Raw genomic sequence first — 57,671 nt, forward strand, 5'->3', positions numbered from 1 at the left:
ACCTGTGTCCAGATCAGTCATGCCACCTGCGTGGCACGCCCCGAGACATAGGCGCATCATCCGCAAAAATAAACTATTTTATTTGATATAACTTTTTTGTTTCGTGATTATATCACGTTGAGCGCACGTTTTTCAGCGCAATCTCCGTCGCACAGGCGCAGTATATCGCCAGGCCGCGGACTGCCGCAGCCGCGTCATTCCCGGAAGACCCCGCAAACGCTCCCGCCAGTGCGAACCGTCCAGAGGGGGTTCGTCCTGTAAAACACGAGACTCTTCTGCCGGTTCCACTTCCTTCTGCCGCGCCGCCGCAGACCCTGGAAGCGGATCCGCCGCCTCACGCGCCATACGCTCCCAGCTTTCCACACGCCGGCGAACATCCGGCTCAACCCGGAAAAACACCCCGAATTCAAACCCCGGCGGCGCCGTATCCTCAAACCCCGCGCACGCCAGATCCAGAACATTGTTCCGCGCCAGAGGGATCATCAGTTCCGCAAGATACCGCGGCGTGAACACCCAGCAATGCACATCCACATAATGTGACGGATCGGACAGCGCAGGACGCACCCAGTCCAGCGCCTCTTCAAAGGAAAATTGCGCCGTCATGTCACCGGGCGCACTCACCCCCTCGTAAAAATCCTGACAGCGCACCTCGGAATCGCGCACCTTGTTCAGCGCGAAATCGAGAATGTCACGCGCATCCGGCGTGCGCCGCTTCTGCATCCAGGCGACCAGCAGATCCGCCAGGCGGGTCGGCGGTCGCAGCGCATCGAAGGAAAAACGGGCATCGGGCAGCATCAGGCGGATTTCGCCCTCCGCCGACAGCACTTCGGACGCCTCGGCCAGCCAGCCGATCAGATCCGGAACATGCTCGCCCACATGCGACGCTACGACCAGATCAAACAGCCCGTCCACGCACTCTTTCAGGGGACGATCGAGCCAGACGACATCTACCGGAGCCAGATTGTCACGGGTCACGCCCGGGTCCCAGGCAAACTGACGCAGCAGCCCTTCCGTATCGACCCGGTCCGCATAAAGGACGTGACACTCTTCCCGCGTCAGGACCGGCGTCGTCAGCGCCCCGATTTCCAGGCAGCGGGCCTGACTGAAATCAATGCCGCGCCGCAGGGCCGCCTGACGTTTGCGGAAAATTTCTGGCACGGAACCTCGATCTCTGGACAGGAGCCTGACGCGACAGACCCGGAAAACACAAACGCCGGAACGCGCCCGCGGGAAAGGCTATAGGAAGCCGGTTAAAAACCTGTCAACGCTGGCGCAGTCCCGACACCCTCAGGCGAAATGGCGCCCCGCCCCACATAATGGCCCACTCCGCCATTATAGCTTCTGCAAAAAGCCGGTTCGACAGCCTGAAAATCCCTCTGAACGCCATCTGGCACGGTTCATGCATCATGGGATTTCATGGACATGCTCTCACCCTTTTGCACCCAGCGCCTTGCGGGCTTCCTTGTCCGCCAGACCGTGCAGCCGCAGATGATGGCGGAACTGATAGTAGGTCAGGCCGAGCAGTTCGGCCGCGCGCCGCTGGCTGAACTGCGCCTCGCGCAGGGCGGCTTCCAGAAGGCTGCGTTCATGCGCCCGGACATCCGCCCCGAAGTCCCGGGGAAATGTCAGCGCCTCGCCTATGCTTACGCTCCCCATAGGACCAGCAGCCGGCGCGGCCATGCTTTGCCAGTCCGGCGTCACGAACGGGTCCAGCACGATCTCGTCCAGAGCCTTTTCGGGGCGATCCATCCGATAGACGCTGCGCTCGACCACGTTGCGCAACTCGCGCACATTGCCCGGCCAGTCATAAGCCTGCAGGCGCGCCAGCGCCCGGTCCGTAAAGCCCGCGAAAACCTTCCGTCCCAGTTCCGCGCTCATGCGGGTGGCGAAATGCCCGGCCAGCAGCGGAATATCCTCGGGACGGGCGCGCAGCGGCGGAATGTTCACGACATCGAAGGCCAGCCGGTCCAGCAGATCCGCCCGGAAGCGCCCCTCCCGCGCCATGGCCGGCAGATCGGCATTGGTGGCCCCGATCAGCCGCACATCCACGCGAATGGTCTCGCTGCCGCCCACGCGCTCGAAACTGCCATATTCGATCACCCGCAGCAGCTTTTCCTGCACGGCCTGCGACGCAGTGCCGATCTCATCGAGAAACATCGTGCCGCCATCCGCCCGTTCAAAACGCGACAGGCGGCGCTTCTGCGCGCCCGTAAAGGCACCCGCCTCATGGCCGAACAGTTCGCTGTCCAGCAGCGCTTCAGGGAGAGCCGCGCAGTTGAGCTTCACCAGCGGCCGGTCCCAGCGGTCCGACAGCAGAGCCAGACGCGCAGCCACCAGCTCTCCCGCGCTCGCCGATCACGAGAACCGGCCGCTTCAGGGGCGCAAGTCGGGAGACCTGATCCAGCATCTCCAGAAATGCCGGAGCCCGCCCGATCGGGGTCGGCACCTCGTCCATATCGGTGCTTCTCGCCATTTTCTGGTCTCTCACGCCCCTGTTCCGGTCTTCAGTTCATAACACCCTCAAAACAGCATCGCTGACAAGGGCAGGCATTCTGTCCTAAGTCTCTCCAACAGGAAGGAAAGCATCATGGGTATTTTCTCTCGCCTCGCCGATATCGTGAACTCCAATCTCAATGCGATTCTCGCCACCGCCGAGGACCCACAGAAAATGATCCGCCTGGTCATCCAGGAAATGGAAGACACGCTGGTCGAGGTCCGTAGTCAGGCCGTCCGTACGATCGCCGAGCGCAAGCAGCTTGAACGCCGCGTCCGCACCATGATGCATGAGGAAGACGAGTGGCACCGCAAGGCCGGCCTTGCCATCGAACGCGGTCGTGACGATCTGGCCAAGGCCGCCCTTGCTGCCCGTCACAGCGTCGAACAGTCCCGCGAGGCGCTGGAGCAGCAGATCGCCCAGATTTCCGACGGGCTGGACCAGCAGAACGACGACATCTCCAAGCTCCAGGCCAAGCTTGCGGATGCCAAATCCCGCGAAAAAGCGCTCTCCATCCGCGCACGGACCGCACAGGGCCGTCTGAAAACCCGCGAGAAGCTCTATGACACGCGCATCGACGACACCCTGAACCGTTTCGATCAGGTGGAACGCGCTCTTGATGAACTCGAAGGCAAGGCGGAGGCGTATGATCTGGGACGCCGCACCGGCAGGCCGTCGCTTCAGGAGGAACTCGCAGCCCTCGAAACCGATGCGGTCGTGGAAAACGAGTTCGAGGCCCTCAAGCGCCGTGTTGCCGAAAAGAAAAATGCAGGCTGATCATTCATCCGCCACTGGAACTCCGGAATGAATAACGACACACTCGCCATTCTGCTTATCTTTGGCCTGCCAATGGTCGCCCTCGTCGTTGGCGCGATAAAATCCATCGCAAAAGATAAGTCGACCAGTCGGCCCGATCCCATGCTTCAGGTCGCCCTGACACAGGCCGAAGCCCATGCTACGCGTCTGGAAGAAAGGATCGACCAGCTCGAACGCATCCTCGACGAGGATATCCCGGGCTGGAGAGCAAGGAACGCACGATGACACGCCGCCCCGTCTTCTTTTCCGGCCCCCGCCCGGCGCTTCTGGCCCTGCTGGCGGGCGTGGCCCTGCTGGCGCCTGCGGCCCATGCCGCACGGATGACCCTGTCCGGAGAAGACCTGGACCTGTCCGTTCCCTGCACCGGACAGGTCAGGGTCGTGGTCGATCCCGCCATGAAGGACGGGGCGACCCTTGATTCGAGCAGCATGGCCCAGGTCGCGATGCACACCGGCAAGGAAGAGGCGCAGAGCCGCATTTCCATCGCCACAAAAGCCTGCGCGCCGAATGGAAAGCTGACGATCAGCATTTCCCCGAACACCGGCCTGACCATCCATGACAGCCACGACACGCATTTCGTCATCACGGGAAAGCTCGCCTCGCTCGACGCCAGCCTCGATTCCACGACCATGGACATCGAGGACACGCAGTCGCTGGACCTGAACATGCAGGGCGCCTCCAGCGTCCATATCAAGTCCCTGGAACGCGCGGCGCAGATCGTGGCGTCGGGAGCCTCGACCCTGACGGCCGACACCGTCCAGCTCACAGCCCTTTCGGCGCAGCTGACGCAGAATGCGGCCATGACCCTTTCCGGCAGCAGCATTGATGCCCTGACGCTGGTGACGGCCGATCAGGCCAGCGCCACCATTCTGGGTCATGCGACTGTCGCGACCGTCGCGGCCAACGGGACGGGCGAGGTCAATATCGAAGCGGTTTCCGGACCGATGGTGCGCTCGGGCAAAGGTACCGTACGCGTCGGTGCGCAGAACGGCGTGATCTACCGCCCGACACCGCCGCCCCCCGCCCCGCTGCCTGTCCCCGCGACACCTGCCCCCCAGCCGTCCACTCCGGTTCAGGCTCCCGCAACGGGTACGGAAGCGGCCGCAACCGTCCCGGCACCGGTCGTGCCGGCGCCAGCTCCGGTTCCCGCACCGACGGCGCCATCCGTACCTGAAAGCCCGACCGTACCGCAGGCCCCCAGCGTCACGCCTTCCGCGAAAGCCGCGCAGCCGGACAGTACACCGGTTACAACAACACCCCCGGCCGCAACCGCGCCCGCTACGGAAGCGCCTGCAACGCCTTCGACATCCGCCAGTGCATCCACACCGGTCGCGGCACCGCAGACCGCAGCGCCAACCGCGCCCCAGACGTCGCCTGCCGCTCCTGCCGCCCCTGCACCACAGGACAGCAAAACGCCCGCCAAGCCGACCGTCACGCCCGTGCCGGAAAGCACGCCGGCTCCCACCACCCCGGCACCTGCACCCCCGCCACCAGTCACTCCAACACCGGCAAACCCCGCAACGGTCACGCCGCCGGCTGCCGGAAACGGCTCACAGGGAGACTAAGACATGCGCCAGCCTCTGCCTGCGCGTCTTGCCCTGATCGCGCTTCTGGGATGCGGCATCGCAGCCCTTCCGGGAACGGCCTGCGCAGAGCCGGCGGTCATGCCTCCGGCCCCACCGGCTCCTCCCGCGCCGCCTTCACTGGAAGCTCCCCTAGCTGCTTCCGGCACGCTGGTGATCCCCGCAACATGCCTGGACCGCCTGTCCGTCGTGGGTGGAGAAGACGCCCATATCGTTTCGGGAAGCGGCCGCCTGAAAAAACACGGCGACCGGCTGACCTTCACGACATCTGCACGGGACTGCTCAACGCAGGACAATGCCGTCGTCATGGTCCCGGCTCAGACCGGTATCGAGATCCTGTCTCCCCGAAACAACATGACGACGTATCGCATCAGCGGCGTCAACGGTGAGGTGACGGCCGTCACAGGGCGGGGCGATCTGGAGGTCGATCAGGCCGCGGGCCTGACCCTGAACATGGAAGGTTCGGGGACGGTCTCGGTCCGGCACGTCACGGGTCGGCTGACCGTACAGAACCTTGCCAGCGGTGACCTGCATATCGACAGTATCGCCGCCGCCAGTGTGAACCTGACGGCCATGTCCTCGGGCGACATCCGGATCGGCCCGGGCGATACGGATGTCCTGACGGTCCGGGATTATGGCTCGGCTGACATCGTGCTGAACACCCGCACGCGGGATGCGGATGTGACGCTCATGGGCAGCGGTGACATCACGCTTCAGAAGGTGAGCGAGACGCTGAAGAAGCGCCCCCTCGGCTCCGGCACGATCTCCGTGACCGAAAGCTCGGGCGCACGGATCACGACCTCAACCACACCCGATCCGTCCGCGATCCTGTCCGATACGGCACGAAAGGTCTTTAACAGCTTCCATATCCAGCTCGGGAATTCGGATGTGGATTCCGAAGCCCCTGCCCATCCCCGGCATCACTCCGGCGGCCACGGACTGATCGGCCTTCTGCTGAAAATTGCCCTGATCGTCTGGGCCGTGCGTCTCTTCCGGCGCTATCGCCGGACGGGCGTCCTGCCGTTCAGGAGCACGCTGGACAAAGCTGCTGCGGGATATGCCGAGGGCGTGCGAAGCTGGTCCCTGCACCGCGCCGCCTGGCGGGACACTCCGGCTGCCACCGCCACGGCCGTAATGCGGGATGCCGTGACGGGCTTCCGCCGCCAGCAGCCGGAACCGGCCGAGGATTTCTCCCGTTCCGTCCCGCCAGGTCATCCGTTGGCACGGCTTCAGGACCGGCTGGTCCGGATGGAGCGCCGGCTCGGCCTGATGGAGCAGTTCGTCACATCGCCCGATTTCAGTCTGGAGCGGCAGTTCCGGGACCTGGAACGGGCTGATGGACGCCGCGCCTGAACCCTGCTGAACACGGGGCCAAAACAACGGAAACTTTGACGTCCGGATGCTGGCAGGGTAGGGGCTGAAGGGTGAATGCCGTTCTTGACCCCATAGCGGCCCTTGGCCGTGCCGCTCTCGGCCTTATCAAGCAGGCAGGTGCTCTCGCCCTGTTCGCGCTGGAGGCTCTGTCGCATCTGGTGCGACCGCCCTTTTACTGGCGCATCTTCTTTTCCAGCCTGATCGAGACGGGATTCTTTTCCCTACCCGTCGTGGCCCTGACCGCCCTGTTCTCCGGCGCCGTCATCGCGCTCCAGTCCTATGTAGGCTTCGGACAGTATCATGTTCAGAGCGCCATTGCCGGGATCGTCGTCCTCGCCGTGACGCGCGAGCTCGGGCCTGTTCTGGCCGGCCTGATGGTCGCCGGGCGTGTGGGTGCGGCCATGTCCGCGCAGATCGGCACCATGCGCGTAACCGACCAGATCGACGCGCTCACCACGCTTTCCACCAACCCGATGAAATATCTCGTGACGCCGCGCCTGCTGGCCGGAACGCTCGCACTGCCCTGCCTCGTGCTGGTGGCCGACATTCTGGGCGTGATGGGCGGCTTCACGGTTTCGGTCGCCAAGCTCGGCTTCTCGCCCTCGACCTACATTACGGCCACGCTGGACTCACTCAAGACCATGGATGTCGTCGTGGGGCTGGTGAAGGCGGCGGTGTTCGGATTCCTGATCGCGCTGCTGGGCTGCTACAACGGCTATAACAGCCGGGGCGGCGCGGAAGGCGTGGGCTCTGCCACAACGGCTGCCGTTGTGGGCGCCTCCATCCTGCTGCTGCTGTTCGATTATCTCCTGACGGACCTGTTCTTCTCACAATGAGCATTCCCCCCGTAAGCACGCCCAAGATCCGCATCCGTGGCCTGCACAAGGCCTTCGGTTCCAAGATCGTGCTCGATGGCGTGGACCTTGATGTCGAGACCGGGACGTCCATGGTCATCATCGGCGGTTCCGGCTCCGGTAAATCCGTCCTGCTGCGCTGCATCCTCGGCCTGATCGAACCCGACGCCGGCACGATCGAGATCGACGGTGAAAACCTCCTGACGGCTTCCCGTTCGCGGCAGGACGCCCTGCGCCGACAGATCGGCATGCTCTTCCAGAATGCGGCCCTGTTCGACAGCATGAGCGTCGGCGAGAACGTCGCTTTCGGCATCCGCGCCAAACATTCAGACCGCAATGGCGCCACCCCATCCCGCGCCCAGGCCCTGCAAATGGCCGGGGACCTGCTCAAACAGGTCGGACTGGACCCGTCCGTCGGCGATCTCAGCCCCTCCGAACTTTCGGGCGGCATGCAGAAGCGCGTTGGTCTGGCGCGCGCAATTGCGGGCAATCCCAACATCATGTTCTTCGACGAACCCACGACCGGGCTGGACCCGATCATGGGGGCTGTGATCGACGGGCTGATCGTGGACTGCGTACAGAAGCTCGGCTCCACGGCCATTGCGATCACCCATGACATGGCCTCGGCCCAGCGGATCGGAAACCGCGCGGCCATGCTCTATCACGGGCGGCTGATCTGGCAGGGCGAGGCGTCCGAACTCATGCATTCCGGCAATGCCATGGTCGATCAGTTCACCCATGGCCGACGCGAAGGCCCCATCACCATGGAACTGCGCAAATGAGCCTGCTGCCCCGCTTCCCCAAAACCGATCCCGTCATCTGGAAGCGCATCGGGCTGAGCTATCTGATCGCGCTGCCCCTGCTGTTCATCATGTTCCGCAACCCACCGGCCCATCCGAACATGCTGATCCAGCTTTTGGGCTTTCTGCTGATCATCATGGTGTCCCGCCTTCTGGCACGCCTGATCCTGCGGACCGACAAGTAAGCGTCCGGGCTCTGCCCAGGCCCGGCAGGGATCGTGATCCCTGCACCCTGATTCTGAAGGTTTCCAAAGGTCGCGACCTTTGGTGGGGGCCGGGGCAAAGCCCCGGCTGGATCAGTAGCGCGGCACTCCCTATATACTGGCTTTGTTCCCCTCAGTCCGAAGAGATCCGTCTTGGCCAAAAAGCCGACTACCCGTTACGTCTGCCAGAACTGTGGCGCCACCTATCCGAAATGGAATGGGAAGTGCGAAGCCTGCGGCGAGTGGAACACGCTGGTCGAGGAAACGGTTGAGCCCACGGCCCGCAAGACTGGCAAACTGAGCGCGGGACGTCTCCAGACGGTCCGGCTGGATGGCGAAACCCGCCCGCCCCCGCGCATCACGACCAGCATTGCCGAACTGGACCGCGTTCTGGGCGGCGGTCTTGTCCCGGCTTCCGTCGTGCTGGTTGGCGGCGATCCAGGCATCGGCAAGTCCACGCTCATGCTCCAGACGACCTGCGCGCTGGCGCGGTCCGGGCATCGTGTCCTGTATGTCTCGGGCGAAGAATCGGTGGACCAGATCCGCATCCGTGCCCAGCGGCTGGGTCTGGACCGCGACCCGAAAATGCTGGACTCGCTGGATCTCGCAGCCTCCATCAATGTCGGCGAGATCGTCGGATCGCTTGAGCAGGACCGGGCCCATACGGTCGTGGTGATCGACTCCATCCAGACAATGTGGCTGGAAAGTGTGGAAAGCTCACCGGGTTCGGTCTCACAGGTCCGGGCCAGTGCATTCGAGCTGATCCGTCTGGCCAAGACGCTGGGCTTTGCGTTGATTCTGATCGGACATGTCACGAAGGAAGGGTCCCTCGCCGGGCCACGCGTACTGGAACACATGGTCGATGCCGTCATGTATTTCGAAGGCGACCGCGGGCACCAGTTCCGCATTCTGCGCGCCGCCAAAAACCGATTTGGCGCAACGGACGAGATCGGCGTCTTTGCCATGACCGATATCGGCCTGACCGAAGTCCCCAACCCGTCCGCGCTGTTCCTCGCGGAGCGACGCGGCAATATTGCCGGATCAGCCGTGTTTGCGGGGCTGGAAGGGACGCGCCCTGTCCTGCTGGAAATCCAGGCCCTGCTGTCACCAAAGGCAGGCGATGGCGCGCCACGCCGTGCGGTCGTGGGCTGGGACACCTCGCGGCTGAACATGCTGCTGGCCGTTCTGGACTCCCGCTGCGGCCTCAAACTCGCCAATATGGATGTCTATCTCAACATCGCCGGCGGCCTGCGCGTGAACGAACCTGCGGCTGACATGGCTGTGGCGGCGGCACTTGTCTCGGCTGCGACGGGCACTCCCACATCCCCCAACGCCGCCTATTTCGGCGAGGTTGGCCTGTCCGGCGAGATCAGGCAGGTCAATCAGTCCGATCTGCGTCTGAAGGAAGTGGCCAAGCTGGGCTTCGGCGAGGCGATTCTGCCCCGGCGCGTTTCAGCAGCATCCGCGCGGGTCAAGCCGCCCGCTGGACTGAAACTGCGTGAGATCGGACATCTGACGGATCTGGTCGGACTGTTCACGGAAAAAACAGAATCGTGAATATCCGGAACAAAACTAAAGTAAACGACAGTGGATGACGCTTGGTTCCTATCCATTTGTACTAAGCGTTTTTAACGATTTATTTGCAACATCTCCCGGACCGGACTGTTTATGGTTGCCACAGCAACAGTCTTGAAATCCGGACATCCGGTCGCAGCGGACGCGGCGTGAGTATTGTCCTTTCCCGACAAGGAATGCACGCGCCATGTCCTCAACGTCTTCACAGACCTCGTCCGGAACTGAAACCGGGGCAGATGGCTCCATCACCGTTGTCGCGGGTGCCACGGTCTCGGGACTGACCCTCAATGGCGTGACGCAATATGTGCTCGGCTCGGCAGTCGATACGGTCGTGCACGGCTATGAGGATAGCCAGCACTACGGCTCATTTCTTCCTACAACGACAGGCACCCAGATCGTACAATCCGGTGGCGTCGCGGATCACACCCAGATCCTGTCCGAATTCTATTATCAAGCTAATGGCTGGACGCCGCTGGACGCTCCTGCCAACCAGATCGTTCAAAATGGGGGCAGCGCCTTTGACACGACCATTCAGGGATCAGCGGTGGATACCACTCCCGGTGCCGGTGGGCGCTATTATGTTGAGGAACTGAAAGCTTATCAGACGGTCGAAAACGGCGGGTATGTCAGCGATGTTCATGTGGGGGGTGACGCCCTTTCAACAATCGAAGCCGGCGGCTCCGCGACTGATACAGTTCTTCAGGGTTCATCCGCACTTTTCTACCTCGCGGACGACATTACGTCTTGGCGCTATGAGACACTCCACCTCCAGGCAGAGCAGGATGTGGAAGGGACGAGCGAGAATGTAACCGTTCAGTCCGATGGCCTGCTTGTGGTTGACGGCACGGTCCGGAATGCCACGGTATCCAATGGCGGCATGGTGATCGCCCATAGTGGCGCCATCCTGTCCGATATCTCGGTCAGCAGCGGCGGGGTTCTGCAACTCGATTCTGGCGTATCCCTGGAAAGCCCCATTACGGTCCAGACATCCGCAGCCCTTATTTTTACCGATATCAGCGCCACAGGGGGAACAGTCAGTGCGACTGTCATCCCTGATGAGGACGGTGTTACCGGGAGACTGGAAGTCTTTTCCGGAACGACCATGGTCAAGGATATCGCCGTTCAGGGAGATTTTACCTCTCCGCTCTATTTTACCCAGGCTGCCGCCGGAAATTACCTCGAAATGGGATTCGGTACGCCGTGTTACTGTCCGGGCACCCTGATCGCGACCCCGCAAGGCGAGCGGCCGGTCGAGGATCTGGAAATCGGCGACCCCGTCCTGACCGCGAGTGGCCAGGTCCGCCCGGTGCACTGGATCGGGCGCCGCGCCTATGATCCCCTCTTCGCCTATGGCAACCGGGACATCCTGCCGATCCTGATCCGGGCCGGCGCCCTGGCGGAAGGACTGCCCCGGCGGGACCTGATGATTTCCCCCCTGCATGCCATGTTCATCGACGGGTTCCTGGTCCCCGCTCTTCATCTCGTGAACGGTACATCGATTATCCAGATCGAACGGCCGGAGACGATTCGCTACATTCACGTCGAACTTGAAAACCATGATCTTCTGCTGGCAGAAGGCGCGCCATCCGAAAGTTTTCTCGACGACGGATCCCGTGGCATGTTCCACAATGCCGAAGAGTACAGAACCCTTTACCCTGATCTGCCAGACCGGGCGCCCCGGTACTGTGCCCCCCGTCTCGAAGGGGGCGCCGAACTGGAAGCCATCCACCGTCGTCTCTGTTCTTCTGCTCCAGCCCGTGACGACAGGGACCTGACCGGCGCAGCGGCCTGAACCTTAGGAAACGCTACGCCTTGACCGTCTCCCTTGTCGGCTATGTCGATGTCTGTGACCGCGAGCAGTTTGCCGGATGGGCCCTCGAACCGGCGTGGCCGGACATGCCGGTCCGTATTCAGGTCCATGTTGACGGCGAACTGGTGGACGAAGTCGATGCTGACCGCTTCAGGGCCGATCTGCGCGGCGGGGAATGGCACGGAAACTACGCCTTTCAGAAAGTGTGGCCGGTTCCGCTGCCGCATGAAGGCGCGCTGGTCGAATTCACCGATGCGCGGGAAGGCCGCCCGCTGACTGGTTCGCCGGTCCGCATCCCGCCCCTGCCCTCATCGCTGGTGGGCGCGTTCGACGTGGCGGACCGGTATCACGTTGCAGGATGGGTCCGCGATGAGGCCTGCCCGGACCGCACAGTCTGGCTGACGGTCTGGGTAGACGGACAACCCGCCGGACGCATCGCCGCCAACCGTTTCCGCGCCGACCTGCGGGACGCGGGTTTCGGGACGGGGCGGCATGGCTTCCATCATGCCTTTTCTTCCCCGATCGATCCATTGACGGATCACGTGATCGAACTCCGGCATGGCGAGGAGCGTTTCGGCACACCCTTCACGATCCCGGGCACAGCCAGCCTGTCTGCGGATCTGAAAACCCATTTTTCCAGCATTCTGCGCGGACTGGATGCCCCGCCCGAACGGGCGGAAGCCCTGGCATTTCTCGTGGGTGAAGCCGAACGGCTCAGGACGCGTTGCGCTGCGGAACTGACGGCGCAACGCGAGCGGGAACAGGCCCGGCAGGCGCGCCGCCTTCATCCAGCGGAACCCGACAGGGCCGATCCGGCGACCACGACCGCACCACGCCCCGTCGCCCTCTTCATTGACGACCGCGCTCCCGATCCCGAACGGGATGCCGGTTCGGTTGCGGTCCTGTCCCATATCCACACCATCCGGAATCTCGGTTACCGGTGCTGCTTCATGGCTTCGCGTCTCTCTCCGGGCGAAGACGACCGCATGCGGCTGGAGCAGCAGGGCATCGAATGTCTGATGCCGCCCGTCTTTCCGTGTCCGGAAGAAGCACTCCGGCAACTCGGAAGCGGGCTTGAGGTGGTCTATCTGCACCGCCTCAACAATGCGGAGAGCTATTCCGCCCTGACCCGCGCCTTCGCCCCGACCGCCACGCTGATCTGGAGCGTGGCCGATCTGGCCTCCCTGCGTCTGCACCGTCAGGCCGCTGTCGAATCCCGGCCCGAACTCGAACGGTTCGCCAGCCGTCTGGAAGTCCGGGAAAACATGTGCGCCTGGCTGGCGGATTTTGTTCTGACGCATTCTGCCATCGAGGCGCAGCGCCTCTCACGGACCGTGCCCACAGCCAATGTCCATGTCGTACCCTGGGCCGTGCCGGTCTCTTCCCGCCGGCGCCGGCCGCCAGAGGCGCCCGTCATCGCCTTCGTGGGGCATTTCGCCCACGATCCCAATCTGGACGCAGCGAAATGGCTCGTTCTGACGATCATGCCGCGTCTGCGCCAGGTCATTCCGGGCCTGCGCTGCCGCCTGATCGGAAGCGCCATGCCCCATGCCGTCCATACGCTGGCGGCGGAGGACGTGGAGATCGTGGGCGCCGTGCCGGAGCTTCAGGACGCTTTGGCCGACGTATCCGTCTGTGTGGCACCGCTCCGCTTTGGTGCCGGGATCAAGGGCAAGGTGCTTGAATCCTGGGCCATCGGGCTGCCCGTCGTCATGACCCCGATTGCCGCCGAAGGCCTGGTGGACCCGGCAGACCCGACATGGCACGCCTCCATCGCAGACACGCCCTCCGACTTCGCGGAACGGATTGCCGCTTTTCTGGACCCCGCGACAGGCCAAAAACAGGTCCGGGCCGGACGGCGGCTTCTGAAAACCCGTTTCTCGGAACAGGCCGTTATCGCCGCCCTCTCCCCTGTCCTGCCAGAGGTCTTTCCAGCGGCCGAATCCGGCCCGCCCGTCCTGAACTGAGACGCCTCAGAAGCGGAACACGACATTGGACTGGGCGTAGCTTCCGCTTTTGCCGCCCGCCGCATGCAGCCCGTTCGAGGCCATGAACCGTGCGCCATAGATCTGCCAGGTCAGATGCCGGTTGAGCTGGAGCTTGAGCGACGCCTGCGGCACCACACCAATATAACCGCCGTGATAGGTCTTCGAGAATGTGTACGGACCGGACGAATTCCAGATCGCGCCATCCGCATTTTCCCGCCACATGAACGGCACCTTGAACTGGATACTCGCAAAGCCTTTCCAGGGCGTGACACTGAGGACCGGTGAAACACTGACGAGGTTGGACGGCTGGATATAGGTCGTGGTGTCCAGATAGTTCGTCTGCGGATTGAAGGGCGGCATATAGGTCTGGACCGGCCCGTTCGTTCCGTCCGCGCCGCCGGAATACAGATCCGCCTGAACGCCGATGAACGGATGCAGCGGAGACGGCGTATGGCGGTATCCCACGATCGTATTGACCGAATAGGCCTGGACAGCACTTTTGTGCTCGCTCCCGGACTTCTGGAACGTTCCGTCCTGATAGAGCCCTCCGAAAGAATATTCGAAAGACGCAGCGGTGCCGTACCAGCGGAAACCCACATTCCCGCGTGAGGACGTCCCCTTCAGGGAGCCGGAGGCGAGCGGCACGACCGACAGACTGCCGCCATAGCGGTATCCGTAATAGAAGATGTCCAGAAACGAGTGCACCGTTTCTCCGCCAATGGAGAACTGCGGCACCAGAGCGGTGATATCCCCGCCATACAGGCGCGTGCCGTAATCTTCGGTGTCATGGAACATCAGGGTCGCGTCGGTTTTGGTCTGGACGAAATCGAACGCATCCACCCGGATATTGGGCCAGATCGCATAGATGCGGCCACCGTTCCACGACAGTGGCACGTTGGGCGTCTCGCGGTTATACAGAACGTAGGACGGCGCATCGAGGAACTGCTGACGCCCGAACATGAAGCCGGTCTGGGCACCCGCGAGCTTGCCCTTGAATTCGATGAAGGCCTGCTGAAGATCCAGCCGCTTGCGATACGTCGTGTTGTAGCCAAAACCTTTCCAGCCAGCCGCATCAGCATTGATGAGCTGACCGAACAGCCGGACATGCTCACCAAGATGCAGATCCGCACCATACAGGTTCCGCACGCCGAAACGGCCGGAATTGCTGCCGCCCTTCTTTCCCAGAAAGGGCGTCTCCTCGTACCAGTTTCGTAGCCGCGTCTCGCCGGAAAAGGAGAGCCAGATCGTCTTTGCATCATTCAGGGCAATGAATTTGAGCGGATCGAACGGATCGTCCCGGCGGCTTTTGTCCCGCAGGAAGCTCCAGTCTTCCGCCCAGGGCGCCACACCATAACGACCTACCGGCCCGAAGCCCGCTGATTCGCCGTTGCCGTAACTGAACGCGCCCCACGGACCCTGCCGTCCCTGCGGCGCATGGTTCTGACTGGCCACGACCCGGCGCGGCTGTCCCACGACACCGGCATGGGGATAGTTCTGAATGGGCGGACGTTCCGTGGACGGGACGTGGATCCATTCTTCCGTCTGTGTGACGGGCGCCTGCGTCACCGGCGCGGCGGGTGACGAGGGCTGAGCCGCCACTGCCGCACGCGGTGCGCAGATTTCCACTGCCATCAGGGCAAGAAGGGACCGGTTCCGGTATGAATGATGACGCGACATGCCCTGAAAACTCCACAGAGGGTTCGCAGAACATTAGGCAGAGCCACAAAAACATCAATCGTCATAGTTTTAAATAATTTATACGATTTTTTTTAGTTTTTAATCGGGTTGCGTGATGTCCATCTGTCCCCGTGTCAGATCCCGCAGCCATTCCGTAATCGCGTCCGCTTCTTCGACCGGCACGGCCAGCGTCATCCAGGCGCCTTCCCCATCGAAATCACATTCCAGCCGGGTCGCACGCCAGCCATCGATCTTCGATTCCACCATCGCAAAGCTGGAAAACGGACAGTGAAACCGCAGCTTCACGGTCTCGATCCGCTCGATCCGGTCCGCTTCGCGCAGACAGGCCGACGCCGCGCCGCCATAAGCCCGGACAAGTCCCCCGGCCCCGAGCTGCACGCCGCCATACCACCGCGTGACCACGATCATGACATTGTCGAAATCCTGCCCTTCGATGGCAGACAGAATCGGCCGCCCCGCCGTGCCCCCCGGCTCTCCGTCATCGCTGCACCGGAAGCGCTGGCCCGTTTTGAAAGCCCAGCAGTTATGGGTCGCATCCAGGACCGCCACCTCGCGAAAGAAGGCCATGGCGGCAGCTTCATCTTCCACCGGGGCGGCGGAAGCACGAAAAACACTGTTCCGAATCACACTTTCGTAAGTCGCGGGGCCGGGAAGAGTCCATGTCATGGCTTTCCTTCTGCCTCAGGATCGCTGAAATGTCAGGATGGGGTAGGGAAACGCTGCCCGTTCTGTTAAGGGTAGGCCCCATGTTTTCGGATCTGACCGGTCGGCTGAATGCCGTCTGCGCGCGTCGTGCGCCCCTTGTTCTGGCGCTGTTCGCACTGCTCTGTGCTGGCTGCGTTGCCCTGAGTGTCACACGAATCAGTGTGACGACTGACACGAGCAAGATGTTTGCCAACACTCTGCCGTGGAAAAAGCGGAGCATGGAGCTGACGCGCCTGTTCCCGCAGGACAGCAACCAGCTCGTCGCCATCATCGACAGCCGCATCCCCGAACAGGGACGCATGGCCGCGAGGCAGCTCGCCGCGACGCTGAGTCAGGACCACACGCATTTCAAGACGGTCAGCCTGCCCGGCGACAATGCCTTCTATAACAGCCACGGTTTCCTGTTCCTCGACACGAAGGACCTGGAGCCCCTGCTGGATTCGATCGTTTCCGCACAGCCCTTCCTCGGCACGCTGGCGGCTGATCCGTCCGCCCGCGGCCTGTTCGGCGCGCTGGGCCTGATCGGCGAGGGCATCAAGGCCGGACAGGGGATTCCGAGCGGCTTCAACGGCGCGCTGGACGGTTTCGCCAACGCCCTGACAGCGGCAGCAAACGGCCATCCGCAGGACATGTCCTGGCAGAATCTGCTGATTGGAAAGCTGGCGGAGCTGGGCTCGCAGTACGAGTTCGTCGTCACGCAGCCGAAGCTCGACTACAGCTCCTTCCAGCCGGGCGAAGGCGCCACGACCGCCATGCGCCAGGCGATCAACAATCTCGAATTTGTGAAGACGAAGCAGGCTTCGGGCATCATCACCGGTGAAGTGAAGCTGTCGGACGAAGAGTTCTCCACCGTCGCACACGGCATGGTGCTGGGCCTCGTCATCTCGCTCGTGCTCGTCGCAGTCTGGCTGATCCTCGCTGTCCACTCTCCGCGCGTCATCATCCCCATCCTGCTGACCCTCATCAGCGGTCTGCTCCTGACGACGGGCTTTGCAGCTCTGGCGGTCGGTGAGCTGAACCTGATCTCGGTGGCCTTCGCGATCCTGTTCGTCGGTATCGCCGTCGATTTCGCCATCCAGTACAGTGTGCGCCTGCGCGGACAGCGCAATCCGGACGGCTCGCACCCGTCCCTGCATGACGCTATTATCCTGACGGGTCAGGAAAGCGGCGCACAGATCCTTGTCGCAGCCCTCGCGACAGCCGCGGGCTTCCTGGCGTTCTATCCCACGAGCTTCATTGGTGTGGCACAGCTCGGCCTGATCGCAGGCTTCGGCATGCTGATCGCCTTCTTCTGCACCATGACGCTGCTGCCGGCGCTGCTGTCCATTTTCCATGCGAAACTGGGCAATGGCACCCCGGGCTTTGCCTTCATGGCCCCCGCAGACGCATTCCTGCGCCACAAGCGGCACAAGGTCGTCGGCGTCTTCGCACTGCTCGGAATCGTGGGACTGGCCCTCATGCCGCTCCTGAAGTTCGATGCCGATCCGCTTCACACGAAAGACCCGAACACCGAGGGCATGCGCGCCCTGCATCTGCTGGAAGCCAACCCGCTCACCACGCCCTACAGCGCGCAGGTCCTGACCCCGAACCTGACGGAAGCCGCCCGGCAGGCCGCAGCGTTCTCGAAGCTGCCGAGCGTGCATGACGTGCTCTGGCTCGGCGCTCTGGTCCCCGATGACCAGAAGACCAAGCTGGCCATGATCGAGGACACGGCCTCCATCCTGCTGCCGACCATCACGGTGCCCAATCCTGCACCCGCGCCGGACGCCGCGGCCATCCGCGCCGCCGCCGTTACGGCCGCGCAGAAGCTCGATGCCGTGAAGGATCAGCTCCCCGCTCCGCTGGAAAAGATTCGTCAGGCCCTGCACACGCTCGCGACGGCCCAGGACAGCACGCTGCTTCAGGCAAGCACGTCCCTGACGCGCTTCCTGCCGGACGAACTGTCGATGCTGCGCACGGCGCTCCAGCCCACGCCGGTCACGATGGAGAGCATTCCGCAGGATGTGCGTCAGGACTATGTCCTGCCGGATGGTCGCGCCCGCCTGACGATCCACCCTAAGGGCCAGATGTCCGAAACCCCGGTGCTGCACCGCTTCGTCAAGGAGTTGCGCTCGGTCAATCCGGACGTCGCCGGCCCTGCGATGGAAATCACGGAGAGCGCCAACACGATCGTCCATGCCTTCACGGTCGCGGCGATCTGCGCGCTCATCATGATCGCCATCATCCTGCTGGTGGTCCTGCGCCGCCTGCTGGACGCGGCCCTCGTCATGGCGCCACTGCTGATGTCCGCGCTTCTAACGGTCATTCTGGTCGTCACGGTGCCGGAAACGCTGAACTACGCCAACATCATCGCCCTGCCCCTGCTGCTGGGTGTGGGTGTGTCGTTCAACATCTATTTTGTCATGAACTGGCGTGAGGGCGTGAAGGGTCCGCTCACCTCTCCCACGGCGCGTGCGGTGCTGTTCTCCGCCCTGACGACCGCCACGGCCTTCGGCTCGCTCGCACGCTCCGGCCATCCGGGTACGGCCAGCATGGGACGTCTGCTGCTGATGTCGCTCGGCTGCACGCTGCTGTGCACGATGATCTTCGTCCCGGCCCTGCTGCCCAAGCGTCCGATCGACGAGGCCTGACCCAAGGCACGCTCTACCGGCCTCTGACATGGTTTGCAGCAATGTGACACACATTCTGGCAACCGTGCGTTTCTTCAGGGGTTGAGATCTTCCAGAACGGAGGATCTCCCCTTGAGCACAGAGCATTCAGGCCTGCCGCGTGGCATCGACCATGTCGGCGTCACCGTCCCGGACATCAATGCCGCCATCCGCTTTCTTGAAGAAGCCTTTGGCGCCGTCGCCCTCTACCGCAACGTCACCCGCACCAAGCCCCAGAAAGGCCCGGAGACGGAAAAGATCCTCGGCCTGCCTCAGGGCACCGCCGTCATCGAGATGTGCATGATGGCGCTGGGGCATGGGCCGGGAATCGAACTCTTCGAAATGAAGGGCCCGGACCAGCGCGAGGCCGCACGTCCCTGTGACTGGGGCCTTCAGCATTTCGCAGTCTATGTCGATGACATCCATGCCGCCTGTCACCGTTTCCGGGAAGCGGGCGGCACGCTCCTGACCGAACCGCAGGGTCAGCCCTCGCTCGAAGCCGCGCCGGGCAACATGTTCTGCTACGGCCGCACGCCCTGGGGCATGATCGTGGAACTGATCAGCACTCCCCATCAGGAACGCTTCAACGACATCGCCCCCATGGACCGCTACCAGCCGCCCCCGCGCGCCACCCCGAATAAAGGATCAGACGCATGACCCGCTTCATTCCTCTGGCCGCGGCCCTGCTGGCCGCTTCCGTTTTCGGGAGCGCCCATGCTGCCGATCCCACTCCGCCAACAGCCTGGTACTGGCACAACTGGACCGATCATGACGGTGTCAGCCACATGACCCGCTGCCCGTTCCATGATTACGATCTGAAAACCATGTCCAAACCTGCCGGCCCGCAATGGCAGGATCATGTGCATGAAGGCAACGCGCACATCATTTCCACCGTGCAACCTGCACATTGGGACGGAAGCTGGCACCCCGATCCGAAAGTCCAGTGGATCATTCCGCTGAAGGGATCGTGGTACGTTACGGCCATGGACGGAAAGAAAGTTGTCATGGGGCCTGGCGACGTCTCTCTTGGCGAAGACCAGATGAGCCGCAGGGACGCAAAGGGACATATCGGTCATTTCGCCGGGAATATCGGCGACGGCCCCGTCACACTGATGGTCATCCAGACCGACGAACAGCCGACCGTGGATAAGCCCTGCCGCTTTCATTAAGGCTTCAGGACAAATCGCAGTTCCGTTCAGGCGCGAGGCGGTTCACCCGTTCGCGCCTGAACTGTTATCGAAACCGCAACATGATGTACAATCACGTAACAACACTCGGTTTTCGTCAATAGTTCGCGAAAAACCTTCCGGAACCGATTTTATCCCGGTTTTCAGACAATCCGCCCTGAAGCTCTCCTGAGAAAGCCACCATGACAAACCGTGACTCAGTGACGTTTTCCGGATTCACAGATGATAATTCGATTATTCCATGAAAGATTGAATTAAAATCAAAAGAACAACAAAACAGACTCAAAATACAATCACAAAGAAACAATATGAAACCATCACAAAAACAGAAAAATAACCCAAAATAACTACCGCATATAAACTTTGTTTAAATTGTTTATTTGCAAAATAAACACACAACAGATCCATATCTTATTTTTTTATTTAGATTATCTTCCCGCATTCTTTTGACACATATCTCAGAAAATCCAGAATGTGACATAAGCGCAACGCCTTTCATGACATGTGACATGCATGTTGCATTCTTGTAGCAAAAGGATTGCACACCGTTTCGATTTCCGATGAAAATGTGGCCAGAGATACAAAACTTTCTTGCGACCTTATTCGAGAAGGGACCACGGCCGCGATGACCACCTCTGTGCAACATTCACTGAAAAGACGCACACCTGCGCCCCGGACGGTTGTCCGGATGTTCCTGATGGCGGGCATTTCCTACAGTGTCCTGCCAAGTGTCAGTGCACACGCCCAGACCACCACGACCGCACCTGCAAAACACGTTTCCGCTCACAAGAGCGCAGCCAAGAAAAAGGCGCCGGCAAAGGCTGCCACGACAGCCAGAACTGCACCCGTCGCAGCTCCGGCAGCCACTACCGCAACCCCGGTTACAACCGCGACGGCGACTGCTCCGGTAACCCAGTCGAACAGCAAGGTGCTGCAGCAGGGAACGGAAGCTTCAGACACAGCTGAAGTCGTCACGGTCACCGGTACACGTCTGTCCCAGACGCGCCTGACAAATGTCATGGCGGGCACCTCGCTCAGCGCCGACCAGATCAAGAAGCGCGGCTACACCGATATCGGCATCGCGCTGATGCGTGAAAACCCGGCTTTCGGTGTTGGCGACAACTCCCCGATTGGCACCCAGGGCAGCTACGGCGCGGGCCAGTCCTACACGTCTCTGCTCAATCTCGGCAGCCAGCGCACCCTGACGCTGATCGACGGCATGCGTATGGTGGGTGGTGAGACGGCCTCCCTCTACGGCGCAGGTTCGGGCTCGCAGGTGGACATCAGCGCCATTCCGACGTCCCTCCTTAAAGGCGTGGACACCAAGCTGGGGGGCGCAGGCGCGGCCTACGGTGCGGATGCAGTAGCTGGTGTCGTTAACTATCAGCTGGACGATCACTTCACCGGCGTGGACTTCAATGCCCAAGGCAACTGGAGCCAAAAGCTCGACGCACCGGGCGAAAAGATTACATTCAAGGTCGGTCATGACTTCGATCATGGCAAGGGCGGCATGGTCTTTGACGTCGAATACCGCAATCAAGGCGGTATGCTCGACAATGACCGGATCAACCTGACCGGTCGCAACCGGACGAGCTACGTGCGTGCGCCCTACACCAGTACAAACTCGCCCTATATCTACGATTTCGACAAGGCCTCGCGCAACGTTATCGCAACGGTTACGGGCATTCCCCAGCTTACCGGCGAAAACGTGCCCATTGCTTATGGCAAGGTCGTCGATGGTATCTCGAATGCAGCTGGCCAGCCACTGATGTTCAGCAATAACGGGCAGTCGCTTGTCCCGGTTACCTGGAACTATGCAACGAAAAGCTCGACAACGGTTGTCGGCGGCAATGCGACCGCACTTCAGGATTACGGCCAGCTTTACACGCCGACCCAGAAGCTCAACCTGACGCTGCTCGGCCATTACGACATCACCGATCACATCCACGCAACGTGGCAGGGCTGGTACGCCCGCGGCACCGCATCCAGCGAAGTTGCACAGGGAACCTGGAGCACGCCGTCCTTCGCAGACCCGCTGACGCTCAGCAACTACCATGACTATGGTGAAGTCAACGGTGCCTATCAGCTGAGCACGAACAACCCGTATCTGTCCTCGGCTGCACGTTCCACGATCGTCAACGCACTTTCTGCCGCCGGTCTTCCGACCGACACGTTCTACATGTCGCGTCTGAACCAGGACCTTGATGGCGGCATGTTCCAGACGACAATGCAGATGTACCGCTTTCAGGGTGGCCTGAATGGTGACTTCGATGCCGTAGGCCGTCACTTCAACTGGAAAGTGCAGGGCGAATACAGCCGTTACCTGAACGACACCTGGCAGCCGTCTATCGTCACGCAGAATCTCATCAATGCACTCAATTCCACGACGGATGCCAGCGGCAACATCATCTGCACACCCGGCTACACCAGTGCCCCTGTAAAAACCCGCAGCTCCACCTGCGCCCCGTTCAATCCGTTTGGTACGGGACAGTCGACGCCGGCAGCCGTAAATTACATCACGGCAGATGCACATCAGAAGAACGCGAACGCACAGCGTGATATCCAGGCTGAAATTTCCAGCACGGTCATGCGGCTTCCCGCGGGCGACGTGAAATGGGACATCGGCTACGAGCATCGCCGCGAAGGTTATCGCTTCACCCCTGACGCATTTACCCGCGGCTGGGAGCAGGATGACGGCTCGTATCTGCAGTACGGTAACTCGACTTCGATTCCGCCCACGGGTGGCGCGTATCACACGCACGAAGTCTTCGGCGAACTGGATGTGCCTCTGGTCTCGCCCAGCATGCATGTGGCTGGTGTCTACAGCCTTTCCGCTACCGCGAACGGTCGTTACATCAACAACAGCATGACTGGTGGCTACTGGACCTACATGTTCGGTGGTGCCTGGTGGCCGACACAGGATTTCGGCCTGAGCGGCAACTATGCCCGTTCGGTCCGTAACCCGTCCGTCACGGAACTGTTCGCTCCGCAGAGCACGGATTATGAATACGGTATCGATCCCTGCTCAACTGCAGGCGTCACGGCCGGTCCAAATCCTGCAATCCGTGCTGCGAACTGCGCCAAGGCCGGGATTTCCCAGCCGTTCGAATCCAACTTCAACAACTTCACGATCGAAGGCACTGCCGGCGGCAACAGCAAGCTGAAAAATGAAGTTTCGACCAGCTACACTGGCACACTGGAACTCCGCCCGCACTTCATCCGCGGTTTCGACTTCCAAGGCTCTTTCGTGGACGTGAAGATCAACAATGCCATCACGTCTCTTGGTGCTGAAGACATCATGGATGCCTGCTACGACTCGACTTCCTATCCAAGCAACGAGTATTGCAACTCATTCAAGCGCGGAGCAGACGGACAGCTCGAGACCTTCACGGCTGGTTACTACAATATCGCCAGCTATGAGACCCAGGCACTTCAGGCTCATCTCGAATACAATACCCCGCTAACACGGGTCGGCCTGCCGCAGTCTGCAGGTTCGATCGGTCTGACGGGCACCTATGTTCACTACCTCAAAAGCCAGCAGAACTATCTGGGCAACACGTACCTTCTGACCGGCACTACGAGCTCGCCCAACGACAACTTCACCCTGAACGCGAACTATATCCGTGGTCCGTTCACCCTTCAGTGGCAGACACTCTGGTATGGTCCGTCGCACTATGCCGTTCAGGTTCCGGCAAACGAATACGCCGCCAACAAGCGTCCGTCCTTTGCCATGTTCAACTTGACGGTCGGCTACGAGATCACCCGGAACTTCAGCGCCAACTTCATGGTGAACAACATCACGAACGCGCTGCCGAAATATCCCGGTACGGTCAGCCTGACGCGTTACTACGATGCGATCATCGGCCGGTCCTTCCAGATGAACCTCGGCGTTCATTTCTGATCCTCCGATCAGACGGAACACTGGAAAAAGAGGGGCTTCGGCCCCTCTTTTTTTGTCTGTCGTCCCACACGCAGGCACAAAAAAACGGGACGGATTTTCATCCGCCCCGTTTTCCGGTTTCAGCTCCCGGTAAGGAGAGAGGTCAGCCCGTCTCTTTGGGCGTGTGCTTCACCTTGATGTTGTAGCCCTTGAGCATTCCGTACCAGTACAGACGGGGGAAGACTTCCGTCTTGAGGAACCAGGCGAAGCGGCTGGGCTTGCGCTGGTCATAGGGAAAGCTCGGCGCAACCTTGCCGCCATACAGGAACTCGGCCAGCACGACCTTGCCGTAGGACACTGTCAGCGGGCAGGCACCATAACCGTCATAGCTGCCCATCTGCGGGCGGCCATCGAGCGAAGCCAGCAGGTTTTCCACGACAACCGGAGCCTGTTCGCGAGCTGCGGCGGCTGTCTTGGCATTGCTGGTGCCCAGAACGTCACCGGCCCCGAAGATGTTGTCATAGGTCTTGTGGCGCAAGACGGTCGGATCGACGTCCAGCCAGCCGGCGTCGTTGGCGAGCGGGCTTTTCTTGACGAAATCCGGAGCACTCTGCGGCGGCACGACATGCAGCATGTCGAACTGGCGTACCACGGTCTGATCCGTTCCGACGATCTGGAACGTGGCCTCGCGCTTCTCGCCATCCACCTTGATCAGGTTTTCCTTCAGATGAAGGTTCACGCCGTAATAGTCGATCTCGCGCTGAAGCGAGGGGACGAAATACGGCACACCGAACAGGGCGTTTCCGGCCAGCGAGAAATCGACTTCCGTGCGATGCAGCGAACCTTCGCGGCGCCAGTGATCGCAGGCCAGATAGACGATCTTCTGCGGCGCGCCGGCGCATTTGATGGGCATGGGCGGCTGCGTGAACAGGGCCTTGCCGCCATCAAGATGACGGATGCACTCCCAGGTATAGGCAGCCGTCTCACGCGAATAGTTCGACGTCACGCCATTGCGGCCCAGCGTTTCGGGCAAGCCTTCGATCTTGTCCCAGTCCAGCTGAAGGCCAGGGCAGACGACCAGACGGCGGTATTCGACAACACGGCCACTTTTCAGCGTCACGGTATTGGCTTCGGGCTGAAAGCTCTCAACGCTGTCGCGCAGCCAGGTGACATTGCGCGGGATCAGCCCGCCTTCCTGCCGCAGCGTTTCGGGCAGCGTCATCACGCCCGCGCCCACAAGGGTCCAGCCCGGCTGGTAAGCATGAGTCGTGGACGGCTCGATGATGGCGATCGACAGGTTGGCGCGCTCGCGCCTGAGCTGGGCTGCGATGGTAATGCCGGCGGCACCGCCACCAACGATGACGACTGAGAAGCGATCCTGCTGGGTCGGGTCTGCCATGTTCGGTTACTCCAACGTCATTGTACGACGGAAAGAGTCTAGTCCAGAAGGGCAAGTCTTTCCGTCAGAAGGGAATAGAAGGCGTCTGAATCAACGTCATTGATCCATAACGCGTTCGGAACGCGATCGGTTACGTTCCACAGGTCAACAACACTCTGACCCATGCACAGGGGTGCGTCGACCTCGATTTCCACATTGCAGTCGCGCCCCGAGAACAGTTCCGGCTTCAGAAGCCAGCCGATGGTGAGCGGATCATGCAGTGCACCGCCCTCCCAGCCGTATTTCAGCTTCTCGAAGCGGTCTTCCGCGCCCAGCATCCGCACCACCATGTCCGTCACCGGCGTGCCGACCGCGGCGATCGGCGCCAGACGGGCCGGTGTGGCGATGGCGCGATGCGTCACGTCCAGTGGCAGGAGCGTGATGGGGATGCCGGAATGCATGACGATCCGGGCCGCATGCGGGTCCACGAAAAAATTGAATTCTGCGGTCGGCGTGATGTTGCCGCCTTCGCGCTGGGCCCCGCCCATGGCCACGACTCCCGCGATCCGGGATGCGATATCCGGCGCATGTGTCAACGCGAGGGCTAAGTTTGTCATCGGGCCGAGGCAGACGAGCGTGATCGCGCCCTCGGGTTCACGACGCAGCAGGTCCACGAGCCAGGTCGCGGCATCAATCGCCTGCGGGCGCAGCGTCGGCTCCGGAAGATCGGCGCCGGCCATGCCCGTTTCACCATGCACATGCTCGGCGCTGATGGGCGCGCGGTGCAGGGGACGTGCTGCGCCTGCAAAAACAGGAATATCGGTGCGGCCTGCCAGTTCGAGCAGGGCGCAAGCATTCTTCGTCGTCAGGGCAACCGGCACATTGCCGGCAACGGTCGTGATGGCCTCGACCTTCAGTTCCGGCGAGGCCAGCGCCAGCAGGATGGCAACCGCATCGTCCTGACCCGGATCGGTGTCGATAACGATGCGGCGGGGTGCGATCAGTGCGGAGCCGGCCTGTGTCATCACGCTTCTTCTTCGGAGTCCTTGATCCAGACCTCGACCGGTCCCGTAACCTTGATCGTCATCGGGCGGCCACGGCGATCCAGCGTCTTGCCAACAGCCAGACGGACCCAGCCTTCGCTGATGCAGTATTCCTCAACGGTGGTGCGCTCTTCGCCCTTGAAACGGACACCGATGCCGCGCGAAAGCAGCTCTTCGTTGTAATACGGGCTGTCCGGGCTGGCGGAGAGACGATCGGGAATGGTGTCGGTCATGGCGGGGCTATCCTCGTTTGTATCAGATCCGATCATGTCAGACCGGCGCGTCAGAGGTCTTCTCTGTAGCGCCGGATGGACGGCTCTCCAAGCCCGCCTCCGTTCCGGAACAGGACATGGCCGCTCCCACAGGACGCAGAGCGCTGCTATGAGAGACGCTCCCCGTCGGAGACAGACCTCTCATGCCGTACCGCTCTTTTCGCCGTAAACCGGAGCGCCGCCTTCCCGGACTGACTGCCCTCGCATCGCTTCTGATGCTGCTGACAGCGGGAGCCGCCCTGTCCGGCTGCGCCTCGGATGACGATGGCGACAACTGGTCCGTCAGCGCGCCGGTTTCGGCCGGACAGGCCATCCGGCTGGACTCCGTGCCGTCCCATGAGCCGGCCTCGGTCTATCGCCTGACCTATCGCAGTACGGATGCCCGCAATCCACAGCAGCTCGTCCGCGTCTCCGCCCAGGTTCTGGTTCCGCGCGGTCGTGCGCCGGCAGGCGGCTGGCCGGTTCTGGCCTGGGCGCATGGGGAAAGCGGCCTGCACCTGACCTGCGCGCCCTCCGTCATGGGGATCGGCACCGTGCAGGCGCATTTCTATGATGGTTGGCTGCGTCAGGGTTTTGCAATCGTCGCAACCGACTATCCCGGCATGGGCGAGCCCGGCGCGCCGCTTCTTCTGAATGCACGTTCGGAAGGCATGAGCGTGCTCGATTCCGTTCGCGCCGCCCGCGAGCGCCTGCCGGACCTGTCGGAGAACGTGGTTCTGAACGGTCATGCACAGGGCGGTCAGGCAGTCCTCGCCGCTGCTGCCATGGCCTCGACCTATGCGCCCCATCTGCGGATTTTGGGCACAATCGCCGCTGCCCCTCCCTATCTTGACGAGCAGACAGTGCAGGAGCTTCTGCATCCTGCCAACCCGCGCAGCTTCTCGCCCGCAGTACCGGAACTGCTGACGCTCGGGCAGTCGCTGGTCGAAGCCGATCCGTCCACGGACATCAATGAAGCCTTCACACCCCGGGGACAGCGCCTTCTGCATGAAGCCGGATCCATGTGTGCCTCGGATTTCTTCCCGATCACCAAACGCTCCGGTTTGACGCCCGCAACTCTGCTCGAACCTGAAGCGGACCGTGTGCTGGCGCCGGTTTTCGACTGGGCGAAATATCCCGGCTTCTCCCTACCCTCCCCTGTGCTCATCGAGTCCGGCGCGCAGGATCTGCACACCTCCGCCAGCCAGCAGAAGCGCCTCGTCGCCCGTCTCTGCTCCGCCGGAACCGCCGTGACACACCGGATTCATGACGCCAGCCATAACGGCACCCTCGCCGCCATGATTACGGAGGCCCACAGCTTTGCCGGGCAGCTTCTGCAAGGCACGAAGCCCCGTTCGGACTGCAATTAACCAGACCAAGCACAGGGGCAGGAGATGTTTTCACCCGGGCGGGGGTCGCATCCCGGAAACACTCTGTTAGACTCTGCCGGATGAATATCCTGATTACAGGGGCCGCATCCGGCATTGGACGCGGTCTTGCCCTGAAGCTGGCCCGCCCCGGCGTTTCCCTGCAACTTTGCGATCATGCGGCAGACGGCCTGATGGAAACGGCCCGCCGATGCGATGAACAGGGCGCCAGAGCAGTCCCCGCCGTTCTGGACACACGAAACCGGCAGGGCATGGCGGAGTGGATCGCAACCGCTTCCGGCGAGCGGCTCGACATGGCGTTCCTTTGCGCAGGCATCACCGGGGGTTTGCCTCCCGAGGCCGATGACGGTCTGGTGCTAGAGCGTGAAGAGCGCGTGTGGGAAATGCTCGACACCAACCTGACTGGAACGCTCAACACGTTTTTTCCAGTTGTGCAGGCCATGCGCAGGCAGCAGCGGAATGGCGAGCACCTTCGGGGCCGGATCTGCGTGATGGCGTCCGTCGCGGGATTCGTCTGCTATCCCGGAACACCCTCCTATTCCGCGTCCAAGGCCGCGCTGGACCGCTTCATCGTGGCCAATGCGGCCCATCTGCAGCGCTTTGGCATCAGCCTGACCAGCGTATGCTGCGGATTTGTCGATACGGCCATGGTGAAGCAGAACCGTTTTCCGATGCCGGGCCTGGTATCCACGGAAGAGGCCGTCCGCCGGATCCTGCGCGGCACGCTGCGCCAGACGCGACGGGTGATCTTCCCATCCTGGCTGGTCATGGGCTCCCGACTGATGGACCTGCTGCCGCCCCGTCTGGCCGAGCGGTATTATATGACCCAGCCCTCCGCCCAGCCGGCGGGAATGCCCGATTTCTGACTCCCTGCACGGCGGATAACTGACATTTTGTGTCCTATCAGTAATGACCCCCGGCGCGGTTTTGTGGATAAACTGGCCGCATGAATTTCTGCCGCCTGTTCATAGACCGCCCCGTCGCGACGACACTGATGTCCATTGCCATCTTCATGGCGGGGTTCATCTGCTACCCCCTCCTGCCCGTCGCCACGATGCCGGACATGACCACGACCGCCATCATGGTCGTGGCGACCCAGCCGGGCGCGGATCCACAGCAGATGGCAACATCCGTCACCACGCCTCTGGAACGCAGGCTCGGCTCCATCGCCGATCTGGAAAGCATCGAATCCGACACCAACGCCGGACAGGCCCAGATTTTCCTTGAGTTCTCGTCATCGCGAAACATCGACGGCGCCCTGCGCGACACACAGGCCGCCCTGCGCGCCGCAAGAGCCGACCTGCCGACAGGGACGATGGATGCCGATCCGCAGGCCTTCAAGATGGATGGCAGCGGTTTCCCGGTCTATCTGATGAGCCTCACCGGCGATCAGAAAACGCAGGCCGAACTCTACGACATCGCCAATATCCGCATCAAACCGCTCCTGGCCGAGGTCAAGGGCGTGGGCCGTGTGGAAGTCGTGGGGTCAACGAATCCTGCCGTCCGTGTCGAGCTCAACCCCGGACCGCTCTACAAATGGGGCATCGGTTTCGAGGACGTGCGCACCGCCCTTGCTTCGGCCAATGCCTTCACACCCAAGGGCTTCATCGACAGCAACGGCCAGCGGATGATGCTGTCCACCAACGATCAGGCCATCAACGCGTCCCAGTACCGGGACCTGATCGTCGGCTATCGCAACAATTTCTACCCCGTCCGGCTGAGCGACATCGCCACCATCAGCGACAGCGTCCAGGACGTTTATCAGACCAGCTACATCAACGGACATCGCGCCGTCACCCTGGTCGTGACCGCCCAGCCGCACGCCAACACCGTGGCCATCGTGGACGGTATCAATGCCAACCTGACGCATCTGCGCGATGCCCTGCCGGCCGACGTCAATCTGGTCGTGGGCCTCGATACGTCCCGCTCCATCCGGGCGTCGCTTGCGGATGCGCGGCTGACGCTGGTCCTGTCCGTCGTGCTGGTCGTGCTCGTGATCCTGCTGTTCTTCCGCAAGATGATCACGACGCTCATCCCGGCCATCACAGTCCCCATCGCCCTGTCCGGCACGCTGGCCGCCATGGCCGCGTTCAACTTCACGCTCGACGTCCTGTCGCTCATGTCCCTGACCATCGCGGTGGGCTTCGTGGTCGATGACGCCATCGTCGTGCTGGAAAACATCGCCCGCCACATGGAAGAGGGGAAAGACCGCTACGAGGCCAGCCTGATCGGCGCTTCGGAAATCGGCTTTACGGTCCTGTCCATCAGCGCCTCTCTGGTCGCGGTGTTCATCCCGCTGCTGTTCCTGCCCGGCAGCGCTGGCTCGATCATGTTCGAGTTCTGCATGACGATGATTTCCGCCATCGTGATCTCGATGTGGCTTTCCCTGACGCTGACGCCGATGATGTGCGCGCATCTGCTGGAAATCGACCACGGCGAGGAATCCCGGAAAGGCATTCTCGGCCACATCGCCTTCGTCACGGAAACCTCGCTGGACTGGACGCTGAAACAGTATGGGCGGTCCATGCACTGGTGCCTGCGTCATCCGGTCCTGATGGGTCTGACCCTGCCGCTCAGCTTCGTAGTGCTGGTGGGCTCGGTCATGCTGATGCCCAAGGAATTCATCCCCTCCCAGGACATGTCGCTGCTGGCAGGGCGCATCAAGGGCGACGCCACCATGTCGTTCCAGGAAATCGACCGGCGTCTGCGGGAAGTCGGCGCCATTACCCAGACGGACCCGGACGTTACATCGACAACCATCTTCAGCGACGACAAGAACAGCGGCGAGCTCTACATCCATCTGAAGGAAAAGGAGGAGCGCGCGTCAGCCGAGGTCATTCTGGACCGTATCCGCAAGCACCTGCCCGATGAGCCAGGGGCCGACATCTCGTTCTGGAGCGTTGGCGGCAGCAGCCAGGGCGGCAGCAGTTCCAAGAATACCGGCAGCTACCGCTACGTCCTGCGGGGAGACAACGTCGCCGACCTGTTCGGATATCTCCCGACCCTGCTGAGCGCCCTGCGCGCCTCGGGCAAGCTGGTTAACGTGTCTTCCACGACCGAGGGACAGTCGGTTGCGGCTTACATCACCGTCCACCGCGACACGGAAGCACGCTATGGCATCACGCCGCAGCTGATCCAGAACGTGCTGTATGATTCCTACGGCCAGGCCATCGTGTCCACGATCCACCTGCCCACGACCGAACACCGCGTCGTCATGGTGCTGGCGCCGCAATACCGCATGGACCCCGAAATGCTCCGGCAGGTCTGGATTTCCACAGCCGCAGGCACGGCGGCCGGTGGCGTGGCCTCTAACCTGATCCGGGTCCGCAGTGATGCCAGCACGTCCGCGAACAGCTTCACGTCCCTGGCCACGGCCTCCATCCAGAACTCGCTGGCCAACCAGATTTCGGGCAATTCCTCCAACGGTTCCGCTGTCTCGTCTTCGACCGAAACCATGATCCCGCTGACCAACGTGGCTTCCGTCCTGTGGAAGCCGCAGCCCCTCGATATCACCCATCGCGGCAGCTATTATTCCGCCAATATCTCCTTCGATCTGGCGACCGGGGTGAGCTACAATGATGCGGTCGATCTGATCAAACAGACCATGCAGACCACCCATGCCCCCGATGGTGTTCTGGGTGATTTCACCGGGACGGCCGGCGATACCCGCAAGCTCATGATCAACGGCGGCTTGGCGTTCCTGGCCGCGATTGCCGTGATGTATATCGTGCTGGGCATTCTCTATGAGAGCCTGATCCATCCCATCACGATCCTCTCCACCCTGCCGTCCGCCGGTATCGGCGCGGTTCTGGGCCTGTGGATCGCAGGAGAGTCCTTCAGCATCATCGCCATGATCGGCATCATCCTGCTGACGGGTATCGTCAAGAAGAACGCCATTCTCGTTATCGATTTTGCGATCCATGCTGAACGGATCGAGAAACTGTCCCCGAAAGATGCCATCTTCAAGGCGTCCATAACGCGCTTCCGCCCCATCCTGATGACGTCCCTCGCCGCCGCGCTGGGCGCAGTTCCGCTCATCATCAGCAACGGATATGGCGCGGAAATGCGTCGGCCGCTGGGTGTTTCGATCCTGGGCGGCATGGTCGTCAGCCAGCTTCTGACACTATACACCACGCCGATCGTCTATCTGTGGATGGATGCCATCGGCATGAAAAGCAAACGTCTCTGCTACTGGCTGCTCGGCCTTGTGCGTCGGCACAGCGGCACCGAGCCCTCCGCCAGACAGGTCTGAACCCGGGCCTGTCCATTTACGCGGTGGACAGACTCAGAGGGACGGCAGGGACGTTGTCTGCTGATGCGTCCGGTTGTCGGCGGAAAGCGGCATGATGCCGGGGATGACTTCCACTTCCGTCCGGTCCACGACACGCCCCGTCAGAACCATGCGGCTGCTGGCATTGTAGACGTGCACGGTGTCGCCTTTGCCGCCCGCTTCCAGAACGGTTCCTGAAACGGTCAGGTGGAGGCTCGGGCCGGAAAATGTCGCGACAACCGGCGATCCGCGATGCACGAGCTGCGGATGCGCGAGTTCGGACACACTGAGGACCTGACCAGCAGCGAGCACACCCCGCGCCTCAAGACCGACAGCGTCTTCTGGAGACTGAAGCGCATCGTCCGGAATCAGGCCGATGCGAACAAAGGTCATGGTGACGTCTTCTGGCAGAATGGGCTGCCCCAGATGCATGGCGTGACGCAGGGTCACGGCCCGGACTTCCATGGTCGCCGTTCCGCTCACGTTAAAGGCCGTCCCCTGTCCGCCGCTTGCAGACGCGACTTCAAGGCGCGCGGTGAAATGCTCGCTGCCATGAGGAGGACGATCGATATGCAGGATCGTCGGTGCCGCCTGATCGGCAACGGGAACGGCAACAGGCTTGAACCCGGTCAGGGCTACCTCAACCCGGGCCTCGGACGGAAGCTCCAGACCTTGCCGGATGACGGGAAGCACATCATCAACCGTGATCATGCGCGCCGCATGCGTCACGGTCACAGAAACCAGCGGAGAAGCATCAGGCCAGTCCACGCCGAACTGCGCGGCGATGGCTGTCAGCTGCGGACCGCCGACCACATAGCTGGCCCCCAATGCCGGGGCATCGCCAATTTCGGTATCCTGCCCTTTGCCCAGATCGGCGAACAGGTCGGACAGGCGAACACGCGGATGATCGACATTGACGTTTGTCCGCAGGGTTGCGGCAGAGGCGGACGACAGTGCTGTGCATCCTGCCAGCAGCAGGATGCCACCTTTCAGCAGGATACGGCTCATGCTTAGCCACCACCCAGATTGGTCACGGTTTTCATCATGTCATCCGACGCGGTGATGACCTTGCTGTTCATCTCATAGGCGCGCTGGGCCGTGATGAGATCGGTGATTTCCGTCACGACGTTGACGTTCGAGTTTTCGACGTAACCCTGCATGATGCTGCCATAGCCGACGGCTTCAGGGTTACCCATCATGGCGTCGCCCGACGCCGTCGTCTGGGTGAACAGGTTCTGTCCCATCGCGGCCAGACCATTCTCATTGGTGAAAATGCCAAGCTGAAGCTGTCCGACGAGTGTCGTGTTGTTCTGCCCGGCGATCTGGACGCTCACCTGTCCGGACTGATCGACGGAGATGCTCTGGGCGTTGTTGGGGATCGTAATGGTCGGGCTGATGAGATAGCCGTCCGCCGTCACGAGCGAGCCGTTATTATCCATCGAGAACGTGCCGTCCCGGGTATAGGCAAGCTGCCCGGACGGAAGCTGGACCTGGAAATAGCCCCGTCCCTGCACAGCCAGATCCAGTGAATTGCTGGTCTGTTCGAGACTGCCCTGATCGTTGATGCGGTAAATCGCGGCCGTCTTCACACCAAGACCAACCTGAGCACCGGCCGGGATGGTCGTACCCGTATCGGATGAGCTGGCGCCGACGCGGCGGATGTTCTGGTAGATCAGGTCCTGGAACTCGGCACGGGAGCGCTTGTAGCCCGTGGTGCTCATATTCGCGATGTTGTTGGAAATGGTTTCGACGTTGGTCTGCTGGGCCTGCATGCCCGTTCCGGCGATGTCGAGTGCGCGCATGGAGCGTTATCCTTGTCCCGTAAGGGTCGGTAAATCAGGCCGAGACCTGAACGATCTTGTCGATGGCGTTTTTCTGGCGCGTTGCTTCGGCGTCCACGAACTGCGCCATGAAGTCGAAGTTCCGCTGGATTTCCATCATCTGCGTGACTTCGGTCATCATCTGAACGTTGCTGCCTTCCACCATGCCCTGCACGATGTTGGGCCGCTCGACAGCGGTGGTCGGCTGGTCGGAACGCAGCAGCCTGCTGCCTTCGGCCTGGAGCCTGTTGTTATCCTGCGCCGTCACGATCCCGATCTGGCCCTGCTCGCCCGTTTCAGTCGAAATCACACCATCTGCGGAAATGGTGATGCGATGGTCGGTCTGCGGCAGTTCGATCGGCTGTCCGTCACGGTCCAGCAGGGCATTTCCGTTTTCATCGACAATGGCGCCATCCTGCTGTTCCTCGAAACGGCCGGCCCGTGTCAGACGGACGCCATTGGCAGTGCGCACCTGAAAATAGCCCTCGCCACCCAGTGCAAGATCAAGCGGATTGCCGGTCGACTGCATGTCGCCCTGCTGGAAGTCCCGATATGTCGCGCGGTCCTGCGTATAGGATTCCGTATCCGCGCCTTCGGCCTGTTTGGAGCCGTGCTGGTGGGACAGGAAGTCACTGAAGAGGACATTTTCGCGTTTGTAGCCCACAGTCGAGGCGTTCGACATGTTGGCCGCAACCACGGACATGGCGCGCTGCTGGGCATCCATGCGCGAAAGCGCGATATAGGTACTATTCTCCATGGGCTTTACAGGCTCCGGTCAATCCCGATTTCGGAGCACAGCCTAGCCGCAGAAAGCTTTCCCAATCGTTAAACGAACAGGGTTATCCCGACTCGCCGTGACGATATGGTGAAAGAGTTTCCAGTTCTGCCGCTTCCACCTGCATGGCGGTCCTTTCCTCTTCCACAAAGGCGGCCACGGCCTGTCGCAGGCCGGGATCGAGGATGGCGTGCGCGGAATGGGTGAAGGTCGGGAGATAGCCGCGCTGGATCTTGTGCTCGCCCTGCGCCCCGGCTTCGACGCGGGACAGTCCGTGCTCGATGGCGAAGTCGATCGCACGGTAATAGCACAGCTCGAAATGCAGGAAAGGCCAGTCTCCCTCGCAGCCCCAGTTGCGGCCGAACAGCGCGTTCGTGCCCATGAGATTCAGGGCCCCGGCAACCGCTTTTCCATCATGATGGGCCATCATCAGGACCACACGGTCTCCAAGCCGTTCGGACAGCATGGGAAAGAAGCGCTCGGTCAGATAGGCGCTACCCCATTTCCGGTCGATCGTGGACTGGTAGAAGCGGTAGAACGCCTTCCAGTCTTCCGGGGTAATTTCGTCCCCACGGAGCGTGCTGAAGGTCAGACCGCAGGACTGGGCGGCACTGCGTTCCTTGCGGATGGATTTGCGCTTGCGGGAGGCTAAAGCGGCCAGAAAATCATCGAACGTGACGTAGCCGTTGTTCTGCCAGTGATACTGGATGCCGGTGCGTGGCAGATAACCCGCTTCGGTAAAGGCCTCCATCGAAGCCACATCGCAGAAATTGGCGTGCAGGGAGGACAGACCAAGTTGCGCCGTGGCCTGAATGAGCGCGGAGGCCAGAGCCTGCGCCACGCCTTTCGGATCAGGCAGATCAGGCCGCAGCAGCAACCGTGGGCCGGGAACCGGTGAGAACGGGACAGCGCAGACAAATTTTGGATAATAGCGACCGCCCGCGGCTTCGTAAGCGCGGGCCCAGCTCTGGTCGAAGACATACTCGCCCCAGGAATGGGACTTTCCGTAAAGCGGAGCGAGGGCCGCAATCGTCCCGTCCGGTGCCCGCAGCACGGCATGGCGCACCAGCCAGCCGGTACGGTCCGCAACGGAACCGCTGTCTTCAAGGGCGGACAGGAAACCGAAAGAGACGAACGGATTATCCGCCCCCGCGCAGGCATCCCAAGCCTCGGCCCCGATCTCGTGGATCGAGGCGTGGAGGCTCAGGCTCCAGTCAGGGGACGGGGCGGTCTCCGGTTCTCCCATTCGGTCTCTCCCATCCGGGGTGATCAGGCGATTTCGAACAGCGCCTCGACTTCGACCGGGGCGTTCACGGGCAGGCTCGGCACACCGATCGTGGAGCGGGCGTGACGGCCGGCATCACCGAAAACCTCGACGGCCAGATCGGACGCGCCGTTCATAACGGTGGCCTGATCGGTGAACTCGGGCGTGCAGGCGATGAAGCCGCCCAGACGGACAACGCGGGTGATGCGGGAAAGATCACCATCCAGTGCAGCCTTGGCCTGGGCCAGCACATTGATCAGGCAGGCGCGGGCACAGGCTACACCGGCATGAACCGAAACCTCGTCCCCGAGCTTGCCGGTGATCAGAAGCTTACCATCCACCAGCGGAAGCTGGCCGGAGACGATGAGCTGGTTTCCGGTACGGACAGTCGTGACGTAGTTCGCAACCGGAGCGGCTGCGACCGGCAGCGTGATCTCAAGGTCGGCGAGGCGGGAGTCGGGGGTTGCGGTCATGGCAGGTCTCCGGTTGGGGCGCCCGAAGCGGGCATCTGATGGGGCCGCATGTTGAAACGGGAACGCCGTGATGCCAAGAGGCAAGACCGCATCAGGTCGGCAGGCTGTCGTCCCCCGCCAGACTCCGGCGGCTGCGTTCGAGTTCCTCGGCATAGCGGCGCAGGGCGTGCTGTTCGGTCAGGGTTCCGATCACCTGCCGGGATTGCGGGTCCTCGACGACCACCAGCGCGTCGGCCTCGGCCTTTTCGAACAGTTCAATCGCCTCACGAATGTTCATGTGTGGCGTGAGCATGGCGTTGCGGAACAGCGCCAGCGTTGCGATCGGCGTTTGCGACGCCGGGACAGCGTGCAGGTCGGCCAGATGGACGATGCCATCATAATGCCCGTCCCCATCAAGCAGGACGATCCGCTGGGCCGAGCCGAGCGGGAACAGGGCCTGCGCGCGGTTTACAGGCGTTTCTGCCGGAAGTGTACGGACCTGCCCGCGCATCATCCGGCGGACATTGAGCGAGCGCATCCAGCCGATATCAACGGCGGAGCGGATCGATTCACCCCGCAGATGGAAGCGCCAGGTCGCGAAGCTATAGCCGAACAGGCGGCGCACGGTCAGGAGCGACAGCACCGCAGCCACCAGTGTCGCGCCGCTCATGGAGACGCTGCCGGTCAGTTCCAGCATCAGGCAGATCATGGTCATGGGGCTGCCGATGACGGCAACGGCCATCGCACTCATGCCGACCAGCGCACAGGCCGTGACGGAATCCGGTGCAACGCCCAGCGGTTCCAGAAGCGTGCCGTAGATCGTACCCGCCAGCGATCCAAGATAGAGCGATGCGAAAAACAGCCCCCCGCGAAACCCGGATCCGATACACAGGCAGGACGCCAGCGCCTTCAGGAGCAGCAGAACAACGGCCATCTGCGCCGTGACATTTCCGGCAAAGACAGCACGCATCGCCTCGTGCCCGGCGGACAGGACAGACGGATGCAGCGTCGCCAGCCCTCCCACGATCAGACCGCCAACCGCAGGCCGCAGCCAGACCGGGCCGGGCATCCGGCGGAACAGCGCCTCGGTCTGGGTAACGCAGAACATCAGGCCGATTGCCGTCAGAGCCGTCAGGACACTGATGATGACTGCTCCGGCGGTGCCTTCCCAGGACAAGGTTCCCGGCGATGGAATAACGATGCCCGGCGGGACACTCCCCAGCGAGCGCGTCACGCCCACGCCCGCCAGCGCAGCGACCGCCACGGGGGACAGGCTTCCCAGAGAATAGGAGCCGATCACCAGCTCGAACGCATAGAACGCGCCCGCCACCGGCGCATCGAACGCGGCCCCGATCGCAGCGCCTGCTCCAGCCCCCACCAGCACGCGCAGATCCTCGCGCCGCACCCGGAAGGAGCGCCCGATCCGGGAGCCGAAAGCCGCGGCAATCTGGGTGAAGCCGGCTTCAAGCCCGATAGAACCGCCCACACCGTTGGACAGGACTGTCTGGCAGACGATGACCAGACTGTCCCGCACCGACATGCGTCCGCCATGCAGCGCATTGGCCTCGATGGGGTCCACGGGACTGCGGGGCATGATTTGCGCGACCATGACGCCGAACAACCCGATCGCCAGCCCGCCGCCGGTCAGCACCGCTACCGTTCGAAGCGGTGACAGGACGGTCAGTCCGGACAGATGGCCGCCGGACATGCCGGATACCCCGAACAGCAGCCGGTGCATGAAGAAGGTCAGATGGGTGACTACAAAAACGCACAGGCCCGACAGGAGCCCAACGAATCCCGCCAGAACGCTCAGCCAGATCTCGTTTCCACGGACCAGGGTTCGCAGATTCGACGGCGCATGGGGAAACAGACGCGCCTGAAAGCGGTTCATCCGCTGGCGCAGGAGGCGGGACCTGTCCTGAAAACGGCCGGAAGAGCCGTCAGGAGATGCGGGCGAAGGGGCGGGACTGGTGGACAAGCGAGCTCCCGGGCGGCAGGTGTGATCCTGTTTGACGGCAAGCGCGTCGCCGATCAACAGCTGTCATGGAAGGATCATTGATGAAACTGCATGTCATCGAACGCGGTGAAGGCCCGCAAACCGTCGTCTTCCTGCACGGGCTGTTCGGACGGGGCCGGAACCTCGGCTTCCTCCAGCGCGGCGCGGCTGCCGATTTCCGGACCCTTGCGCTGGATCTGCGCAACCATGGACACAGCCCGCATGGCCCCGTCAGCTATGCGCTCATGGCGCAGGACGTTCTGGAAACGCTGGATGATCTGGGGATCGAGCGTTTTGCCGTCGTGGGTCACTCCATGGGCGGGAAGGTCGGGATGATGCTGGCCCTTGCCGCTCCTGAGCGCGTCACAAAGCTGCTCGTCGCGGATATCGCCCCGGCCCGGACGGGTCACGGACATGGCGATATGATCGCCCGACTGGCTGCCATCACATTTCCCGCATCGCTCGAACGGCGGGAAGGACTGGATCTTCTGGAACCCGTGGCAGGCAGCCGCCCCGTTGCCGAACTCCTTCTGCAGAACGTCCGGCTTGGCGATGCGCCGGGGTGGAGCATCGGTTTTGACGATCTCGCCCGTGACATTCACGAAATCGAAAACTGGCCCGATCTGCAGATTGCGCCCTACGAAGGGCCTGTTCTTTTCCTGCGTGGCGGGGCGTCTCCCTATGTCCGCCCCGAGCATCACGATCAGATCCGCACTCTTTTCCCCCACGCGCTGATCCACTCCCTGCCCGACGCCGGACACTGGCTGCATGCCGAACAGCCGCGCGCGTTCCTGAGGGAAATGATGGAATTTCTGCTTAAACCGACCTGAAACGGGACGTTACGACACCAAACCGGATCAGAGGATGGCGGTTTTGTGCGAATCATTTTATTTCGATAAAGCAACATAAACAAAATCTAATATATTAATTTTTTGCTATTTTAATAAAACTCAATTAAAATTAAAGTAAAAAACTTACTTTTTCGAAAAATTAACGACTACAACATCAATGCCGGAACGGCGCATGCAATAACTTCATCAGGATTACGCGGATGTACGCTCTACTGTTCTCCGAGCCTTTGGTAAATCGTGCCGAAATGCGTGTCTTTACACGAGAGAAAATCTATTCTTCCGCACTGGCCCGGGGCGCAGCCCATGGCGATAAAGACACTATTCGGGCCATGATGATCGGATGGTGGCCTTTTATTCAGGCTTTTGAGCGCGCTATTGACGTGCGCGTCGGTCATCTCCCCATCAAGCCGCTCGTCCAGCGCTTTGGCCAGAGCCGGATCAAGACCTTCTTTTCGGAAGCCCGTGAAGCCGTCCGCGAAATGAAGGAAGAGGAAGGGTCGCACGCCATCCTGTGGGCCGATGGTGCGAAGGAATTCGGCCTCGACCTGTTCGGGACCCACTACGACACGCTGCCGAGCGTCCAGAAGCTGATTGCCAATGCCGACAGCGAAGATCCCGTGATCTTCTTCTCCTGGCTGGCCGCCGTGGAATACATCGCCGAAGAACTGGCCGCCTATCTCTGCCACGCGCCGAAGTTCACCAGCCTGTTTGCCAAGAAGCACTGGACCTGGGGTCTGGCCCATGACGAGCATGAGCATGACGGCCCGTCCCATCTGGAAATCGACGAGGACCTGGCCCGCGCCTACTACCCGTCCAACGATCCGGACATCACGCGCGCAGCCCTGACCGCCAACATGCGCGAATGCATTGAAATGTTTGAAAAAGCGAGCTTCGAGATTTACGCCACGACGCCTGAAATGGCGCATTAACGAAATCTTAAGCCCTTATCGGCTATCTCCGTGCCCGGTGTGCCATAACCGACGTGCGGAGATGTTGCCATCGACAGATTCGTCCGCCGCAAAGAAAAACTTCATAAATCCCTGTCATCGTGGCACCCTCCTCCTCTATTGGGAAGGTTCATGATGCTTCTGCCTGTCTCATCGGATCTTGCTGTCTCGTCCCAGTCAGGCGCAGCACAATGACCGCCCTGCTGACCCTGATGAAACAGGCGCGGCTTGCCCGGCTTTTCTCTTTCCGGACGGAAATCCCGGATGGAGCGGAAGAAGACATCCGGCTGTCCCGCTGCCGCGTCCTGCGGGGGCTGAACTTCTTTCATTTCGTTCCCCAGATCAGCTGCGGCCCCATCGCCGGCCTCTGCCTGATGCGGAACTACCCGACCTACGGCATGATCCTCTGCGGGTCCGTCCTGTTCCTGCTGCTGGTCTACAACATCTGCTTCTATGCGATCCCGACCGAGAAGCTGGTCGATACCAGGCAGTCCTGGATCCTCAAGGGGCTCAATTTCGCATTCGCACTCTGCTGGATCACGCTGCCGCCCGTCGTATTCCCCTATGGCGACGCCAATGACAGGGTCCTGGTCGCCGGCATCATGGTTGGCCTGACGGCGACGACCATCACGCTGATGCCCCTGGCCGGCATGGGGGAGATCATTGCGCTCATGCTGGTCCTGTCGTGCTACATCGCCCTTTTCCAGTCATGGGAAATCGATCACGGCTCGTTCTATTTCTATATCGCCCTCGAACTGGCGATTTACCTGTTTTTTGTCCTGTCCCTGACCATGGCAGTCCGGACCCTGTTCGCGGCGTTTCTGGTCAGCCGGTATTCGCTGGAGCAGCGGAACAGCATCGTCCAGCTCCTGCTGCGGAATGCGGATGATGATACCGGTGACTGGCTGTGGGAGACCTCCACGTCCGGAACGCTGCAGAATGTCTCGGCCAGCCTGGCCTCCGCGTTCGGCAACAGCCGGGAATGGCTGGAAAACCGGAACTTCTTTGACATCCTGTCCGATCTGGCAGGCCCCGCGGCTTTCGACAGAGACGAACGGACAGGTCTTGGCCGCCTGCGGCAGTGCCTCGACAACCGGATCTTCTTCCGGGACATCGTGGTGTCGGGGGCCCTCCATGGCCAGCAGCGCTTCTGGTCGCTGAGTGGGCGCCCCATTTTCCAGGACCGGAATTTCATCGGGTATCGCGGCGTCGGAACGGACGTGACCCAGACGCACTGGGCCCAGGAAAGCGCCTCTTTCCGGGCAAGGCATGATCTGCTGACCGGTCTGCCCAACCGCGGCGCTTTCCTCGACGACATGGAAACCTATCTCATCGAGGCCGAGCGCACGGGGGAAGCCTTCGCGCTGCTCAATCTCGATCTGGACGGCTTCAAGCAGATCAACGACCGGTATGGCCATTCCGCCGGCGACGAGATGCTCCGGAAAGTCACGGTCGTGCTGAGCCGGACGCTCAGCGAACGCCACAGGCTCTACCGATTTGGCGGCGACGAGTTCATGCTGCTGGAACGTCAGACAACGCCTGCCCAGGCGGCTAACACGGCCACGGGACTGATCAACGCCCTGACGAATGTTCCCATCCGCATCGGGGAAGGCGTGCGCTGTGCGGTCGGTCTCAGCGTGGGAATCGTTCTGTCCATCGGGGGTTCGGAACGGGTGGGAAGCCTGCTGGAGGCCAGCGACCTTGCGCTTTACGAAGCCAAGAGCCTGGGCGGCCACACGCACCGTTTCTACAACCCCGAACTGCGGACCGTGGCCAAGCGCAACCGCGACCTGATCCGTGCACTCCCCGAGGCGCTGGAAGAAGGGACACTGGGCATCGTCTACCAGCCCTTCTTCAACACGCAGAGCCAGAAACTCTGTGGATTCGAGGCGCTGATCCGCTGGTCCCATCCCGAATATGGCCGTGTCCCGCCCGAACGGATCATCCAGCTGGCGGAAGAAGCCGGGCTGATCCATCGCCTTGGCGTCTACGTCATGGAAAAAGCCTGCGTTTTCGCCCGCGAATGGGATGAGGGACTGGTTCTGTCGATCAATGTTTCGGTTGGCCAGCTCGAGGCGCCGGCTTTCCTGAAGGACACGTTCCGGATTCTCGAGAAGACCGGGTTTCCGGCCCGCTGCCTTCAGATCGAGATGACCGAAAACATCTTCATGGAGCCGGATGCCGCGACATTCACCCTGCTGAGCCGCCTTCAGAACGCCGGGATTTCCATCGCGCTCGATGATTTCGGCAAGGGGTTTTCGTCGCTCGGATATCTGCGGTTCTTCCCGTTCTCGAAAATCAAGCTGGATGGTCTTTTCGTCAGGGACATGCTGCGCGAATCCCGGGCGGCTTCCATCGTGCGCGCCGTAGTCGATCTCTCCATCGATCTGGGCGTGGCGGTCACGGCGGAAGGTGTGGAAAGCCAGGAACAGCTGTCCTATCTCAGGCGCCTCGGCTGCACGGAAGTCCAAGGATATCTGCTGTCACGCCCGCTCTCCCCGGAAGATACCAAGCAGTTCATGGCCACGACCCCGGCCATGATGGAATCCTCGTAACCCCGAAGGCGGGACTCACGAGGTCAGCGGATTAGGCGCCGTTTTCTTCCCTTCCTCGGCCACACGCCAGCAATACCAGGCCAGCGTCGAGCGATAGGGGGCGAAACGTTCCGTCTCCTCTTTCAGCGCTTTCGGTTTGGGAAGCAGGTCCATTTTCCGGATCCGTCTCCACCCCTCCCGCACGCCAAAATCATCGACCGGCATCACGTCGGGCCGGTTGAGCGTGAACATCAGGAGCATCTCGACCGTCCATCGCCCGATGCCACGCAGGGTGACGAGACGCGCGATCAACTCTTCATCCGTCATGACGGATGCCTCGGCACGACTGGGGACGAGACCATCCAGCCGGGCCTGCGCAAGGCCTTTCATAGCCAGGAGCTTGTTTCCCGAAAGACCGCAGGACCGCAGGCTTTCTTCGGAAAGGGACAGAATCCGCCCGGGCGCAGGCGGCGGTCCATCAACGCTCTCCTGCGCACCCAGAAGGCAGAGGCGGCCGAATATTTTCCGGGCCGCCGCACCATGCAGCTGCTGCCCGGCGATGGCCCGCAGAAGCGCATCATAGGGTTCCTGCCCGTCATCCCCGCGCAGCGTGCATGGCCCGATACGGGCGATGACAGCGGCAAGATCGGGATCCGCGCCCAGAAACAGCGTGGCAGAATCAGCCATCAGGAGCATGCCTTTCCGGAAGTTAAGGTTTGCGTGACTCTTTGTGTCTTTCTTGGGTCTCGCATTACTGCCATGATACGCCAATACAGACGCCCACCCCCAGCCCCGGATAACCAGCCTGCCGGATGACAACCCCGACCGCCCTGGTGCAAAAGGTCTGGCGATGATGCGACGCCACCTTCTCTTCGCCGACCGGCTGTTTTCTGCCAGGTCCTTTCCAGACGGGCTGTGCCGCGTATGAGCGGAACGGTTACTGTCACGTCTGGAAAGCCGCAGAAGCGCGAACCCCAGCTCTTCGCCCCCTCGGCGCGGACTGCGCCCGCACGCCCCCAGCACGCCCCCGCCGGAACCCGGGAGCGGCTGAGGGATTACGTTCCGCCATCGGTTCCGGTCCGCCCGGTCCTGACGCCGATGATGCGGCCGCAGACCATCGTCGAGAACGGGCCGACGGTTCCGTTCATTTTCTCGGCGGGACTGCACGCGGCTGTTCTGGCGTTCCTCCTGATGCAGCATCACGGCATGCATGGCTCGCCGGCCGGGCAGGAAGAGCCGCAGGTCGAAATGGTCTTCGATACGCCGCCGTCAAAAAGCAGCATGCGCGGTCCCCGGGCGCGGGACGAGGGCGGTGCTCCGCCACCTCCCTCCGCACAGAGTCCGGAAGAGACACAGGAAAACCAGCAGCAGCCGCAGAAGGAACAGTCCACGCCCACGCCGGCCGTCCCGACCCCCGAGACGCCGTCCGCGCCTGACGTCCCGCAGGAACCCTCGGCCGAACTGCCCAAGACAGCGCCGACCCCGGCACCCGTCACGCCCGGCGCGGCCCCGAGCCAGCGCAGCCAGCAGACATCGCCGCATGCCCATCGCTCGCAGCGTTCCATCCGCTCCGACCGGAACAACCCGTTCGCGCATCCGATGGATCTGTCGTTCGGCGAGCAGCCTTCGCCCTATCGCCGCCGTCGTGGGCGTGCGTCCGGTTCCGGCGGCCCGATCGACATGTCCTTGGGTCCGCTCAGCATGAACGGCGCCATCAACGCGCCGTATCAGACCCGCACGAGCGTCAAGGGCGTCAGCGAGGATTACGGCGGGGAAATCGACCGCTGGATCCGGGCTCACATGTACTATCCGGAAGAGGCCGCGCGGGCAGGCGAGGACGGTCCGTCTTCGGTGCATGTCGTGCTGGACCGCTCGGGCCATGTGAAGTCCGTCCGGCTGATGAGCCAGTCCGGCTCGTACTCGCTAGATGCCGCGACGACCGGCATGTTCCAGGGCGCACATCTGCCGCCGGTTCCGCCAGACATGAAGGGCGACCATTTCGACATCGACGTGACGATCAACTACATCCTGATCCGCCGCTAAGCACGGCGCGCGGCTTCGACAACGGAGCCGCAATCCCATACAGTCCACCGGGTCACTGCCCTGTTACCGGAGCCCCGATGCGCCGCCTCTGTCCTGTTCTGCTGCCTCTCTGCTTTCCCCTTGTCCTGGGGGGATGCTTCAGCCTTTCGCGGCCTTTCGCCGATCCGGGGCAGCAGGCCAGATATCTGACGGCGGCCAATCTGCCCCCGGCCCGGCTGGCCGTTCCAACACCCACGGAGTCCCTGCTGTCTGACGATGCCGCCGCGCTGTGGGCCCATGACATGGCGCAGGCGATGGTCGGCCAGTCCGTTCCCGCCATTGCCCAGCCCCGCAAGAAGGGTGACTGGTGGTTGAAAATGAGCGCGGCCACACGGAACGGCGCCGTCGTGCCCCATTACGTCATCATGACACCGGAAGGGAAAATCCGGGCGGAAACGGATGGCCCTGCCGTGGATATGGCGGGATGGAGCGCTGGCGACAGGCTGGCACTTCAGGGCGCCGCTGTTCAGGAGGCCCCCCAACTGGCGAACCTGCTGACGGGCATTCAGGCCAACATGATGCAGCAGGACCCGCACAGCCTCATGAACCGGCCCGCGAAGATCTGCTTCAAGGGTGTCACCGGCGCCCCCGGAGACGGAAACATCGCCCTCGCCCGCGCCTTCTATGCGTCGCTGCCGGACAAGACCAACACGGTGACAACGACCGAAAAGGGCGCGGATTTCATCGTCCGCGGCACGGTCGATCTCAAAACGGGCGCGCCAGGCAGCACCGGACATGCCGTCGATCATATCGAAATCGTCTGGCATGTCCTGACCCCGGATGGAAAGGAAGCCGGGGCCGCGACCCAGCTTCATGACATCGCGCCCCATTCGCTGGACGGGGCCTGGGGCGATACCGCCGACATGGCCGCCGACGAAGCCGCACAGGGCGTACGCACCATCGTCACCAACTATTCAGGCCGTAACCACGCCCCCCTGCCGGAAACAAAACCCGCACCGAAAAAGGCAGCCTGAGACTGGCAGCAACAGATTTCTGCCAGTCAAATGTAACTCTTGGTATCGTTAAGTAATATTTCTTGTTATGGGACTCCGGCCTTTTACCGGAGTTCCTGATGCGCCCCTCATGCCGTCTACTGCTGTCCAGTCTAGCCCTTTGCGCCGCTTCTGTACCTGTCATGTCCGCCTTTGCGGACCCGGCACCTGTCATCGCCGTAAACCGTGAGATCGGCCTTTCGATGACAGGCACGTTCCGTAACAGCGTCAGCGGTTACAATTCCCGCATGACGGAGCAGGGCACATCCGGTCGTTCCGGTTTCACCGAGGAATCCGCAAGCTCTTCGCGCTACCGCACCATTGGCTGGACTCCAGGATTTCAGGTTGATGCATCGGTCATGTTCAATGCTTTCGGAATGGAGAACCTTTACGGTGCCCTGCATTTCTCGCTTGAAGATGGCCAGAGAAACTACAAGTCACGCTATCGCGCTTACTCCAACCTTTCTGCTCCGTATGGATTTTCGGCCGGTGGAAACGATAGTTCCAACGGCACCGACAACCGTGGAGAAATCGGTAAAGGTTTCCTTCTGCTCTCCAACAGTTTTCTTCTGACGCCCTTCATCCAGGGCGGGTATACCACCAGTGGCAGTAACGGCGATTTCGGATACGGCTACGGGCTTTACTTTGCCGGCGCAGGCTTAAAGGCCGATTATGCCCTCACATCCCGCCTCGTCCTTCGTGGGCGCTTCGGATGGGCTGAGGTCCTCAATTCCGGCATCTCGTATAACAAACAGCCCCGGCCTCTTTGGGAAGGTGGTCTCGGCGTGGATTACCGCATGACCCGACGGCTCCATCTGACGGCAGGTGGCGACTATTCGTATATTTCCTATGGCCGCAACCGGAATGCCGAAACCGGCATGGGATTAGAGCATTCCTACTCCTATTCAGATGTCTCCAGCGGCCTGACAAACGGTCTGAAGCTGCATGCCGGACTGGCCTGGCAGTTCTGAGACCACCAGAGGAAGAGTACCCTGTCGGCACGTCATGCAGACGCCGACCGACAGGTACGCATAAAGAATAACTCTGGATGGATGACAGGGCGGCCCTGCACTGTTAGAAGGCCAGCAACTTCCCTGTCGCACACCGGACGAGGCCGTTTTTTATGAAGATCGTAGCCTGCAACAGTAACCTGCCGCTGGCCCGTGCGGTCGCACATGAACTGCGGATGCCGCTGTGCAAGACCGTGGTGAAACGCTTCGCCGATGGCGAGGTCTTCGTCGAGATTCAGGAAAATGTCCGCGGGGAAGATGTCTTCGTCGTGCAGAGCACCTGCATGCCGACCAACGACCATCTCATGGAACTGCTGGTCATGCTGGATGCGCTGCGCCGCGGGTCGGCCAAGCGTGTCACGGCTGTCATGCCGTATTTCGGATATGCCCGGCAGGATCGTAAATCCGGCCCCCGCACACCGATCAGCGCCAAGCTCGTCGCGAACCTGCTGACCGAGGCTGGCGCAAACCGCATCCTGACGATGGACCTGCACGCCATGCAGATCCAGGGCTTCTTCGACATCCCGACCGACAATCTCTATGCCGCGCCGCTCTTCGTGCGTGACCTGAAGGCGCGCCTGCCGGACCGCGAACTCATCATCGTCTCGCCGGACGTCGGCGGTGTGGTCCGTGCCCGTCAGCTCGCGCAGCGCCTGAACGTGGACCTCGCGATCATCGACAAGCGTCGCGAACGCGCCGGTGTCTCGGAAGTCATGAACGTCATCGGTGATGTCGCCGGCCGCTACTGCGTGCTGGTGGACGACATCATCGACAGTGGCGGATCGCTGTGCAACGCCGCCAATGCTCTCATGAGCCGTGGCGCGGAAGGCGTTGAAGCCTATGTCACTCACGGCGTTCTGACTGGCAATGCCTGCCAGCGCGTGAAAGACAGTCCGCTGAACATGCTGACGCTGACTGACAGTATTCCGGCAACCGAGGCTCTACTCGAAACCCCGAACATACGTCAGATCACCACAGCCAACCTGCTGGCCCGGGCCATGAGCGCCGTTGCCGATGAAAGCTCGGTCTCCTCTCTCTTCGACTGATTTTTCACCGGCCCGCTTCACGGTCCAGCCTTCGTGAACGGACTTTCCCATGTCGCAGATTGCCCCCAAGCCCTACTGGTATCTCCGTCACGGTGAGACCGACTGGAACCGTCAGGGACTGGCACAGGGTCGGACCGATATCCCGCTCAATGAAACCGGCCGACAACAGGCCCTGCAGGCTGGCAGGGTTCTCGCCAGCCTTTTCGACAACGGGCAAAAACCTTTCGCCCGTATCGTGTCCTCTCCTCTGACACGCGCTTTCGTCACGGCAGAAACTGTTCAGAAAACAATTCAGCACTACACAGGTATCACCCTCCCTCTGCATGTGGATGATAATTTACAGGAAGTCTGCTTCGGGATTCAGGAAGGCACCCCCATGGGGGACTGGTACAGACCCTGGATTGAAGACGGCCTTACCCCCGAAGATGCTGAAAGCTTTGGAGCATTGACGGACAGAGCCCGCCTGGCCGTCAATGAGGCACTGGAAAACCCCGATATTCCCCTGATTGTTGCGCATGGGGCCCTGTTCAGGGGGCTGCGACATGCGATGAATCTTCCGGTCGACATACGTCTTCCCAATGCAGTTCCAGTCGCATTGAAATTCACGCGAACGGGTTGGCAGACCGAGATGCTGGATCCATCAGTCTCTGCGACAAACGGTACTCCCCTACACTCCAAAGACCCTCTTGAATATAAAAGTAAACAATGATCTTATGAAAGATATTCTAGAGGAGAATAATGGAATGGAATTCTTCCATTTAAAAACATTTCATGGAACCACTCTATTTTTCTGCTCGGAAGAGCGTACCTTAAAACATTCGAACGAAAAGCAGGCGTCCTATATTGACGTCGTCATTGCCCAGTCCCCGGAAAATCCAGCTTTCTTTATTATCGCACCCGTCACTATCGGGGATGACGTGGAAAAAATCCGTCCTGAAGAAAACACCCTTTTCAAGGACAGGTTTTTCGTTTTTGAAACCGGATTCCAGAACAACAACAAGTTGTCCCTTCTTTCTCTTGAAGAAAAAAAGTTTTTTTCGGCAGATCCTTTTGGAAATCTTGCCTTCGATCGAGACGAAAGCCGGGAATGGGAAATTTTTTCTCTATTCCCGTATCAGGCTGCCTTAGATGAAAAATCCATAAAAATATTTGGCGATATAAATCGTTTCGTTTTAAATAAAAATAATATTGAAAAAACAATTCATGAAATAAGTCTATCAAACAAAAATATCCGGGTTGAACTTTTTAACCTGTTCGCCCGATCCCTGAACACAACACGCCGCAAAATTTTTTCCAAAATTCTTACAACTGCCTTCCTGAACCTCCCCGACGAAAATTATTTCAATATCCTTGAGATAATCAACCATATCCCTCACGCAGAATGGGTGCACAGGTCACTCCTGGAACTGGCACACTGGAATGTGCGTAGAAACAGCTGTTCCATCAGAAAAGCCGCAGGCGAATATGATTTTCTCGGATATGGGCATATCAGGGATCGCGGAAACGGGATTTACTGGGGATCTGTAATCCTTGGCATCGCCCGGGAAGCGATCGAAAGCAGAAAAGATATTGCTCTTCTGGCGACAGCCCGGGACGAAGGGATTTATTTTCTGGAATGGATAGCCCATCACCGCGTCATCGGAATAAAAGATTTCTTTATCTATACCAATGACAATACGGATGGTTCTGATGCCCTCCTGAAAATTCTTGCGGAAAATGGGGAAATTACCTGGATCAACAATACCGGCAACCATATTCCGGGCATCAATATGCAGTACAAAGCCTACAATCATGCTTTGACAACGCTTCCTGAAATTCTTGATTTCCGCTGGTGTGCAGTTGTCGATATCGACGAAGCCATTCTTCCCTCACAAGGAAGTAAAAATAGCATATTCCCTATTATTTCTGCCCGAGACGAGCAGGGCGTAGACTGTTTTTCCTTGAACTGGAGAGTGTATTACCCCAACAACCATTTGACATGGTCAAACGGATTGTCTGCAGACCGCTTCATAGAAGGCGATAAACACCCTCTTGTTAAGTCCATTTTTAAAACGAATCTGTTTAACTATTCCTACGCACATCATCCGGAATGCTCATACTCTCGAAGAATATATGCGACCGTAGATGGAAATATTTATTCCCAGAATCAGACGACAAATGAAGACCTGAATTTTACGCAAACCCCGACGGAATGGGCTCATGTCTGTCACTACCACCTGCGTTCCTTAGAAGAATATATCTGGAAATTTTCTCGCGGAGAAAATGACGGCAAAGGGGTCATTAAAAACAAACATTTCAGATACAATAACCCTGCCATTTTCGATTTATTCGCGCAGACCTTTAAAGTTGAAGGAACATCTACTGCTTCCCGGCTATCTGAAGACATACATACCGAGATGCGTCGCCTTCTAGAACTCCCTGGCGTCTCAGACGCGATGCAGGAAATTATTTCAAAATACCATAAGGCATCTGCAGTCTTTGTCGAAGAAAGCCTTCAGAGCATGTCGGTGGATGACCGAATTGACTCGAATACCAAGCAGACATGGGAAAATTTATGTTCGTCATGGAGACAAGAAAGACTTCAAAAAGGAACTAATATTTAAGAATATTGTACCCTAAATCTTCTTAAAAACCATGCAGCACTGATATTTACTGCAAAACCCTCATATTTTCCGTATATTCTCAGATGGGGGTTATGCGGTCGAACCTTAGAGATTCGGACAATTAAGAGTATTCAGTTTTCTTGATTTCGATCAGATTCAGTTCTTTGAAGAAAAGGCTTCATAGGGAGCCAGCGGTCCGGACCTGCAAATAAGAGCAGTCTTTCAGGCTTCCCTCTTGTGAAGGTCCGCATGGCCGGTTAGGGCTTGAAGTAATTTGATTTACAAGCGGAATATCCTCATGTCCTCTCTGCGTCTTCTGGCCGCCCTGACGGCTTTCAGCGGTCTGGTCTCTCCCGCGCTTGCCCAGACCCAGCCCATGCCGCTGCCCATGCCGGCTCCCGTCCCAGAACCTCAGGACCGTCCCTTCCCGGGCAGCCTGACGGTTTCGGTCGATGCGACCGACACGGTTCATCATGTCATGTCCATCCATGAGACGGTTCCGGTGCCGAAAGAGGCGCAGCAGAAGGGCGAGATGGTCCTTCTGTATCCAATGTGGATCCCCGGCGACCATTCCCCGACGGGCGTCATCGAACAGTTCGCTAGCCTGCGCGTGCAGAGCGGTGGCCGCACACTGAACTGGAAGCGCGATACGGTGAACGTCGCCGCCTTCCACATCCCGGTCTCCGCCAGCACGCCGAGCCTGGATCTGCATTTCCAGCTTATGACTCCGATCGCGCCGGGTATGGGCCGGATCGTCATGACGCCGTCCATCGTCAACGTGCAGTGGGACCAGGTTTCGCTCTATCCGGCCGGGTATTTCACCCGCGACATTACGGTGCAGCCCTCCGTACGCGTACCGCATGGCTGGCAGATCGGCTCGGCTCTCCGTGCGGCCACCTATGGCGACGAGACGCATTTCAATGCGACCACCTTCAATACGCTCGTGGACTCGCCGATCTATGCCGGGCGTTATTTCCGCAAGTTCGACCTGACCGGACCGGACCATGTTCCGGTTTCGCTGGATGTCGTGGCGGATGATCCGGACTCGCTGGACGCCACACCCCAGCAGGTTGCCGCGCATCAGAACCTCGTGCGTCAGGCGACGTCCCTGTTCGGCTCGCATCACTATGACCACTACGACTTCCTGCTGGCCCTGACGGAAGAGCTTGGCGGCATTGGTCTTGAGCATCACCAGTCCAGCGAGAACAGCGCGGCTCCCGGTTATTTCACGGAATGGGACAAGACGTTCCCCACCCGTGATCTGCTGGCTCATGAATATACCCATTCCTGGAACGGCAAGTATCGCCGTCCGGCCGATATGTGGGCGCCGAACTTCAACACGCCACAGCGTGGCTCCCTGCTCTGGGTCTACGAAGGACAGACGCAGTACTGGGGTAATGTCCTTGCTGCACGTTCGGGTCTCGTGACCAAGGATCAGGGCTTCGAAGCCCTGGCCTATATGGCGGCGTCCTATGACAACCAGACGGGCCGTCAGTGGCGCCCGCTGGAAGACACGACGAATGATCCGGTCATTGCCCAGCGCGCGCCGCTCTCATGGCGCGACTGGCAGCGTTCGGAAGACTATTACGTCGAAGGCCAGCTCGTCTGGCTGGATGCCGATACGTTGATCCGCAAGCTGTCAGACGGTCACAAGTCGCTGGATGATTTCGCCAAAGCCTTCTTCGGCACGAACAGCGGCAGCTTCGTCGTCAGCCCCTATCAGTTCGACGATGTGGTCGCGACGCTCAACACCGTGCAGCCTTACGACTGGGCTAAGTTCCTGCATGACCGTCTGGATACGATCCAGCCCCATGCCCCGCTCGATGGCCTGACCAATGGCGGATACAAGCTGGTCTACACGTCCAAGCCGACCTCCTTCATCAAGGCCAGCGAAGCCGCCCGCCATGCCACGGACCTGTCCTTCTCCCTCGGTCTGACCGTGAACGGCGCCGGGCATGTGGGACGTGAGCACTGGATGAGCCCGGCCTTCAAGGCAGGCGTGGTTCCGGGCATGACGATCCTGGCCGTCAACGACATGAGCTTCACGCCGCAGCGTCTGCTCCATGCCGTCACGGACGCGCAGAAGGATCCGAAGCAGGACATCCGCCTGATCGTGAAGTCCGGTGACCATGTCAGCACGGTCTCCATCCCCTATCACGACGGTCTGCGTTACCCGCATCTGGAGCGCATCGAAGGCACGCCGGATCGTCTGAGCGCGATTTACGCACCGCGTCCGTAAGGGCGCGTTTTCCGGGGCCCTGCCCCGGAACCCCGCAAAGGGACTCAGTCCCTTTGATCCCGATTCCTAATAAGCCGGTTTCCAAAGGCCCCCGGCCTTTGGCGGGTTTCAGGGCAGAGCCCTGAGCCTCACCAGGGAACCAGCGACTTCCCGAGCGACTTCTGCGCCGCCGGTGTCATACCCATGTCGTTACGGTTCCACCAGCCGCCACCCAGAGCCTGAAACAGCCCCACGCTGTCGGAGAAACGCGCGCCCTCTGCCTGCACATAGGCCAGCCGGGCCTGCGCATTGGTCTGCTGGGCCTGAAGCATGACCAGTTCGCTGACATCACCAAGACGAAGCTGCCCCTGGGCGATCTTCAGGCTCTGTGACGTGGCTTTCAGCGTGGTTTCGCTGGCCGTCATCGCATCGGCGTCGAAGGTGACGGCATGCAGACTGTCCGCCACGTCCTGGATCGCGGACAGGACCGTGGCCTTGTACGTCTCATTGGCCTGAAGCAGGTTGTCGCGCGCCTGACGCTCGGCATGCAGGAGCGAACCGCCCTGGAAGATCGGCTGCATGACGGTCGCGGCGATCGTCCAGTTGCCATAGCCGGGCTTGAAGAAATCACTCATGACCCCGACCGCCTGCGCCGGCGTGGCGCTGAGCTGCACGTTCGGCAGGCGGTTGGCGATGGCCACGCCGATCTGCGCGCTGGCGGACTGGATCTGCGCCTGCGCGGCCCGGATATCGGGGCGCTGGTTCAGCAGGTCGGAAGGGAGCGAGACCGGAAGCGTCTTCGGCAGGGTAAACTGCTCCAGCCGGAACTCCGGCAGCGGCGAATTGGGCGTCACGCCAACCAGCACGGCCATCTGGTCCCTTGTCTGGGCCAGTTGCAGGTTCAGACCCGGCAGCGTCGCCTCAAGCTGGGCCACGGATGCCAGCTGCTGGGCCATGTCCTGCCGCGACGCATTGCCGAGCCCCTGCTCGGCCGTCACGGTTTTCAGCACGGCGCGCTGGCTACGGATGAGCTCGTTCGTGGCGTCGATCTCGGCGCGGATCGTGGCTTCCTCGATCGTCGCATTCACGAGATCGGAAATCATCGTCAGCGCGGTGGCTTCAAGCTGGAACTTCTGCAGATCCGCCTGCGCACCCGCCGCCTCGATCGCCCTGCGCGTACCGCCCCACAGATCCGGCACATAGCCGATGTTCAACTGCGCGGTATGGACGTTGTATAGCCAGACATTGGCGTTCGGGATCGGCGAATAGACGCGCGATGTCTTGTTGCGTGTCGGGTTGAACGAGGCAGACAGCGTCGGATACAGCCCTGCGCCCTCGATCCGCCGCTGTTCCCAGGCGGATTTCAGCCCCTGCTGCATGGCACGCAGGGACTGGTTGTTCGCCAGCGCCTGATCGACCAGCGCATTCAGGTTCGGATTGCCGAACACCGTCCACCACTGGCCCGGAATATCCACGCCGGACTGGAACTGCTGCTGCACGGTCGCACCAACCACGCCATGCCCGGCCGTGGCTGTCAGGGGCACGCCCTGATAGGCCATGTTCTTCGGCAGGTCCGGGCGATGGAAATCCGGGCCGACCGCGCAGGCTGAAAGCGCGGTCAGACACAGAAGAAGCGAAACACGACGGGACATTCTGGAGCGCAGCATCATGATCCGGCTCCGTCTGCGGCAGGTTTCGGACGCTTCTTCGCATCCCGGCGTTCAACCCACATTTCAAGCTCGCTGAAATAGACCGGCAGGGCGAACAGCGTCAGCAGCGTGGCAATACCCAAGCCGCCCACCACGACCGTTGCCAGACCGCGCTGCACGTCCGTGCCCACACCCGTTGCAAGGGCTGCGGGGAACATGCCCGCCGTCGCGACCGTGGCGGTCATGAGGACCGGGCGGAACCGTTCTGCCGCACCGGCGATGGTCGCATCGCGCACGCCCAGACCTTCCACACGATGGCGGTTGATGCTGGCGATCATGATGATGCCGTTCTGCACCGCCACACCGAACAGCGCGATGAAGCCCACGGCGGTCGCGATGTTCAGCGTCTCACCCCGGACATGCAGCGCGATCAGGCCACCCAGCGTTGCCAGCGGCACGACACTGAGGATCAGCAGGGCCTGACGGATCTTGCGGAACTCTGCGAACAGCAGCACCAGCATGACGGCGAACATCACGCCCAGCGCAATCATCAGACGCTTCTGGGCCCGCTCTTCCTGCTGGAAAGACCCAGCCCATTCGAGCGTGTATTTTTCCTTATCGTAATGCAGCTGCTGGTCAATGCGGCCCTGCGCGTCCGCCAGATACTGCGAGAGCGGCCGCTTGCCATTGTCCACGCGGATGGTGATCTGGCGATGGCTCATTTCATGGGCAATGTTGCTCTCGCCCATATGCAGCCCGACATGCGCGACCTGTGACAGCGGGACATAAGCCCCTTCCGCATCCAGAAGCGGAATCTGCGACAGGGCCTGCATGTCCTGCAGATCCTTGCGGCGGATATGCAGCGTCGCATTGTAGAAACGGTCGTCCACATAGACGGTCGTGATGGGCGCATCGCCGATGGCGTTCGACACCACATCGGAGATATCCGAGATGTTGATGCCGTAACGGGCGGCGGCCAGACGGTCGGCCACCACGTCGATCTGCGGGATGCGCGGCTCCTGGAAGATCGACGCCTCGGCCGTTCCCGGAACCTGATGGAGAATATCCACGATCTGCTGGCCGATGCGGCGCAGTTCCTGGAAATCATTGCCATAGACGCGCAGGACAAGCGGGCTGTGCGCACCGCCGACCAGATCGCTCATATTATCCTGGATCGGCTGGCTGATGCCGAAATCGATCCCCGGAATCCTGGACAGACGGGCGCGCAGACGCTCGACGAACTGCGATTTCGTCTCGCCGGAGGGCCACTGGTCATAGGGCTTCAGCCCGACCGGCATTTCGATATGCGACGGCGTCCAGGGATCGGTGCCGTCATCCGAGCGGCCAAGCTGCGTGATGGCGTAGGATGTTTCAGGGAACTCACGGACGGCATGACGCAGTTCATTGGCGATGGACTCGCCCTTTTCCAGCGAAATCCCCGTCGGCATCTGCACCTGAAGCCAGAGCGACCCCTCGTCCAGATCGGGCAGGAACTCACGGCCGATCGTCGCGCCCAGGATCACGACCGCGACCATGGCCGCAACACCGGCGCCATAGGCAATCAGCGGACGGTCGATGAAATGGCCGAGCCAGTGCGTATAACGCGCATGCAGCCATTCCAGCGGCCGGTTGTGCCAGATGTGTCTGGGCTTGTGCAGGGCCAGATAGGTCAGGGACGGAATGAGCGTCAGGGCGCAGAGCAGCGCACCGAGCAGCGCGAAGCTGACGGTATAGGCCATCGGACGAAACAGCTTGCCCTCACTGCCTTCGAAGGCGAAGAGCGGGCTGTAGGCCACGATGATGACGAGCGTGGACGAAAAGATCGCCCGCCCCGCGCGCTGGGCGACGGGCAGGACTTCGGACGGAACGAGCGCCTCGGTCGGGCGCTCCTCGCGGATGCGGAGGATCGTCTCGGTAATGACGATCGCACCATCCACGATCACACCGAAATCGATGGCGCCGAGCGAGAAAAGGTTCGCTGACATGCCGAAGCTGTGCATCAGCACGAACACGACCGACAGCGCGAGCGGGATCGTCACGGCCGTGACGATGGCGCTGCGGGGGCTGCCGAGGAACAGTGTCAGGATCACGCCGACGAGGAGAATGCCCTCGATCATCGTTTCCGTGACCTTGTGGGTCGTGGACAGGACCAGATGGTCACGGTCCATATACGGCACGATGCGGACATGGCTCGGCGCGAGCTGCTGCTGGAGCTTGGCCACCGTGCTGTGAAGGCCGTCGAGCACAAGCGAAGGGTTTTCCCCGCTCAGCATCGTCACCACGCCTTCGATGGTGTCCGGATTCTTGTCCTTGCCCAGAATGCCCTGACGGACCTGATGCCCGAACTGGACCTGCCCCAGATCCTTGACGAAGACCGGCACGCCGCCATGGCTGGCGACGACGATGTTGCCCATGTCGTCCAGCGTATGGATCATGCCGATCCCGCGGATGATGTAGGACTGCTCACCCCGGCTGACGCGGCCGCCGCCAGCATTGACGTTACTGTTGCGGATGGCGGTCAGCACGTCTTCAAGGCCCACGTGGTAACGCATCAGGGAGGCCGGATCGAGAACGAGCTGGTACTCGCGCGTCAGGCCGCCGAAATTGTCCACACTGACGACGCCGGGCACGTGCTGGATCGCCGGGATGATGGTCCAGCGCTGGAGATCGGACAGTTCCAGCAGGTTCTTGTCGTCGGATTCCAGCGTATAGCGGTAGATCTCGCCGCTTGGACCGGAAATCGGGCCGAGTGACGGCATGGCGCCGTTGCTCAGCGGATTGTTGGCAAGCTGCGTCTCCACGAGCTGGCGCGCCGCGTAGACATTCGTGCCTTCACGGAAGATCAGCGTGATCAGCGACAGGCCGAACGTGCTGGTGGAGCGGCTGTCCGTCACGCCGGGAACGCTGGCCAGCGTCCGCTCGAGCGGGATCGTGACCTGCTGCTCCATTTCCTCGGCGGCCAGGCCCTCCTGCTGCGTCGTGATCGACACGCTGACCGCGCCCAGATCCGGATAGGCCTCGACCGGCAGGATCTTCCACGAAAGACCACCGAGAAGCGCCAGGATCAGGGCGGAAAAGAAAACGATGTTCCGGTGGTTGAAGCACCAGGAGATGAAACGTTCGATCATCAGCTCAGGGCCACCGGCTCAGTCATCATTCAGAAGAATGGCACCGCTCGTCACGACGCGTTCACCGGCGGAAAGCCCTTTGAGCACACGGACACTGTCGCCCTCGTCATAGCTGATGACGATGTCGCGCCGCTGGAACGTCCGCGGTGCAACCTCGACGAAAACGGACACCTGATCGTTGTTCATCAGGAGTGCGGTCTTGGGGATGATGACGTCACTGCCCTGAGGGACATTCAGCGTCGCATCCACGAACATGCCCGGGCGCAGGGCGCCATCGGTGTTCGGACAGGCGATATAGGCGTTGACCCGGCGCGTATCGGGATGAAGCGCAGGATCGAAGCTGACGACACGGCCGGAGC

General features: G+C 61.1%; 45 protein-coding genes (1 of these 45 only partly in view). 27 read left to right on the forward strand and 18 right to left on the reverse strand.

The window, feature by feature from the left end:
• Nucleotides 1-132 precede the first annotated feature (132 nt).
• The 3 genes from GLS_RS05085 to GLS_RS13635 all read right to left on the reverse strand — a co-directional run bounded on the left by GLS_RS05085 (nt 133) and on the right by GLS_RS13635 (nt 2,488).
• Nucleotides 133-1,158: a class I SAM-dependent methyltransferase gene (locus GLS_RS05085; RefSeq protein WP_052327472.1), complete on the reverse strand. Its 1,026-nt coding sequence runs from the start codon at nt 1,156-1,158 to the stop codon at nt 133-135.
• Between the two features lie 270 nt (nt 1,159-1,428).
• Nucleotides 1,429-2,334: a sigma 54-interacting transcriptional regulator gene (locus GLS_RS05090; RefSeq protein WP_456303656.1), complete on the reverse strand. Its 906-nt coding sequence runs from the start codon at nt 2,332-2,334 to the stop codon at nt 1,429-1,431.
• Nucleotides 2,258-2,488, reverse strand: a complete 231-nt coding sequence (locus GLS_RS13635; protein ID WP_456303657.1) for a hypothetical protein — start codon at nt 2,486-2,488, stop codon at nt 2,258-2,260. Before GLS_RS13635 ends, GLS_RS05090 begins: the two co-directional genes overlap by 77 nt.
• 99 nt (nt 2,489-2,587) lie before the next feature.
• Between GLS_RS13635 and pspA the strand changes: the two genes are divergently transcribed.
• The 10 genes from pspA (at nt 2,588) to GLS_RS05140 (ending at nt 13,476) form a co-directional block, all read left to right on the forward strand.
• Nucleotides 2,588-3,271 (forward strand): phage shock protein PspA, encoded by a 684-nt coding sequence (gene pspA / locus GLS_RS05095; protein WP_041111463.1) that lies wholly within the window; start codon nt 2,588-2,590, stop codon nt 3,269-3,271.
• Between the two features lie 27 nt (nt 3,272-3,298).
• Nucleotides 3,299-3,535, forward strand: a complete 237-nt coding sequence (gene pspB, locus GLS_RS05100; protein WP_041111464.1) for an envelope stress response membrane protein PspB — start codon at nt 3,299-3,301, stop codon at nt 3,533-3,535.
• On the forward strand, nt 3,532-4,875 hold the full coding sequence (locus GLS_RS05105) for a hypothetical protein (protein ID WP_041111465.1): 1,344 nt from the start codon (nt 3,532-3,534) through the stop codon (nt 4,873-4,875). The genes pspB and GLS_RS05105 overlap by 4 nt, the downstream gene beginning before the upstream one ends.
• A 3-nt stretch (nt 4,876-4,878) precedes the next feature.
• A complete protein-coding gene (locus GLS_RS05110; protein WP_041111466.1) occupies nt 4,879-6,246 on the forward strand; it encodes a GIN domain-containing protein in 1,368 nt (455 codons plus the stop codon).
• A gap of 71 nt (nt 6,247-6,317) precedes the next feature.
• Nucleotides 6,318-7,103 (forward strand): MlaE family ABC transporter permease, encoded by a 786-nt coding sequence (locus GLS_RS05115; RefSeq protein WP_011252502.1) that lies wholly within the window; start codon nt 6,318-6,320, stop codon nt 7,101-7,103.
• Nucleotides 7,100-7,903 (forward strand): ABC transporter ATP-binding protein, encoded by an 804-nt coding sequence (locus tag GLS_RS05120; protein ID WP_041111467.1) that lies wholly within the window; start codon nt 7,100-7,102, stop codon nt 7,901-7,903. Before GLS_RS05115 ends, GLS_RS05120 begins: the two co-directional genes overlap by 4 nt.
• Nucleotides 7,900-8,106 (forward strand): hypothetical protein, encoded by a 207-nt coding sequence (locus GLS_RS05125; RefSeq protein WP_034953917.1) that lies wholly within the window; start codon nt 7,900-7,902, stop codon nt 8,104-8,106. The genes GLS_RS05120 and GLS_RS05125 overlap by 4 nt, the downstream gene beginning before the upstream one ends.
• Nucleotides 8,107-8,277: 171 nt before the next feature.
• Nucleotides 8,278-9,681 (forward strand): DNA repair protein RadA, encoded by a 1,404-nt coding sequence (gene radA / locus GLS_RS05130; RefSeq protein WP_041111468.1) that lies wholly within the window; start codon nt 8,278-8,280, stop codon nt 9,679-9,681.
• Between the two features lie 205 nt (nt 9,682-9,886).
• Nucleotides 9,887-11,491 (forward strand): Hint domain-containing protein, encoded by a 1,605-nt coding sequence (locus tag GLS_RS05135; RefSeq protein WP_080691897.1) that lies wholly within the window; start codon nt 9,887-9,889, stop codon nt 11,489-11,491.
• A 20-nt stretch (nt 11,492-11,511) separates the two neighbouring features.
• Nucleotides 11,512-13,476 (forward strand): glycosyltransferase family 4 protein, encoded by a 1,965-nt coding sequence (locus GLS_RS05140; protein ID WP_041111469.1) that lies wholly within the window; start codon nt 11,512-11,514, stop codon nt 13,474-13,476.
• Nucleotides 13,477-13,482: 6 nt separating this feature from the next.
• Here GLS_RS05140 and GLS_RS05145 read toward each other — a convergent pair whose 3' ends face one another.
• A complete protein-coding gene (locus GLS_RS05145; protein ID WP_041111470.1) occupies nt 13,483-15,174 on the reverse strand; it encodes an alginate export family protein in 1,692 nt (563 codons plus the stop codon).
• Between the two features lie 99 nt (nt 15,175-15,273).
• A complete protein-coding gene (locus GLS_RS05150; protein WP_041111471.1) occupies nt 15,274-15,861 on the reverse strand; it encodes an IMPACT family protein in 588 nt (195 codons plus the stop codon).
• 80 nt (nt 15,862-15,941) lie between these two features.
• Here GLS_RS05150 and GLS_RS05155 point away from each other — a divergent pair, with 80 nt between their 5' ends.
• From GLS_RS05155 to GLS_RS05170, 4 genes are all read left to right on the forward strand, one after another.
• Nucleotides 15,942-18,530, forward strand: coding sequence for an MMPL family transporter (locus GLS_RS05155; RefSeq protein WP_041111472.1), 2,589 nt, complete (start codon nt 15,942-15,944; stop codon nt 18,528-18,530).
• A 111-nt stretch (nt 18,531-18,641) separates the two neighbouring features.
• Nucleotides 18,642-19,205 carry a VOC family protein gene (locus tag GLS_RS05160; protein ID WP_172492311.1) on the forward strand — a complete coding sequence of 188 codons (564 nt, stop codon included), beginning with the start codon at nt 18,642-18,644 and terminating at the stop codon, nt 19,203-19,205.
• Nucleotides 19,202-19,717 carry a cupin domain-containing protein gene (locus tag GLS_RS05165; protein WP_011252511.1) on the forward strand — a complete coding sequence of 172 codons (516 nt, stop codon included), beginning with the start codon at nt 19,202-19,204 and terminating at the stop codon, nt 19,715-19,717. The genes GLS_RS05160 and GLS_RS05165 overlap by 4 nt, the downstream gene beginning before the upstream one ends.
• Nucleotides 19,718-20,432: 715 nt before the next feature.
• Nucleotides 20,433-23,636, forward strand: coding sequence for a TonB-dependent receptor domain-containing protein (locus tag GLS_RS05170; protein ID WP_226986643.1), 3,204 nt, complete (start codon nt 20,433-20,435; stop codon nt 23,634-23,636).
• A gap of 142 nt (nt 23,637-23,778) precedes the next feature.
• Here GLS_RS05170 and GLS_RS05175 read toward each other — a convergent pair whose 3' ends face one another.
• From GLS_RS05175 to GLS_RS05185, 3 genes are read right to left on the reverse strand one after another with little or no spacing between them, the layout of a single operon-like run.
• Nucleotides 23,779-25,014, reverse strand: coding sequence for an NAD(P)/FAD-dependent oxidoreductase (locus GLS_RS05175; RefSeq protein WP_041111474.1), 1,236 nt, complete (start codon nt 25,012-25,014; stop codon nt 23,779-23,781).
• Between the two features lie 38 nt (nt 25,015-25,052).
• Complete coding sequence (locus GLS_RS05180) at nt 25,053-26,018, reverse strand: nucleoside hydrolase (RefSeq protein ID WP_148295951.1); 966 nt, start codon at nt 26,016-26,018, stop codon at nt 25,053-25,055.
• On the reverse strand, nt 26,018-26,269 hold the full coding sequence (locus GLS_RS05185; RefSeq protein ID WP_041112680.1) for a DUF3297 family protein: 252 nt from the start codon (nt 26,267-26,269) through the stop codon (nt 26,018-26,020). Before GLS_RS05185 ends, GLS_RS05180 begins: the two co-directional genes overlap by 1 nt.
• Nucleotides 26,270-26,451: 182 nt before the next feature.
• Between GLS_RS05185 and GLS_RS05190 the strand changes: the two genes are divergently transcribed.
• The 3 genes from GLS_RS05190 to GLS_RS05200 all read left to right on the forward strand — a co-directional run bounded on the left by GLS_RS05190 (nt 26,452) and on the right by GLS_RS05200 (nt 31,927).
• Nucleotides 26,452-27,657 (forward strand): alpha/beta fold hydrolase, encoded by a 1,206-nt coding sequence (locus GLS_RS05190; protein WP_052327473.1) that lies wholly within the window; start codon nt 26,452-26,454, stop codon nt 27,655-27,657.
• A gap of 80 nt (nt 27,658-27,737) precedes the next feature.
• Nucleotides 27,738-28,541 carry an SDR family NAD(P)-dependent oxidoreductase gene (locus GLS_RS05195; RefSeq protein ID WP_041111476.1) on the forward strand — a complete coding sequence of 268 codons (804 nt, stop codon included), beginning with the start codon at nt 27,738-27,740 and terminating at the stop codon, nt 28,539-28,541.
• Nucleotides 28,542-28,621: 80 nt separating this feature from the next.
• Entirely contained in the window at nt 28,622-31,927 is a 3,306-nt protein-coding gene (locus tag GLS_RS05200) for an efflux RND transporter permease subunit (RefSeq protein ID WP_041111477.1), read from the forward strand.
• Nucleotides 31,928-31,960: 33 nt separating this feature from the next.
• Here GLS_RS05200 and flgA read toward each other — a convergent pair whose 3' ends face one another.
• From flgA to GLS_RS05230, 6 genes are all read right to left on the reverse strand, one after another.
• Nucleotides 31,961-32,953, reverse strand: a complete 993-nt coding sequence (gene flgA, locus GLS_RS05205) for a flagellar basal body P-ring formation chaperone FlgA (RefSeq protein WP_052327474.1) — start codon at nt 32,951-32,953, stop codon at nt 31,961-31,963.
• 2 nt (nt 32,954-32,955) lie between these two features.
• Nucleotides 32,956-33,747: a flagellar basal-body rod protein FlgG gene (gene flgG, locus GLS_RS05210; RefSeq protein WP_011252520.1), complete on the reverse strand. Its 792-nt coding sequence runs from the start codon at nt 33,745-33,747 to the stop codon at nt 32,956-32,958.
• 34 nt (nt 33,748-33,781) lie between these two features.
• A complete protein-coding gene (flgF, locus tag GLS_RS05215) occupies nt 33,782-34,522 on the reverse strand; it encodes a flagellar basal-body rod protein FlgF (protein ID WP_041111478.1) in 741 nt (246 codons plus the stop codon).
• A gap of 82 nt (nt 34,523-34,604) precedes the next feature.
• Nucleotides 34,605-35,786 (reverse strand): GNAT family N-acetyltransferase, encoded by a 1,182-nt coding sequence (locus tag GLS_RS05220; RefSeq protein WP_041111479.1) that lies wholly within the window; start codon nt 35,784-35,786, stop codon nt 34,605-34,607.
• A 23-nt stretch (nt 35,787-35,809) separates the two neighbouring features.
• On the reverse strand, nt 35,810-36,277 hold the full coding sequence (locus tag GLS_RS05225) for a RidA family protein (RefSeq protein WP_011252523.1): 468 nt from the start codon (nt 36,275-36,277) through the stop codon (nt 35,810-35,812).
• Between the two features lie 91 nt (nt 36,278-36,368).
• A complete protein-coding gene (locus tag GLS_RS05230) occupies nt 36,369-38,147 on the reverse strand; it encodes a chloride channel protein (RefSeq protein ID WP_041111480.1) in 1,779 nt (592 codons plus the stop codon).
• Nucleotides 38,148-38,314: 167 nt separating this feature from the next.
• Between GLS_RS05230 and GLS_RS05235 the strand changes: the two genes are divergently transcribed.
• From GLS_RS05235 to GLS_RS05245, 3 genes are all read left to right on the forward strand, one after another.
• Nucleotides 38,315-39,082, forward strand: a complete 768-nt coding sequence (locus GLS_RS05235) for an alpha/beta fold hydrolase (RefSeq protein ID WP_041111481.1) — start codon at nt 38,315-38,317, stop codon at nt 39,080-39,082.
• Nucleotides 39,083-39,432: 350 nt separating this feature from the next.
• Nucleotides 39,433-40,032: a hypothetical protein gene (locus tag GLS_RS05240; RefSeq protein WP_226986644.1), complete on the forward strand. Its 600-nt coding sequence runs from the start codon at nt 39,433-39,435 to the stop codon at nt 40,030-40,032.
• Nucleotides 40,033-40,241: 209 nt separating this feature from the next.
• Nucleotides 40,242-42,605 (forward strand): putative bifunctional diguanylate cyclase/phosphodiesterase, encoded by a 2,364-nt coding sequence (locus GLS_RS05245; RefSeq protein WP_041111482.1) that lies wholly within the window; start codon nt 40,242-40,244, stop codon nt 42,603-42,605.
• A gap of 15 nt (nt 42,606-42,620) precedes the next feature.
• Here GLS_RS05245 and GLS_RS05250 read toward each other — a convergent pair whose 3' ends face one another.
• Nucleotides 42,621-43,271: a DNA-3-methyladenine glycosylase family protein gene (locus GLS_RS05250; RefSeq protein ID WP_041112683.1), complete on the reverse strand. Its 651-nt coding sequence runs from the start codon at nt 43,269-43,271 to the stop codon at nt 42,621-42,623.
• Between the two features lie 237 nt (nt 43,272-43,508).
• Here GLS_RS05250 and GLS_RS05255 point away from each other — a divergent pair, with 237 nt between their 5' ends.
• The 7 genes from GLS_RS05255 to GLS_RS05285 all read left to right on the forward strand — a co-directional run bounded on the left by GLS_RS05255 (nt 43,509) and on the right by GLS_RS05285 (nt 52,556).
• Nucleotides 43,509-44,627, forward strand: a complete 1,119-nt coding sequence (locus GLS_RS05255) for an energy transducer TonB (protein ID WP_041111483.1) — start codon at nt 43,509-43,511, stop codon at nt 44,625-44,627.
• A gap of 77 nt (nt 44,628-44,704) precedes the next feature.
• On the forward strand, nt 44,705-45,640 hold the full coding sequence (locus tag GLS_RS05260) for a hypothetical protein (protein ID WP_041111484.1): 936 nt from the start codon (nt 44,705-44,707) through the stop codon (nt 45,638-45,640).
• A 161-nt stretch (nt 45,641-45,801) separates the two neighbouring features.
• Nucleotides 45,802-46,629, forward strand: a complete 828-nt coding sequence (locus GLS_RS05265; RefSeq protein WP_226986645.1) for a hypothetical protein — start codon at nt 45,802-45,804, stop codon at nt 46,627-46,629.
• 152 nt (nt 46,630-46,781) lie between these two features.
• Complete coding sequence (locus GLS_RS05270) at nt 46,782-47,714, forward strand: ribose-phosphate pyrophosphokinase (RefSeq protein ID WP_011252531.1); 933 nt, start codon at nt 46,782-46,784, stop codon at nt 47,712-47,714.
• A gap of 49 nt (nt 47,715-47,763) precedes the next feature.
• The gene (locus tag GLS_RS05275) at nt 47,764-48,423 is read left to right on the forward strand and encodes a histidine phosphatase family protein (protein ID WP_041111486.1); all 660 of its coding nucleotides are present in this window, start codon (nt 47,764-47,766) and stop codon (nt 48,421-48,423) included.
• A 34-nt stretch (nt 48,424-48,457) separates the two neighbouring features.
• Nucleotides 48,458-50,317, forward strand: coding sequence for a glycosyltransferase family 2 protein (locus tag GLS_RS05280; protein WP_041111487.1), 1,860 nt, complete (start codon nt 48,458-48,460; stop codon nt 50,315-50,317).
• A gap of 298 nt (nt 50,318-50,615) precedes the next feature.
• Nucleotides 50,616-52,556 carry a M61 family metallopeptidase gene (locus GLS_RS05285; RefSeq protein ID WP_041111488.1) on the forward strand — a complete coding sequence of 647 codons (1,941 nt, stop codon included), beginning with the start codon at nt 50,616-50,618 and terminating at the stop codon, nt 52,554-52,556.
• A gap of 128 nt (nt 52,557-52,684) precedes the next feature.
• Here the strand turns inward: GLS_RS05285 and GLS_RS05290 are convergent, their stop codons facing one another.
• The 3 genes in view from GLS_RS05290 to GLS_RS05300 are tightly spaced (at most 18 nt apart) and all read right to left on the reverse strand, a layout consistent with a single transcriptional unit that may run on beyond the window.
• Nucleotides 52,685-54,205: an efflux transporter outer membrane subunit gene (locus tag GLS_RS05290; protein ID WP_052327475.1), complete on the reverse strand. Its 1,521-nt coding sequence runs from the start codon at nt 54,203-54,205 to the stop codon at nt 52,685-52,687.
• Nucleotides 54,202-57,312 carry an efflux RND transporter permease subunit gene (locus GLS_RS05295; RefSeq protein WP_041111489.1) on the reverse strand — a complete coding sequence of 1,037 codons (3,111 nt, stop codon included), beginning with the start codon at nt 57,310-57,312 and terminating at the stop codon, nt 54,202-54,204. The genes GLS_RS05290 and GLS_RS05295 overlap by 4 nt, the downstream gene beginning before the upstream one ends.
• Before the next feature lie 18 nt (nt 57,313-57,330).
• Nucleotides 57,331-57,671, reverse strand: partial view of an efflux RND transporter periplasmic adaptor subunit gene (locus GLS_RS05300; RefSeq protein ID WP_041111490.1) — the final stretch only. 796 nt of this gene lie beyond the right edge of the window; the window shows 341 of its 1,137 coding nt (coding positions 797-1,137); the start codon falls outside the window, past its right edge — the gene reads right to left on this strand; its stop codon occupies nt 57,331-57,333.

This window comes from Gluconobacter oxydans DSM 3504 (assembly GCF_000583855.1).
Lineage (GTDB): Bacteria > Pseudomonadota > Alphaproteobacteria > Acetobacterales > Acetobacteraceae > Gluconobacter > Gluconobacter oxydans.

Excerpts from the sequence above, each read along its gene's own strand:
- pspA (WP_041111463.1), top strand. The coding sequence starts at position 2,588 with ATGGGTATTTTCTCTCGCCTCGCCGATATCGTGAACTCCAATCTCAAT.
- pspB (WP_041111464.1), top strand. The coding sequence starts at position 3,299 with ATGAATAACGACACACTCGCCATTCTGCTTATCTTTGGCCTGCCAATG.
- GLS_RS05105 (WP_041111465.1), top strand. The coding sequence starts at position 3,532 with ATGACACGCCGCCCCGTCTTCTTTTCCGGCCCCCGCCCGGCGCTTCTG.
- GLS_RS05110 (WP_041111466.1), top strand. The coding sequence starts at position 4,879 with ATGCGCCAGCCTCTGCCTGCGCGTCTTGCCCTGATCGCGCTTCTGGGA.
- GLS_RS05120 (WP_041111467.1), top strand. The coding sequence starts at position 7,100 with ATGAGCATTCCCCCCGTAAGCACGCCCAAGATCCGCATCCGTGGCCTG.
- GLS_RS05125 (WP_034953917.1), top strand. The coding sequence starts at position 7,900 with ATGAGCCTGCTGCCCCGCTTCCCCAAAACCGATCCCGTCATCTGGAAG.
- GLS_RS05135 (WP_080691897.1), top strand. The coding sequence starts at position 9,887 with ATGTCCTCAACGTCTTCACAGACCTCGTCCGGAACTGAAACCGGGGCA.
- GLS_RS05145 (WP_041111470.1), bottom strand. The coding sequence starts at position 15,174 with ATGTCGCGTCATCATTCATACCGGAACCGGTCCCTTCTTGCCCTGATG.
- GLS_RS05150 (WP_041111471.1), bottom strand. The coding sequence starts at position 15,861 with ATGACATGGACTCTTCCCGGCCCCGCGACTTACGAAAGTGTGATTCGG.
- GLS_RS05155 (WP_041111472.1), top strand. The coding sequence starts at position 15,942 with ATGTTTTCGGATCTGACCGGTCGGCTGAATGCCGTCTGCGCGCGTCGT.
- GLS_RS05165 (WP_011252511.1), top strand. The coding sequence starts at position 19,202 with ATGACCCGCTTCATTCCTCTGGCCGCGGCCCTGCTGGCCGCTTCCGTT.
- GLS_RS05170 (WP_226986643.1), top strand. The coding sequence starts at position 20,433 with ATGGCGGGCATTTCCTACAGTGTCCTGCCAAGTGTCAGTGCACACGCC.
- GLS_RS05175 (WP_041111474.1), bottom strand. The coding sequence starts at position 25,014 with ATGGCAGACCCGACCCAGCAGGATCGCTTCTCAGTCGTCATCGTTGGT.
- GLS_RS05180 (WP_148295951.1), bottom strand. The coding sequence starts at position 26,018 with ATGACACAGGCCGGCTCCGCACTGATCGCACCCCGCCGCATCGTTATC.
- GLS_RS05185 (WP_041112680.1), bottom strand. The coding sequence starts at position 26,269 with ATGACCGACACCATTCCCGATCGTCTCTCCGCCAGCCCGGACAGCCCG.
- GLS_RS05190 (WP_052327473.1), top strand. The coding sequence starts at position 26,452 with ATGCCGTACCGCTCTTTTCGCCGTAAACCGGAGCGCCGCCTTCCCGGA.
- GLS_RS05195 (WP_041111476.1), top strand. The coding sequence starts at position 27,738 with ATGAATATCCTGATTACAGGGGCCGCATCCGGCATTGGACGCGGTCTT.
- GLS_RS05200 (WP_041111477.1), top strand. The coding sequence starts at position 28,622 with ATGAATTTCTGCCGCCTGTTCATAGACCGCCCCGTCGCGACGACACTG.
- flgA (WP_052327474.1), bottom strand. The coding sequence starts at position 32,953 with ATGAGCCGTATCCTGCTGAAAGGTGGCATCCTGCTGCTGGCAGGATGC.
- flgG (WP_011252520.1), bottom strand. The coding sequence starts at position 33,747 with ATGCGCGCACTCGACATCGCCGGAACGGGCATGCAGGCCCAGCAGACC.
- flgF (WP_041111478.1), bottom strand. The coding sequence starts at position 34,522 with ATGGAGAATAGTACCTATATCGCGCTTTCGCGCATGGATGCCCAGCAG.
- GLS_RS05220 (WP_041111479.1), bottom strand. The coding sequence starts at position 35,786 with ATGGGAGAACCGGAGACCGCCCCGTCCCCTGACTGGAGCCTGAGCCTC.
- GLS_RS05225 (WP_011252523.1), bottom strand. The coding sequence starts at position 36,277 with ATGACCGCAACCCCCGACTCCCGCCTCGCCGACCTTGAGATCACGCTG.
- GLS_RS05230 (WP_041111480.1), bottom strand. The coding sequence starts at position 38,147 with ATGAACCGCTTTCAGGCGCGTCTGTTTCCCCATGCGCCGTCGAATCTG.
- GLS_RS05235 (WP_041111481.1), top strand. The coding sequence starts at position 38,315 with ATGAAACTGCATGTCATCGAACGCGGTGAAGGCCCGCAAACCGTCGTC.
- GLS_RS05240 (WP_226986644.1), top strand. The coding sequence starts at position 39,433 with ATGATGATCGGATGGTGGCCTTTTATTCAGGCTTTTGAGCGCGCTATT.
- GLS_RS05245 (WP_041111482.1), top strand. The coding sequence starts at position 40,242 with ATGACCGCCCTGCTGACCCTGATGAAACAGGCGCGGCTTGCCCGGCTT.
- GLS_RS05250 (WP_041112683.1), bottom strand. The coding sequence starts at position 43,271 with ATGGCTGATTCTGCCACGCTGTTTCTGGGCGCGGATCCCGATCTTGCC.
- GLS_RS05255 (WP_041111483.1), top strand. The coding sequence starts at position 43,509 with ATGAGCGGAACGGTTACTGTCACGTCTGGAAAGCCGCAGAAGCGCGAA.
- GLS_RS05260 (WP_041111484.1), top strand. The coding sequence starts at position 44,705 with ATGCGCCGCCTCTGTCCTGTTCTGCTGCCTCTCTGCTTTCCCCTTGTC.
- GLS_RS05265 (WP_226986645.1), top strand. The coding sequence starts at position 45,802 with ATGTCCGCCTTTGCGGACCCGGCACCTGTCATCGCCGTAAACCGTGAG.
- GLS_RS05270 (WP_011252531.1), top strand. The coding sequence starts at position 46,782 with ATGAAGATCGTAGCCTGCAACAGTAACCTGCCGCTGGCCCGTGCGGTC.
- GLS_RS05275 (WP_041111486.1), top strand. The coding sequence starts at position 47,764 with ATGTCGCAGATTGCCCCCAAGCCCTACTGGTATCTCCGTCACGGTGAG.
- GLS_RS05280 (WP_041111487.1), top strand. The coding sequence starts at position 48,458 with ATGGAATTCTTCCATTTAAAAACATTTCATGGAACCACTCTATTTTTC.
- GLS_RS05285 (WP_041111488.1), top strand. The coding sequence starts at position 50,616 with ATGTCCTCTCTGCGTCTTCTGGCCGCCCTGACGGCTTTCAGCGGTCTG.
- GLS_RS05290 (WP_052327475.1), bottom strand. The coding sequence starts at position 54,205 with ATGATGCTGCGCTCCAGAATGTCCCGTCGTGTTTCGCTTCTTCTGTGT.
- GLS_RS05295 (WP_041111489.1), bottom strand. The coding sequence starts at position 57,312 with ATGATCGAACGTTTCATCTCCTGGTGCTTCAACCACCGGAACATCGTT.